The organism is Sporosarcina sp. YIM B06819 (assembly GCF_033485175.1).
Taxonomy (GTDB): domain Bacteria; phylum Bacillota; class Bacilli; order Bacillales_A; family Planococcaceae; genus Sporosarcina.
The window spans coordinates 1-57671 of the sequence record NZ_JAWLIQ010000020.1; the positions used below are offsets into that span (position 1 = coordinate 1).

The following is a 57671-nucleotide window of genomic DNA, read 5'->3' on the forward strand; positions in this document are numbered from 1 at the left end:
AAAAAGATGACCCCGGAACAATACCGAAGTCACCTCTTGGGTGCATAGAATAAAACGTCGTTTTTTTTAACTGTCCATTAAATGGGGCTCAGTTCATTTAAGTGTAGTAAGGTTCTTTTTTTTTGACGATATGTATGCCTTTCACTGACTTTTTGGGCAGCCTAAGCTTTATATATTACTACCATATCGCAACTAGCCCCATTAGAAACTTATCGATCAATTGACAGAGGTTATCGATCATTTCGATGTCGTTATCGATCAATTGCCAAAGGTTATCGATCAACTTCGCAAAGTTATCGATCAATTGAGCAGAGTTATCGTCATTTCGGGACCTTCGCCTTATCAGATAGCGAACAATTAATTGCCAATACATAGCTCATCCCTCCATAAAATTGGATGGGTAAATAACCAGTCAATTGGACCTTTTTCTTTAGTAAAAACAGAGGTACGATAGAGAGGAAAGGAGTTGCCAGCATGGCACCAATTTTTCACGGCATCATTTTAGCATTTGGATTGATTTTACCTTTAGGTGTCCAAAATGTTTTTGTGTTTACCCAAGGTGTGACGCAACCACATCTGTTAAGAGCGCTTCCGGCGGCGATAACCGCTGCCATTTGTGACACGCTGTTAATTATTTTGGCGATCTTAGGTCTATCGGTCATCGTTTTACAATTTGAATGGCTTAGATTTGGATTGTTAGTGGTAGGCATCCTATTTCTCATCTATATGGGGAAAGTGATCTGGTCTTCTGGCGCAGCGAACGTAGAGGGAAAAGAAGCATTACCGGTAAAAAAACAGATCCTTTTTGCGCTATCCGTATCGTTATTGAATCCACATGCGCTGCTGGATATCATAGGCGTGATTGGGACGAGTGCCGTTAAGTATAGTGGGCAGGAACAACTTGCCTTTGCCGCTACTTGTATTTTTGTCTCGTGGCTCTGGTTTTTCGGCTTAACGCTTGCTGGCGCAACATTGAAGAAAATAAAGATAGCTAGTAAAGTCTTCATTTTATTTAATAAATGTTCAGCGGTGTTTATATGGGGAACGGCTTTGTATTTATTGGTGGGTTTATTTGCAAGCTGATGGACGGGCCATTTCAAATGGGAGAAAGCATTTATTGTCAGGAAGGGGACATCTAACAATGACAACATCAAAAGGAAGTCTAAGGACATGTAGTAACGGGCACGAATACTACAAGGGCAGTGATTGTCCGGTTTGTCCGACATGCGAGCAAGAACGCAAGCCAGCCGATGGATTTCTTGCAAAGCTTTCTGCACCTGCTAGAAGGGCGTTAGAGCATCATGGCATTACAACATTGCAACAATTAGCAACATATAGTGAAAAAGAGATTTTACAATTTCACGGTTTAGGCCAAGCTTCTCTACCTGTACTCAGAGCTTCTTTAGAGGAAAGTGGACTGTCGTTTAAAAATAGTAAGAAGCCATTTTGATCAAACAATATCAAAATGGCTTCTTTTTTCTTCGGAATGCAAGTTAAAACAGTGCAATAATTCGGTCAAGAATTCCCGTAATATCAAGGAAGACAATGATAATGACTAAAGGAATCACATATTTCATGATGAAAAACCAGGTATTAAATGCTATTGACCCTAGACGAGAATGCCGAAGGATTTCCTCGCGCAAAGCACTTTTCTTAATCTTAAGCGGAACAAAAATAGAAATTAGCAGAACACCAAGTGGCATTAAAATATTGCTCACTAAGTAATCGGCTGAATCAAATAGACTTTTTGAGAAGATGAGTAAATCTGCAAAAACACTATACGATAACGCAGAAGGAATACCGACCGCAAAAATGAACGCACCAACAATAAATGCGTATTTTGTTCGCTTCGCCTCGTTGCCTTTCACGATAGACGCCACAATGATTTCTAACATGGAAAAGGCTGAAGTTAATGTAGCGAATAAAAATAAAGCTAAAAACCCTAATAAGAACGCTTCTCCAAAAATAATTTGGTCGAATACTGCGGGTAATACCACAAATAACAAACCAGGCCCTTCAGCTGGCTCTAAACCAAGTGAAAAGACAGCTGGGAAGATGGCTAATCCTGCGAGTAAAGCAATCAATAGATTCATTGACACAATTGAAATCGCCGGCTGAATCAAGCTTTCTTTTTTTGATAAATATGAACTATATGTCACCATGACCGATACCCCAACGCTTAAGGAGAAGAAGGCTTGCCCCATGGCGAATAAAATACTTTGAGATGTAATATTCGAGAAGTCAGGTGCTAAAAAGAATTTTACACCTTCCATCGCATTTTCGAGTGTCAACGAACGTACAATTAGTACAATGAATAACGCGAATAGCGCAGGCATTAATATTTTACTAGCTTTTTCAATGCCATTTTGAATCCCTCTCGCCACAACTACGACAGTAAGGACCAAAAATCCTAATTGGGCAGCAATGACTAAGAGTGGATTGCTAATAGTTGTGTTAAAGACGGCTACATAATCAGCACCCTCATGAATGATGCCACCAAACAGCCCTTTTGCAAAATAGATGACAATCCAACCACCAATGACACTGTAAAAAGATAACAGTAGGAAACAAGTAAATACGCCTAACTTTCCGATCCAATGCCAATTTGTATTAGGTGCTAAAGTACGGTAAGCACTAATGGCTTCTTTTTGTGTGCTACGGCCAATGACAAACTCGGCGAGTAGCAAGGGGAAACCAATTATTAAAGAAAATAAAATAAACAGTAGAAAGAATGCACCGCCACCGCTTATTCCTGTTACATAAGGAAGTTTCCAAATGGCTCCTACTCCTATGGCGGATCCTGCTGCGGCTAAAATAAATCCAATCTTCGATGACCATTGCTCTGATGTTTGCATGTTATTCCATCCAATCTATTGTTAGTGTGTTCTTTATCAAAAAGTAAAGAACAAAAAAACCACATCTCTATCATTAACGATAGGGACGTGGCTTTTCACGCGGTACCACCCTAATTGGAAACAGCATCTGTTTCCCACTTGTTAAAATAACGGTTTTATCCGTTTTATACTACATTGTCTATCCGGCAGTATAAAAAAGCTCCAAGAATGAAATTCACCTAGTCTTTGTATCAGTTTGCACCAACCACTGATTCTCTAGTAACAGGGAGACCGGCTTAATAGGGTTCTTTTCAACGCTCATGTTATCTATTTATGTATAGACGGAACTATATCATGAAGCTATTTGAAGGTCAAGCCCTATACAATTAATTCATTCAATTAAAGTTCACAAATAATATTGCAAAGCCTCTATTTCATTGTGATTTATTGTTAAAATGAAGGAAGCAATTATTTTACTTGATCAAGGAGTGAATAACAGTGAAGGTATTCAGATGGGTATTCGTTGCGGTTGTCTTATTGCTCACGGCTTGTGCTGCTGAAACGATGGAAGGCTATGTAACGATTGGTCTTGATGAGGTACTTCAGCAACAAGATGGCGGGGCAATTGTTGTGGATGTTCGTGAAGTGGAAGAGTTTGCTGAAGGACATATTAGTGGAGCAATTAACGTCCCTTTATCCGAATTGAAAAAAGGCAATCGAGCCGATTTAGATAAGAAGGAAACGTATATTATTATTTGTCGTAGTGGCAATCGATCAAAAGAAGCGAGTGATATTCTATCCGAAGGGGGCTATGACGTGGTGAATGTCTCGGAAGGGATGTCGTCTTGGACGGGGGCAGTGAGGCAATTGTTTCATTGATATGATGTTGTAAAACTATGCTCCGGTGCTATCCTAGAGTGCCGGAGCATAGTGGATGGGTACATTTAACGAGTCATTAAAGATACCCATTAATGCGTGATTTATCTTCTTCAATAATTTCCTCTTTTAAATTTTTAATGCCTTCTTTCCGTCGAGAATTTTTTTCCTGGATGGCTGCCAGTTCTTTTCCTTCCGCGAACTCCATTGCTGCTTCTGCCGCTTCAAAATTACTAATTGTTTTCTTAAGCCTTTCTTCATTATCAGCTGAATCGTTTGGTTTGGGTGTGATTTTTGACATCATGCTTCCTCCTTTATTGTTAAAAAATCATTCAAGAGGTAGCATGCCCGAATGCCTAAGAACTATTCGATGGAGGAGTAACCTAGCGCTGTATTCATTTTAATTAGCCAAAGTACAATCTTTTAGTATTGTTATACATCTGCCGATAGACATCTCGACAATCCATTTTTTTCACAGAGGCAATCTTGGCAATCGAGTGGTGCATCATCGTCGGATGAGTCATCGCATGTTCAAAGGGTCCCGAGAACGGCCATGGCCCGTCTGTTTCGACGAGTAAGCGTTCGATAGGATATTGCTCAATAAGCCCAAGGATTTCTGGTTCGTAGACGCAATCGGGCGTCACTGATACATAGTAACCATTGCATATCAGTCTCTCAATAGTAGATGATGCACCCTTAAACCAATGGAAATGCGCTTGCGTCACAGAATACTTCTCCAATAGATCGCATACTGTTTCGGCATCTTCGTAAACAGCGTGAAGTACAATAGGTTTGTTCCATGTATTAGCTTGACGGATAAATGCATCAAGTGCTTCTTTATAAGGTTCTAGCTGCAGGTCAGGGTTCTTCTTTCTCAAATAATAGGGCAATCCAACTTCCCCAAGTGCAACCATCTTATCCTTATGTATGTGCATGAAAGTAAATAGTTCCTGCAGGACAATATCAGAAGGCGGCTCCTGCTCTGGATGATAGCCAAAGGCAGGGTAGATGCCCGAATAACTTTCTGCAAGTTTTAGATTGTGGATGCTGGAAGTAAGATCCATTGATACACTAATTAAGCCGCTTAGCGCAGAGGATGGACACTCCAAATCATTGATGATTGTACTCTGCCCCGCTGAGTCATATTGGTCAAGGTGGATATGCGCATCAATGATTGGTAGTCGATCATCTTCCCCGTAACTCATCATGAATCTCCCTCTTTAACTGCATAAATGGCTCGCTCAATAACATATCTTCCGTCCTTGGTCTTGGAAAAGGAACGCTAATTTCCTTACAGATGGACGCTGGTTTATCGGAAAGAATTAAAATTCGGTCGGATAAATATAAAGCTTCTTCAATATTATGTGTGATGAATACAATCGATTTTCGGTATTGTTCCCAAATGGCTAGCAACCACTCCTGCATTTCAAATCGCGTGAATTCATCGAGTGCAGAGAATGGTTCGTCCAAGCAAATGATGGACTGAGGACTGTTTAGGCTACGAATAAAGGCGACGCGCTGCTTCATGCCGCCGGATAATTGGTGTGGATAAGCTTGCTCATAGCCACCTAGTCCTGCCTTGTCAATTAGCTCCAATGCAATTGCGGTATCTTTTTGCCCAGCAATTTCCGAGCTCAATAATACATTTTGTAAAATCGTTCGCCACGGGAACAAAGAAGGATTTTGTGGCATATAACTAATGTGGCCACGCGAGTTGTTAAGCGTGTTGCCATCCAGTATAATCTCGCCATGATCTGGTGGATATAAGCCGCCAATGAGTTGAAATAATGTACTTTTTCCACTGCCAGACGGCCCAACAATGGTTACAAATTCGCCTTCATCGACATGAAAGGATACATCTTTCAGTACGTGATGATTACCGTGAGATTTTGAAATCTGCTGTAATTGTAATTTACCCATTCGATGAATTCCCTCCTTGTCGTTGCCAACGGAATAGCCATTTTTCAATCCATGCAATAACGGCGAAAAAAGTTAAACTTAAAATCATAATTAGTAAAATCGCGACAAACACGCGATCTGTTTTAAAAGAAGATGAGGCTAGTGTCATATAGACACCGATTCCTTTATTGGCACCGAGCCATTCTGAAATGACAGCGCCCATGACGCTATAGGTAGCTGCAATTTTTAAACCGGAAAAGAGAGAGGGAAGGGCATAGGGCCATTGCAACTTCCAAAAAATTTGCCGATTTGTTGCCCCTGTCATTTTCATATAATGCAATAAATCTCGGTCCGTTTGCCGCAAACCATCTAATGCGGCGATGGTAATTGGGAAAAAGCACACGAGTACAATAATAATCACTTTCGGCAACATACCGAATCCGAACCAGATGACGAGCAAAGGTGCCAACACGATAATCGGAATGTTTTGCGATAATATCAGTAACGGATAAAGGGCTTCCTGTAACACGGGTAGACGGAATAGCACTATGGCAACAGCTAGGCCTACGATGACGCCAATCGCATAACCAGTAAGTGTGAGACGGATAGTCGATAAGATATGACCAGAATAATGCGTCCAACCATGAATGACTTCTTGCCATACTTGTGTAGGGACGGGGAGTAACCATGCTGGAATATCAAATAGGTGACCGGCTATTTCCCATAGGATAAGTAAAAGGATGATGACCAATGTTGGTCGCCATCCTTTTTTTAATAAGTGTTTCAACGGTATTTCTCCGTCAATTTGTCCATGGAAGCACCATCTGGCTTATAAAATATTTTTACTTGTGAAATGATACTTAGTGAACCGATTGCAACCATGCGCTCATTCATTTTTTGTACAATAGCGAGTAACTCCGTCAAGTTACCTTCCATTGTCGTTTCTAGTGGTGATACTTGGTAAGGGACTCCAGACTCATCAATGACCGCAATAGCAGCGTCGACGTAAGGAATCACATCTTCTCCATTGGGTGTTTTCGGTATGATTTGAATACTCAACAGTGCGTTTGTCATAGTAACGCCTCCTTATTTGGGTAGAAATTCATTGGTAAAAGCATCTTCTGCGATAAATTCGCCGTCTAGTAAATCATTGTCATTCATCCACTCAGCGTAGTTTTGCCAAGTGCTCAGCTGTTGCTCACCCCAACGCGGTGCGTCGTCTTGGTATCGCGAAGAAATCCATTGCTGGCTTGCTTTGACGAGTTCTTCATCTAGATCAGGAACCGCTTTCGATAAAATCGATGCTGCTTCATCTGGATTGGCAATGGCGAATTCGTAGCCTTGCGTAACGGCCTTAACAAAAGAACGAACAGTGTCTGGGTTGTTGCTAATCATTTTTTCACTTGTCGTAATGACAGGCGTATAATAGTCAAGCTTGTCCGAGAAATCTTTTAAGTACTGCATATTTAGGTCAACTCCACGCAGTTCGGCTTCGATGCCTGTCCAGGCATAGTAAATCCATGCGAAGTCAATATCACGTTCGACTGCTGTGAAGAAGTCAGAATTCCCCATGTTGATAAATTCAACTTGCTCGACATCTGCCTGTTCTTTGTTCATTAATGAAGAAATGACCGCTTGTTCAACGGGAGCACCCCAGCCCCCATAGGTTTTTCCTTCATAATCCTTCGGGGATTCAATGCCGTCTTTCTTCAAAGAAGCAAACCCTGACGTATTATGCTGGAGAATGGCTGCGATGGACACGATAGGAATTTCTTGTGCACGTGCTTCTGTCAGCGATTCTTGTGCGCCAATGCCAAATTGTGCTTTATCTGCTGCTACAAGCTGGTCAGCACCTGCTTCACCAGGTAGCATTATTTCCACATCAAGTCCTTGTTGTTTAAAAAAGCCTTTTTCCTGTGCGACGTACAAGCCAGTATGGTTTGTATTTGGGGTCCAATCGAGTACAAATCGGATTTTTTCTAACTCGCCGTCTTTCTTTGATTCATTGCCAGTATCGGCACTACATGCTGTTAATAAGACACTTAGCATGACGAACAGCCAAACTTTTCTCAACTCTATTCCTCCTCTTAAATTCATAGCAATTACGCGTGAACGGTTGTCGCGGAAATCAATTACGCCATGACGTAAATCCGTACTGAGGTTTTATGTGTATTCTACTGAATAAACGCAAAAATGCGTTCTCCGGGCAACCGAAGAACGCATAAACAATAGACATAGCTAATGAGTATGTTCCCTCCGCTGGTGTCAACCAGATCAGGTTCTAAGGGTCTATACTTTCTGAGTAAATCTCAACCAGCTTGACTGGTCCCCCCACATAATTGGAATCATATGAATTTTTTTTAGTAATACATCTACTACTCTGCCACATTCATGCGAAGGAAGCAAGTACCAAATAAATAGAAGGGGATAAGGAGTAGAAATACTCTATGTAAATCGCGGCACTACTAGGCAAATCCCTAGTCGGATGGGCGTCGTATTATTTTCCACCTTCCGCCGAAAGTGCCCCTTACGCGGGACAGAGATGTGCCGCCCCTCTGTGAATAGTAGTATATCCATTTTTGCTAGATAATATTCCATGGAATAGAAAAAAGGACCAGGTATGTGATGACCCGATCCTTCCGCATTTCATTATTTACGAATCTTCTTAATCTCGTCAGCTACAAACTGTACACTCGTTCCGATGATAACTTGAATACTATGGGATCCGACAATGTTGATGCCAGGTACACCTGTGCTTTTGATCTTCTTTTGATCAACTTTATCCATATCTTTTACTTCGATACGTAAGCGTGTTATACAATTATCGACAGAAGTAACGTTAGCGTCTCCGCCTAGACCGTCATAAATTGTTGCAGCCATACCTGAGTATTTATTGCCCCCAGCTGAAGCAACTGGTCCGTCTTCTTGGATATCCTCATCATCTTCACGACCAGGCGTTTTCAGGTTGAATTTGACGATTAGGAAACGGAAAATCACGTAGTAAATAACTGCAAACACTAAACCTTGGACGATTAACATATAAGGCTGGTTAGCAAGTGGGTTTCTTGAACTTAAGAACATATCGACAAAACCAGCACTAAATCCAAACCCTGATGTCCAATGGAATGAAGCAGCGATAAATAAAGATAGACCTGTTAAAGCAGCATGAACAATATAAAGTGCTGGAGCTAAGAACATAAATGCAAATTCAATTGGTTCAGTAACACCTGTAAAGAATGCAGCAAATCCTGCTGCTATCATCAATGATGCTGTTTGTTTTTTACGTTTTGTTTTTGCAGTATGGTACATAGCAAGAGCAGCAGCTGGTAAACCAAACATCATAATTGGGAAGAAACCAGCTTGGTACATACCCGTAACACCTTTTGTTCCTGTACCTGCCAAGAAGTTAGGGATATCATTAATACCTGCAACGTCAAACCAGAAAACAGAGTTCAATGCATGGTGTAAACCAGTAGGAATTAATAGACGGTTAAAGAAACCGTATAGTCCGGCACCGACAGCGCCTAGTCCACTGATTGCTTCACCGAAACTAACTAATCCAGTATAAACAACCGGCCAGATAAAGAATAGTGCAGCTGAAGCAACGACCATAGAAGCAGCAGTCATAATTGGTACTAAACGTTTACCACTAAAGAATGCTAATGCGGTTGGTAATTGTACTTGACTAAAACGATTGTACATGGCAGCTGCAATAAGACCAGAAATAATACCGATAAATTGGTTAGCAATTTTACCGAAAGCAGCGTTTACTTCGCCTGGATCAATACCGAGTAGCATAGATACTGTACCCGTTGACAGTAATGTTGTGACAACTAGGAATCCGACTAAACCACTTAATGCGGCAGAGCCGTCCTTATCCTTTGACATTCCAAGTGCTACCCCAACTGCAAATAGGATAGACATGTTATCGATAATTGAACCACCTGCTTTAATAAAGAAAGCAGCAGCAGCGTTACCAGCACCCCAACCGTCAGAGTCAATCCAGTACCCAATACCCATTAAAATAGCAGCAGCAGGTAACACGGCTACCGGTAGCATTAATGAACTTCCAAGCCTTTGGAAATATTTCATCATGATAAATCCACCCCTATTCATATTTTTTTAATTAAGTAGTTTAATATAATAGTAATATGATGACGAGTCATGTTGTTTACGGCTTTCGTAGCCGTTCAATATGCAGTGCAATATAGCCTAACTCTTGTTCTGGTAGTTCAACTCCATAATGTGTGACTAATTCCTTGGCGACCTCGACGGCGCAATTGAAGGAAAGCGAAAACTTCTTTTTAATCATAATTAGCATTTCCTCATCCATTGTATGAAGTCCATAATTATTCATTCTTGCTAAGGTAAAGCGGAGATGCGTGATGAGGCGATGGTAGGAAATATCATCCTCTTCAATCGTAATCGTTAAGTGTTTCTTGATCGACTGAACCATGTCTCGAATAATCGTTGTTTGCCGAACTGTGTCGTGTAAATCGCCTCCTTGTGGTTTCATCGTATGGATGTGCAGCGCTATAAAGGCTGCTTCGTCTTCAGGCATTTCTACCTGGCATTTTTCTTTTATATGTTTGAGTGCCCAAAGACCAATTTCAAATTCTCTTCTATAGAAGATTTTGATTTCATGTAACAGCTTATTGTTTAAATGAATCCCATCTCTTACTCTTTCAATGGCAAATGATAGATGATCGGTTAAGACAATATGAATATGTTCGTTTAACTTGGTACCCATATGATTTTCTGCGTATGTAATGATTTCCTCTGAGATGGTAAAGTGCTCTTCAGGAATCCGACTGAGCAGCTGCTGTAATTTGTCGTTTTCTCTCATGACAAAAATCTTTTCGATTTTGTCGGCATTGACGATATCGTTGCGTTTCTTATTGAAAGCGATTCCTGCACCAATCGCAATTTTCTCTCGCTCGTCTTCTAGGACAACAACTGCATTATTATTAAGGATCTTCTTTATCTTCATTTGAAATCACCTCCTTCTATTAATAGATTTAACTTTAAACAGCAGTGAATTCTACAACTATAAAGTAACGAGAGCCTCCAAAGTAGGTACCCAATTCCGTAAATAGCTAAACCTCTGCTGATTAAAGCTAAACCCTCCAGCGGAAGTGTCTTATTTGTTAGAAACAGTCATTAACAACGTTTTCCCCATGATGCCGTCATTTGCATGGACACATTGTACGTTTTTATCACTGCTATTCGTAATAATAATTGGCGTGATAATACTCTTGGCATGTTCACCAATATACACCCAATCGACTTCAATTAATGACTGTCCGAGTGATACTTGATCACCAGTTTCAACCAAAACTTTAAAGCCTTTACCTTGTAAAGAAACTGTTTCCAAGCCGATGTGAATCAAAAGTTCTGTTCCATCAGTTGTACGTAGGGCAATTGCGTGCTTTGTATCTGAAATTAAAACAACAGTTCCGTCAACAGGGGCATGAATATGTCCATTGGTAGGCATGATAGCAACGCCTTCCCCCATCATTTTTTGACTAAAGACTGGATCTGGCACTTGATCGAGTGAAATAATTTCTCCGTTAACAGGTGCAAAAATTTCTAGGTTACGTTTTTTGAATAGTTTTGATAGCATAGCGATTAGCTCCTTCATAGTCATCGGTGTCAAGATTCAAAGGACCTTATTCATTCTATTATGAAATGAAAAGGCGCAGAACATAAAAAGGCATGGAGGTAAATGGGATGGTTAAAAAACTCCATCCGTTGTTTACCACCATGCCTGATCGTATCAGTAACATGTGATCCGCTATTGAAACTCTATTTTGATGATAGCACTAAAAATATAAAAAAGCAATAGGGACGTTAAAAATTTTTCAATATTTAGTTTTTTTGTTGGTAATTAGTTATTCATTGCCGCAAGAATCGTTTTAGACATGGCGTGTGTGGGCATGCTAATAGCGTGTTCAAACTTAAGGAGGTTACTGAATGTATGTCAATAAGTAAAGAACTTCAAAGTCTAAAGGAATTTCAGTGTGAGGATCGTTGTGTGTTGAGCGCCTATGTCAATACGAATCCAGCTGATCCAGATCAGTTAAAAGGTGCATGGAGAATTCATTTGAAAAGTGGTTTGAAACGATTAGAGGAATATATCGTTGCTTCTAAAGATGATGCTGAGCTGCAGGCATTTAAAGAGGTTAAAGAAAAAGTCGTGAAAGAAATTGAGGATCATCAGCATGAATTACACAAGGGTGTCGTTATTTTTGCTTCGGAAAACCCGAGTTTGTGGTCTGTCCATTATGTACAAGTACATGTGCGGACGAGTTTTCATTGGGAAGATCGTCCTATTGTTGAAGAGATGGAGTATATGTATAAAGCATATCCAGAAGCGGGCATTGTTTTGCCGAGCTTTGGGGAAGTGCGGATACTAGATACGGCGATGGGTTTTTTGAATGACGAAATGATTTACGATTTTGAACCAAATCTTCAGGGGTGGGGTGATCGTAAAAGAGTGACAGATGATGACCACCCGGCAATTGGCAGTAGTAAAGTAGATGTAATGGAGCCCCGATTGAAAGAAAACTTGGGACGTTTTTATAAAGGGATGGGTGAGATTGTAGATAAATTGAAGAAGGAACGTGGTTGGAAGGAGATTCACGTGGCAGGTGAAGCGGAACTCGCAAATGCTTTTGCTGCAACTTTACGGGAAAAGCCGGCAAGCTGCGTTCACAAAAATTTGAACAATAGTAAACCTTACGAAGTACTCCATCAAATTTTCGAAAAATAATCGTGTTTTCAAAGAACTAACTTTCTCATTTCATAAGAGAGGGTTAGTTTTTTGTGTACTAGGTTATACGAATTCATTCAACAAGGCAGAACACCCTTCCCACTAGACGAATAACATAGCTATGGGTAGTGAAATGGGCTACGGTTTTATCTATTTTTAAAGAAGGGATGTGTGAGTGATGCAACATTTTTATATAGTTCGCCAGGGTGATACAGTAAATCATATCGCCAAGCGTTGGGAGCTACCTATAAAATCACTAATTGCGGCGAATAATTTGACGCCCCCGTATACACTCTCTATCGGTCAACAATTGTCAATGCCGCCTGGGGTCAATTTGTATCGTGTCCAGTCGGGTGATTCCGTGTATCGGATTGCCCAATATTATGGCATGTCAGTTGCGTTAATTGCCGAAGCAAATAAGTTAATGCCGCCGTATATTCTCCATGTCGGTCAATTATTAAATATTCCGCCTGGAGCTCCATATTATGTAGTGCAATCGGGGGATACATTGAATGATATAGCACGCCGTTTTAATGTGCTAACAGCAGGGCAGAGCAATCCCGAGCTGATTCAGCAAGTGAATGAACTGCCATCGACAACGATTCAAGTGGGGATGAAATTAACGATTCCCTATACTTTTGCAGGTGACTATGGATTTATGGCCTATACATCTAATCGTGGCGGACAGTTTGATATTTGGTTAAAGAATTTACGAACCGGTGAGCAAAAGCAACTTACAAATGCTTTAGGTGATGCTTTGTCGCAGCCGATTTGGTCGCAGGATTGCACTAGGATCGCATTTGTAGGGAAAAATAGGGTGCTCTATGTCATTTACGTTACGACCGGACTAATTGCAGGGATCGATCAGTTGGATGAAGGCGGAGATCATAGTATCGATTGGTCGCCGGATAGTTCAAGTGTGGCCTATACAGCCCGTGGCAACATTATGCTGTATAACGCTACGTTACATGCGGCAGAAACAATTTCGCAGCCTAACGCTTCTGACGTTGGTTGGTTTCCAAGTGGTACTGAATTGTTATTTCAAGCACCTGATGATTCAGGCACAAGCCAGCTATTCCGGATAACAACAAACGGTACGAATAAGCGACAAATCACTCGAAATACGGATGGTCCCCTCCACGATGTTCGTCTTTCACCCGATGGAACTTTTGCTCTTTATACAACGCCGGGTGCCAGTGTTTCAATCATTTACACAGTGGAGCTTGCAACGGAGCATGTATTTGCCATTAAGGGCGGCCCGCTGGCCAAAAACTATAACCCCACTTGGTCCCCTGATTCATTACGGATAGCTTATAGTGCAACAGCTTTTGAAGATAGAAGTTATTTTTCGCAATTGAGAACGGTTGAACGTCGAGGAGAAGATGATCGAATCTGGGCGATTTCAAATTGTTATTCGACACCTGTGACCTGGTCACCGGACGGCACAACGATAGCCTATCTATCTGGTTGCCAAGAACAACAAGCAGCCAATGAAATGTGGGTTGTCAATCTGGATCACCCTGTGCCCCTTCAACTTTTAAAGGGGGAGACGATACTTTCGTTACAATGGTCACCAAAATCCATAATGGATTTGGCTCAACAGGAGTTTACAAGCGAGGTTTTTGGTGTTAATTTTCAATATCCCGCGTCCTGGCATCGAGTAAATGTTGTGCGATATGAGGGGGATGACGGTTTCTTTCAAATTTCAGCACTTTTCGGATCGAACAACATTGACGAAGTGTGTCATGCGGAAGCTTTTCAACAATTGAAGCCCTATGGTTCGGCACCTCACATGATACCATCACAAAATCCTTATGTACGAACATGTATGATTTTGCCGTCTGCCGATCAACCAGCCGATATGAAGGGGCAGGCTGCTTATATTGCAGCTTATCCAAATCCAATAACGATTGGCGGGCTGGCTTATAATTATTTTATCCTTTGGGCAGATAAGGAGCATATTCAGGATATCGCTGCAACAGTGCAATTTTTACCATAAGAAAAAAGCGTGGTCCTTTATGAAGGACCACGCTTTTTTCGTTCCCCACTAAAGGGATGCACTCGGAAAATTTGATTGTTTCTTCCATTATACAAACTGTTTTTCGACGATCTTGTTGTACTCGTCAGTGCAGTTTGATAGAGCTGATCTGCGTAAGCCTTGTTGGCTGGAACGTTACAAATCGTTGCTCGTAATCGTCTCCTGATGCAGTCAGTGTTCAAGTTGCACTTTCACAAAAAACTTACCTTTTTCTGCTCGGTGTAACACTTGCTGACCAACCAAATTATTCAGTGTACTACTTGAAACTTGGTGAAAGGAATCCATAATGATACGTTTCCTGACGAGTGTACCTTTGCTAGCAAAACAAATTTTCCGCTAAGGCTGTGCAGTTCATCCGAAAAATTGGTTTGCAGGTAGCTCGTCTGCAAGTTTGATTTTTCGGTTGTTTCACCTTGTAATCTTTGTATACCCAGATAAGAAAAAGGTAAACCACTAATTAAAATCGAATCTTTTAATTTGCATAAAAAAATGATACTCGACCATTCTATTAATGAAAATAAATTTAGGAGGTCATCTTTTGAAAAAGTTCTCAATCATTACCGCATCTTTATTCCTAATCCTGTCGTTGATGGGCTGTGGTATGAATAAAACGAAAGAAGAAATAGACAAAGTGGAAGACAAGGTGACGGGGCAAACAGGTTCGGATGTGAAGACGAATGACGATGTCGTCAATAAAGAGGAAAAACGATTGGAAGTGGCGGATGAAGCAGCGGATCGTATTGTGAAAATGGAGGAAGTGGAAAGTGCGAACGTCATTGTCACAAATCATAACGCTTATGTCGCAGTCGTTTTGCATGAAGGAGTAGAAGGAACTAAACAAATCGAAGACAAAATTGCGGAGGAAGCTAGGGCAGCAAACAAGGATTTTAACAATGTCTATGTATCTATGAATCCAGATTTTGTTAAACAAACAACCGACTATGGTAATAAAATAAGAGCAGGTGAACCGGTAGAAGGATTTTTCGAAGAATTCTCTGATACAGTAAAGAGAGTTTTCCCAGACGCTCATTAAAAATATGTAACCTAAACATTGGAAAAGGAAGGAATTATTTATTAATTGTCAAGGGTTACCACTATTTATTCCTGAATAAATAACCTAATTACGACAAATTTGTGACAAATCATATTCCTTCCATTAATCGACAACTTTTTCATTTCGATTGTTGTACGATAAGCAAGTTGCTTCATAACAGACAAGGGTCTCACAACTAGATTGAAGTTGAAAAAAACTATATGGAGGAAGAGTTGTGAAAATCGATTTGAAGAAAAAAGTATTGTCAATGCGAATACATCACAAGAGAAAAATGATGTATGTGATGGCCAAACAATTTGGCTTTACTCATCCTGAAGTTGTTGCACACAGCCAAGACTTAGATGTTTTACTAAATAGATATCAAAAAATAGTCTCGTAAATGGAAAGTTTATTGACCAAGACGATTAGCCTCTATATTAAGGGAGCTAATCGTCTTTTTATTGTCAGCGTAGTATTGTTTGTATGCATGTATCTTTATGAAGGTGGATTGTATAGATGTTTTGAAAAACAGAGTATGTAAGCGCTTTAATTTTCTAAACATTTTAAATAGTAGTTGACTAGTATATTTGAACAGTGTACTATTACGGATAATTATTGCTGCGAAATAACGAGAGCTAAAGCGAGCAATAAAGAAAAAAGGGGGAAAATGACATGAAAAGCAGTTGGTTAAAAAATGCAGTGGCATTGTTGAGTGTTGTATTCATCCTTGCTGCATGCGGCGGTGGCGGAACGGATAAGGCAGCCGACACACCGAACAATGATAAAGAAACAGCGCCAACGACAGAAAAATATAAAGTGGGCATGACACAAATTGTCGAACACCCATCATTAAACGCTGCGGCAGAGGGTTTTAAAGCGGCGTTAGCAGATGCGGGTCTTGACATAGAGTATGTTGAGAAAAATGCGCAGAATGATAATAGTACAAATACAACAATTGCTAATGACTTAGTTAGTTCAGGTGTGGATTTAATATTTGCTAACTCAACACCGAGTGCACAAGCAGTAGCAGTTGCAACACAAGACATTCCGATTGTCTTTACATCGGTGACGGATGCCGTAAGCGCAGAGCTTGTTGAAACGATGGAAAGTCCGGGTGGTAACGTGACAGGGACAATTGATAATCACCCAGAGGCGATCCCAGCAACGATGAAATTCATGAAAGAACAATTAGGCGTGAAAAATGTTGGAATGGTCTTTAACGCAGGGGAGCAGAACTCACGCTCTCAAGTGGATGCAGTAAAAGAAATCTTAAAAGGTATGGATATGGAAGTAAAAGAAGCGCCTGTGGCAACATCTGCGGACGTTAAGCAAGCTACTGAGTCATTGATTGGTAAAGTGGATGCATTTTACATCATCACGGATAATACAGTTGTTTCGGCACTTGAATCAGTTATCGATGTTGCAAATACTAATAAAATTCCACTACTAGTCGGTGAGTTCGACTCTGTAAAACGTGGCGGTTTAGCTGCATACGGCTTTGAATTTTACGATATCGGTTACGAAGCAGGCCAAATGGCTGTTAAAATCCTAAAAGGTGAAAGCAAGCCGGCAGATTTGCCTGTTCAAGTTCCTCAAAATTTGAGATTTGTCATGAATAAAGCCACAGCTGAAATACTTGGCCTTGACATTAAAGATGAATGGAAAGCTGAATTTACTGAATAAATAGGAGATGATTGCATATGTTTTCAGCTGTATTTGGATCAGTTGAGCAAGGGATCATCTATGCAATTATGGCACTCGGAGTGTATCTAACATTCCGAGTGTTAGATTTTCCGGACTTAACGGTGGATGGAAGTTTTGTAACAGGGGCGGCAGTTGCAGCGACAATGATTTTCTTTGGCTATCATCCGTTACTCGCTACAGCCGTTTCCATTGTGATTGGTTTTATCGCGGGCTGTATAACGGGACTCTTACATACAAAAGGCAAGATCAATCCACTGTTGGCAGGAATTTTGATGATGATTGCCTTGTACTCAATCAATTTAAGAATTATGGGCTTAACGCTAGACAGCTCAGTTGGGCGTCCTAATATTCCGCTGTTAAATGCGGAAACATTGTTTAGTAAGTTTAACGTTTTTTGGAGTACACTCGGCATTGATGATGCGCTCAATCAGTTTTTCGGCTCGTTGGGTGTTCAACATTTGCCTAAGACCTGGGGAACGCTGTTTATAATGCTAGTTGTGACGTTAGTTATTAAATTTATTGTCGATTGGTTTTTGCAAACAGAAATTGGTCTTGCCATTCGAGCAACGGGGAATAATAAAAAAATGATTCGTAGTTTTTCTGCGAATACAGACACGCTAATCATACTTGGATTAGGTCTATCTAACGGACTTGTGGCATTTTCAGGTGCTCTAATCGCTCAGTATTCGAAGTTCTCCGATATTGGTATGGGGATTGGGATGATTATTATTGGGTTAGCTTCTGTTATTATTGGAGAAGCCATTTTTGGAACGAAAACCATTATGCGGACAACAATTGCCGTTGTTGTGGGTGCTATTATTTATAGAATTATCATTGGTTTGGCTCTGCGGGTTGAATTCCTTGATGCCGGAGATATGAAATTGATCACGGCGGTAATTGTTATCCTTGCCTTGATTTTACCGCAGTTTATTGAGAAAAAACGTGAGAAAAATAGAAAAGCAAAACGCCATGCCGAACGACTGGCTAGCTAATATCCTACGCTGAAGAAGGAGGGCGATTCCATTGTTGAAACTCCAACAGATTAATAAAGTATTCAATGAGGCAACGCCTGATGAAAAAATTGCCCTCGATCAAATCAACTTGCATTTAAAACCAGGGGATTTTGTGACTGTCATTGGCAGTAATGGTGCAGGAAAATCGACGATGATGAATATGATTTCAGGTGCGCTGACACCCGATTTTGGCACGATTGAAATCGACGGAGAAGAGGTTGTGAAGCTTCCTGAATATAAACGTTCCATCAAAATTGGACGAGTCTTCCAAGATCCTATGGCTGGAACTGCTCCGGCGATGACCATCGAAGAAAATCTGGCGATGGCCTATTCTCGCAATAAAAAGCGTGGACTGCGCATAGGTGTCGACAAAAAACGCCGAGAGTATTTCCGCGCGTCACTTGAAACATTGCACTTGAATTTGGAAAACCGGATGAATGCGAAAGTAGGTATGCTGTCGGGAGGAGAACGCCAAGCGCTTTCTTTGCTGATGGCAACGTTTACGCAACCGTCTATATTATTGCTTGATGAACATACAGCAGCGCTTGATCCATCAAGAGCCGAATTGATTACAAATTTAACGAAGCAACTCGTTGACAAGGATCAATTGACGACGCTAATGGTTACGCATAATATGCAGCAGGCTATGGATTTGGGCAACCGGCTAATTATGATGGATAAAGGTCAAATTATTTTAGAAGTCGAAGCTGAAGAAAAGAAGCAGCTAACGATTGAAAAACTAATGGCTGAATTCCAACGTATCCGTGGTGAAAAACTAAATAGTGACGCGGCGTTGTTATCTGTGTGAATTGAAAAGGCATGACCTGTTGTGTAGTTGGCAACGGGTTATGTCTTTTTTATTGGAGTGTAAAGTATTCGAACTAGGTTGCCTAGTATTACAAGAAAAACTGATATAATTAGAAAGACTTATGATAAAGAAAAGGTGTTTATGATGAAGAAATATATTATTATCGGTGCTGGAATTTTAGGTGCGTCGACGGCGTATCATTTGGCGAAAGCGGGTGCGGATGTTCTAGTGATTGACCGCAAGGATGCGGGACAGGCAACGGATGCCGCAGCTGGAATTATTTGTCCATGGTTGTCCCAGCGTAGAAGTAAAGCGTGGTATGCACTCGCGAAAGCAGGAGCGGCATATTATCAGCCACTCATCAGTCAGCTTGAAGAAGATGGAGAAACTGACACAGGTTATCGAGCAACCGGTGCCATAAGTCTACATACAGATGCTGGTAAACTTGACAAAATGGCAGAACGTGCAATGACAAGACGAGAGGATGCACCTGAAATAGGTGATATTCGTCAATTGAATGCAATGGACACCTCAGCTTTATTCCCACCTCTGTCGCCGGACTATGAATCTGTTCATATTAGTGGTGCAGCGCGTGTTAATGGACGTGCTTTACGAGAAGCACTTGTCAACGGTGCAACAAAGCATGGCGCAAAATTTATTCATGGTTCGGCCGCACTTATTTCGATAAACAACCAAGTGATTGGTGTTCAAGTAGAAGAGCAATCGTTTAGTGCGGATACTGTTTTAATAACGGCAGGTGCCTGGGCAGCTGAATTGCTAGCACCACTCAGTATTGATTTGCAAGTGAGTGCTCAAAAAGCACAAATTGTCCATCTGCATTTAGAACATTCACAAACCGATAACTGGCCTGTTGTTATGCCGCCGACAGATCAGTATATTTTGGCATTTGACGAGGGGAAAGTTGTGATTGGTGCGACACATGAAGATAATGGTTCATTTGACCAGCGAATCACGGCGGGTGGCTTGCATGAAGTGATGGATAAAGCATTGAAAGTAGCCCCTGGTTTAATAGATGCCACATTTACGGAAGCGCGCGTTGGCTATCGCCCATTTACCCCAGGATTTCTGCCCATTATTGGCGCAGTGCCAGGGGTGAATGGTTTGCTACTGGCGAATGGACTAGGAGCTTCAGGTTTAACGGTTGGACCATTTCTAGGACAACAGTTGGCGCAACTCGCTTTAGATGAACAGGTTGATATTGAGTTGGAATGGTACGACGTTGCGGGGGCTATTGCGACATGCTAATGTAGCGGGTAGCTCTTCTCGATGTAACTATTTTCATTTTGGGAGAAATTGAAAGAGAAAATATCCACGCAACCCGTCATGTGGTATGTGTGGGTATTTTTGTTTGGAAGTCTATGAATAGGGAATAAAATAAAGTGAAGGTCTATATCATGAAAATGATTTCATCATACGAATATGCAGATGCCGTTGGGTTGGTTTCGAATGTAGAGTTATTGTCAGGAAGCTAAAGGATAAAATTCGCGAAAAAGCTGGAACGAATGACAAACGGCATATAACTAAAGCTATCCAGACATACTAATCAAATGAAGTTTATCAGTTGAATTAAAATGGAGAACTATTTTCTTGCAATCAACCAAACAATTGTTTATAATATAAACAAGAGTTTGGAAAGGGGTGGTGGTATTGAACGATAAGGAAGCGGCAATTGTTATGCTTCTTCGAAAAAATCCGTTTTTGACCCAACAGGACATGGCTGATCAATTGAATATGTCACGGCCTGCACTTGCCAATCTGATATCGGGATTGACGAAGCGTGGCATTATCACGGGGCGTGCCTATGTTTTATCTGAAGATAATGAAGTGGTTTGTATCGGTGGAGCGAACGTCGATCGGAAGTTTCATCTAAAAGATGCTACACAGTTAGGTACGTCGAATCCTTCTACGATGTCTGTGGCAGTTGGAGGCGTTGCTCGCAATATCGCAGATAATCTTGGACGGTTAGATCATTCGGTCCGATTATTAACGGTTGCAGGTAATGATGCGGATTGGCAGTTAATTGAACAAGAGTCGTCAGATTATATGGATGTGAAGGCTGTTGGTTTATTGCCTGGGCAAACAACAGGATCTTATTCAGCGGTGCTTAGCCCAGATGGAGAATTAGTTGTTGCGATGGCTAATATGGATGTCTATGAGGCGTTGTCAGTTGATTATATCGAAAGCAATGATCGATTGATTGCTAATGCAGCATTAGCAGTGATGGATTTGAATTGCCCAAAAGAAACGGTTGAATTTGTGAAAAGTCGTGCAGTATTACATGGTACAGGCCTGGTAATCGTTCCTGTATCTTCGCCAAAAATGACGCGGATGCCGGATAATTTGGAAGGTGTTACTTGGTTTATCTGTAATCAGGATGAAGCTGAAACGTACACAGGGCATTCGATTCATAATGATGCAGATTGGGAAAGTGCTGTGCATAAATTGTTCGAAGCGGGTGCTGAGAACGTTGTCGTAACAGCTGGTTCGAAGGGTGTTATGGCAGGAAAACGTGGTGGGGAAGTCAAACGCTATACAGCGATGAATGATGTATCGGTGGAAGATGTTACTGGAGCAGGTGATGCATTTGTTTCTGGTGTCTTGCATGGCTATTTAGAAGGTATGGATACGGCAGAAGCAATTCGTTGCGGGCTTATCAATGCCGCCAAAACGCTTGAATCATCCTATACAGTACGACCAGAATTATCAAAAGAGCAGCTCACAATCGAATTGGAGGAATTTTAATGGAAAAGTATCTATCTTACTCAGCAGAAGTACAGGAAGCAATGGCACAAGGAAAGCCAGTTGTCGCACTCGAATCGACAATTATCTCACACGGTATGCCATACCCGCAAAACGTTAAAACAGCACGTGAAGTAGAACAAATTATTCGTGACAATGGTGCAGTACCTGCAACAATTGCGATTATCGACGGAATGATTAAAATCGGTCTTTCTGATGAAGAGCTTGAAATGTTCGGTAACAGCCAAGGTGTTGCAAAAGTTTCACGACGCGACATCGGTTATTTAATCGCAACGAAGCAATTGGGTGCGACAACAGTTGCTGCGACAATGATTTGTGCGGATCTTGCGGGCATTCGTATCTTCGTAACAGGCGGTATTGGTGGTGTTCACCGTGGTGCGGAAACGACAATGGATATTTCTGCTGACCTTGAAGAACTTGCTCAAACGGACGTTGCCGTTATTTGTGCAGGAGCAAAATCAATTCTTGATATTGGTTTGACACTTGAGTATTTAGAAACAAAAGGTGTGCCGGTTGTTGGTTATCAAACGGATGTATTACCTGCATTCTACACACGCACGAGTGAATTCCCACTTCAAATTTGTGCGGATAATGCTAAAACAGTTGCAGACATGCTGCATGCGAAATGGGATCTTGGTTTGAAGGGTGGCGCAGTTATTGCCAACCCAATTCCAGAAGCGGATGCAATGGAAGAAAGTTTCATCAATGGCATCATTAAAACGGCACTTGACGAGGCAAATGCAAACGGTATTGCAGGTAAAGATGTAACACCATTCATGCTTGGTAAAGTGAAGGAATTGACAGATGGTACGAGTTTGGATGCGAACATCGCGTTAGTGAAACATAACGCTGTGGTTGGCGCGCAAATCGCAGTAGCATTTAACGGGAAGTAAAATCAATCACGCCTCTGCGTGATTGCGTCCGGATTTTTTTTGAGCTTGGGGCCTACAGGAAGTAGGTCATGCAGTCGTTGCGACAGGACGTCGCGTACTTAGACTGCCTTCTTAAGCTCCCCTAAAAATCCGTGACATCCGCTGGAGGCTTTATCTGAATTCAGATAAAAAAGGAATCGTCGCTCTTCTTTAGAAGAACGGCGATTCCTTTTTTTTTTTTTTTAATCCAAAATACATTGATAAAGTTGAAAAGTTATGATAAATTAATATAGAAACTCTATTAATTGTAATTAGTATATAAATAACCTAATTATATTATACATCATGAAATCCTTTTAGTCAACACCTATTTTGATTTTAATAAAGGAGTGTTTTGTATGAATATGGAAATCAGGGAAGAACAACAACGAGTGGACAATGTAATGGAGATAATCACAGAGCAAATCGGTAAGCTGGAAGACGAAACGGGTCGACGTCGTAAAGAAGTGGTTGATTTCCGCAAACACTTTTGGGATGACGTCAAGGTTAACACAGATACTTTCGATGATTATCTTGAGACAATAATTGGTTTGAGACAACAGAGCCAAACGCTAGCCGTAAATGAAAGTAGCCATCGGCAAGCTTCCAAGCGCTTGTCGGAGCTACGCCGTATGCAGAAGGTACCTTATTTTGGTCGGATTGATGTACTTGAAGAAGGTACTTCCATCGTGGAACGTATTTACATCGGTGTCTCTACGCTCATGGATGAAAGTGGAGAGGACTTCCTAATCTACGACTGGCGTGCGCCAATCTCAAGCGTCTACTACGATTACGGGCCAGGTCCGATTGAATACGCGACACCCGGTGGGGTGATCCACGGGATGTTGGAGAAGAAGTGGCAATATATTATTAGTGGTAGCATGATTGAATCTATGTTCGATACGAGTCTCACCATCGGAGATGAGATTTTACAACAAGTACTGGGCAAGGGTACAGATAAACATTTGAATAGCATAGTAGCTACCATTCAACAGGAACAAAATCGAATTATCCGGCACGATCACGGGCGCCTGTTAATCGTTCAAGGTGTAGCCGGCAGTGGAAAGACATCAGCTGCCCTGCAACGGATTGCTTACTTGCTGTACAAATACCGAGATAGACTGAAAGCTGATCAAATCATACTATTTTCGCCTAATGCAATGTTTAACAGCTACGTATCAACGGTGTTGCCAGAGCTCGGGGAAGAGAATATGCAACAGGTGACATTCCAGGAGTACTTGAACCATAGGCTGAGTGATACATTTCAAGTCGAGAACGCTTACGAGCAATTGGAATTTGTGTTGACTGCCTCAAAAGACCCTTCCTATGAAGCAAGAGCTGCGAGCATCCAGTTCAAGACATCACCTCGTTTTTTCGAGGCAATTCAATCATACAGGCAGTCGCTGGAATTATCCGGCATGATCTTTAAAGGAATTAAATTTAGAGGTGAACCAATTGTCACCGCCGAACAAATGTCGGAAATGTTTTATAGCAAAGACATCTCGATTCGCTTCCATAATAGGATTGAAAGGTTGACGGAATGGCTAAATGATCAAATTGATGAAGTAGAGAAACTTGAACTGACTAAGCAGTGGGTGCAGGAAGAAATTGAACTTCTTAGTGACGAGGATTATCGGAAGGTTCACAGCCGTTTGCAGAAAAAACGTAACTTTAGGGAAGGTGAATTTGACAATTATGAGGATGAGATTGAAGTGCTTAGCCAATTAATTGTTCGCAAGAAGTTGAGACCACTGCGCAAACGGATTCAGGCGCTTCGTTTTATCGACATGAAGGGGATATACAAGCAACTTTTCACCGATTCAACGCAGATTAACGCATGGATGAAGGGGAATACACCAGAGAAGTGGGAGGAAATTTGCCTATCGTCGGTAAAAATGCTTGATGAAGGCAAGCTTTTTTATGAAGATGCTACTCCTTTTTTACTGTTGAAAGAGCTGATTCAAGGCTTTCAGATGAATAGTTCTATCAAACACATACTGGTAGATGAAGCACAGGATTATTCTACATTTCAATTCGAGTTTTTGAAGCGTTTATTTCCTGCGGCAAAGATGACTGTGCTAGGCGACTTTAATCAGGCGATATTCGCACATGCCAGCGAGACGGTCGATTTCCATACGCTTACCGGCTTATATGGGTCAGACAAAACGGAGGTAATCATCTTGACGCGCAGTTACAGATCCACAAAACCGATTGTCGAATTTACACGAGGGCTCGTGCTGAACGGTGAACAAATTACCGCTTTTGAACGCGACGGTGAGAAGCCTGTTCTGACGCAAGTGTCCAATCGTGTTGAATTGCATCGCTGTATTGCGTCCAAGATTTCAGACTTACGGAAGCAGTGCTATAATACGATTGCAATCATATGCAAATCGGCGGCCGAAAGTGCCACAGCATACGATGCCCTAAGTGACCTGGAAGAAATTAAGCTTGTAAAAAGTGGCTCCATTGAGTACGAGCAAGGTGTTGTTGTCATACCGGCGTATTTAGCGAAAGGAATCGAATTCGATGCTGTCATCATTTATGACGCTTCATCGCAGGTATACGGCGATGAAAGCTTGCGCAGACTGTTCTATACTGCCTGTACCCGAGCTATGCACCACTTGCAGCTTTACAGTGTAGGCGAACCAAGCCCCTTTTTGCTACCTATTGCACGAGGGAGTTTAGCCGCAACACTGATGAAAGAAGAGTGAAATACAACCTAGTTCTTATAGTTAAAACACCGGTAAGCCATTACGCTTATCGGTGTTTTAATGCGTTCAAATTACATAATGATGCCTATAATTGTACCTGAAATGACGGAAGCGAGCGTCGCGCCTAATAGCAGTTTTAAAGCGAATTTTGAAACATAATTACCTTGTTTTTCACTGATTGATTTGATGGAGCCTGACACAATACCCACAGTCCCGAAGTTTGCGAAACTCACTAAATAAACGGAAACAATTGCAATTGTTTTGTCAGAAAGGCCACTTGAAATTTTGCCAAAGTTCAACATAGCTACAAATTCATTCGTAATCAGTTTTGTAGCCATAATTCCACCTGCTTGTACAGCCTCTGCCCATGGAACACCCATTAAGAAGGCGACTGGTGCAAAGATATGGCCAATAACTGTTTGGAAGGAAATGTGAAATACGCTTTGGAAAATTACATTAATCAATTCCATCAGTGCAATAAATCCTAATAGCATGGCTGCGACGACAATCACAATTTTAAATCCATCCATTATACTTTCTCCAATCATTTGGAAGAAAGGAACGCGTTCATTTTCTTCAATATGCACTAAATCCTCTTTTTCGTCTAAATCATAAGGATTAATAATATTAGCAACGATAAGTGCACTAAATATATTTAGTACAACAGCCGTTACAACAAATTTCGGCTCAATCATTGTCATATATGCGCCCACCATCGCCATACTAATTGCACTCATTGCTGAAGTACAAATGGTATATAGTCTTTGTTGGGAGAGAAATGGAATTTGCTTTGCAATTGTTAAGAACACTTCTGGTTGTCCGAGCACGGATGTTGACACTGCAAAATAGCTTTCCAGTTTTCCCATGCCCGTTACTTTACTCAACAATAAACCTAAATACTTTATGATGATTGGCAGTACTTTTATGTAGTTCAGTATGCCGATTAACACAGCCATGAAAACAAGAGGTAATAGCGCGACAAAGAAAAACGTAAAAGCACCATCATTTACCATGCCACCAAATACAAATTGAATTCCTGTATCGGCAATCGCCAGTAATTTTTCAAAAAACACGCCGATTTTGGTAATTACAATAAGACCTATATTGGTATTCATCATGGTGTACACTAATACGATTTGAACTGCTAACATGATTAGAATACGTTTATATTTTATCTTTTTTCTATTATTGCTAAGCAAAAAGGCGATACCGAAAACAAACAAAACTCCTGTTAGTAAGAAAATAAAATTCATGTGAATCCCCCTCGTAAGCGTTTACATTAATTGTTGAAAAATTAGTTATACATGTTTGTGGTTTAAACATATGTTTAGTATACGCTTTCATGTTTGAATGTCAATATTTTTTTAGATGAATCCAACTGGGAATATAAACTAAATTCTGCCTCCCCCTTTTCTTATCCACACCTACGAATAATTTCAGGATCAAAAATTGAAAAATGATTTTATTCCGGAAACGACTTTTGATATAGCGATGGGGGGAACGTACTACTGGTAGTATTCAACCCGCAAGGTGATACTAAACAAAAAATGCCCATCCGCTTTATTTTCTCGGATGAGGCATTTTCTAACGCTATTTTGATTAATGCTATGCAGTTTTCTTTTTGGATAACAATCCATTCCGATTTAGCAGTATCGGTAAGCTCATGCCGAGAATAATGATTACAATTCCTACAATTTGTAGTGTAGAAACAGTTTCACTTAACAAGATGACTGATACCATTACTGCAATTGGCAATTCAATGGAGCTCAGTATGGAAGACATGCCCAATCCGACTTTAGGTACTGCAATCGTGAATAAAAAAACGGGAATAATCATCCCGAATAACCCTAATAACAAACCATAAACCCAAAGTCCTTCGTTAAACAAGGTTCCATTCCAAATCACTTCCGGTGACTGAAAAACAACTGACATCATAAAAGCGAAGAATGAAACAAAGACTAAGCGATTCGTGGTAGTCATATTTGTAGCTGCTCTAGCGTTAGCAAATAAAAATAGGGAATAACACAAAGCGGCTGCCAGCCCCCAAAACCATCCTTGTAAAGGGATTTGGGATATATCAACGTCTATTAGACCGGCAGCGGGTATGGTTCCGACAATTAATATGAGTAAAGAGATGGATTCAATTCGACTTGGAAATTTGCGTTTGGATATACAAGAAATCACCACGCCTATCCAAGTAAATTGGAACAGTAGTACAACAGCCAAAGAAGCAGGTAAATAGTTCAAAGAATGGCCGTAGACAATATTCGTCAAGCCTGTAAGAACACCTGCAAAGAGAAGCGGTTTAATGCCTTTAAAACTTAACTTAGTTCTGTTTGTAAAAATGAAAAGACAGACCGCGATACAAAAACCGAAAAAGAATTGACTGGTAACGGCTTCAGCAGCAGTAAAACCACTACCCATAGCTAATTTTATGATGGTTGAAACGACACCATAACTACTAGCAGCTATAATTACCAACAAGGGATATAGATACGTTTTCATCATTCTACTCCTCTTCTATTTTTTATGGTGCATTAAATTTAGGCTACGATTTTTGAATGTACTTAAAAAAATCATAAGCTCCAATATAAATCACAGATAGACCTTTTTACAATCTATTTTTTTATTATGTAGCAATAGGGTGGTTTAAATTGGAGTAATTAACACGCTTATAGTAAATAAAAAAGGCATCTCATTTACGGAGAAGTCTGTGCATGAGAAAGCTCTTTGTTGTCTGATAATTAATTATTTGTTAGTCTGTAGGGAGTAGATAGAGAAGGAGTCAAACTAAATTGAAATTAATATCATGGAATGTCAATGGCTTACGGGCATGCGTACGGAAGGGATTTTTGGACTATTTTAATAAAGAAAACGCAGATATTTTTTGTGTTCAGGAGACAAAGTTGCAGGAAGGGCAAATCGATTTGCAGTTGGATGGCTATCATCAGTATTGGAATTATGCTGTAAAAAAAGGCTATTCTGGGACGGCTGTGTTTACAAAAGAGCAACCGTTATCTGTGAAATATGGAGTGGGCGATGCTGACGCAGAAGCGGAAGGGCGGATTCTGACATTGGAGTTCGAAGAATTTTACTTAGTGAATGTCTACGTACCAAATGCTCAGCGTGACTTGGCACGATTACCTTTTCGCTTAGAATGGGAAGATAACATGCGGGAATACTTGAAGAAGCTTGATCAGCTCAAGCCGGTCATTTATTGTGGCGATTTGAATGTGGCGCATGAAGAGATTGATATTCGTAATGTTAAATCAAATATCGGTAATTCAGGCTTTACTGACGAAGAACGTAGCAAGATGACGGCATTGTTAGCGGAAGGTTTTATCGATACGTTCAGGCATTTTCATCCTACTCAAGGAGATGCCTATACCTGGTGGTCGTATATGAATAAAGTACGAGAGCGTAATATTGGCTGGAGAATTGACTATTTTATCGCATCTAATCGGTTGGAACCTTTACTAAAAAATGCAACTATTCATCCGCATATTATGGGGAGTGATCATTGCCCAATTGTTTTGGAAGTTCAACTATAAGGAGGTTTAACATGATTGCTACTATTCAACAACTTGAGCAAGGGTATGTAGCTTGCAATAAGCGTCAAATCAAGCATTCCGTGCAAGATGTTTGGGCAATGCTGACGGATAATACAAAATTAGAAAAGTGGTTTCAAGAGCTGCGTGTCGGAGAACTTCGTGAAGGCGGATTTATGCAGTTTGATATGTCAAACGGAAAGTTTGAGCAACTTGAAATATTGGCGTACGCTGTGCATTCAGTTTTAGAATTTGATTGGTTTGGCGATATTGTTCGTTTTGAGCTTCAGTCAGAGCAAGAAGGTTGTTTGTTGATTTTTGTAGAAAATTTTAGCGTAATTACTGATCAAACAATCAAAGATTTAGCAGGGTGGCATGTATGTTTGAATGTTATTGAGTCATTGCTCGATGATAAGCCCATCGATTCCAGAAAAGAAGAGTGGAAAAAGTGGCATGAGAAATATGAACAAGCCATGCAACCATTGAAAGTCGCTGATTGAGCATGACAAAGAGCTTCCGGAAATCCTATCCGGAAGCTCTTTGTCATGTGATTCTCAATAATTCTATGTGCTTTCCTCGGACAGTACAAACTCATTTTTCCCAGCCTTCATCCCGGTGAATAAGATAACGACAGATGCTACGATGAGAATAAACATAGGGACTGTCCAACTAGCTGTAAAGTCATGCAACAAGCCAAACAATACAGGTCCGATAGCAGCGAGTGCGTAGCCGAAAGACTGTGCCATGCCAGACAAATTAGCCGCTTCTTGTGGTGTCCGTGTGCGTAATGTGAAGAACATCATGGCTAGACCAAATGCCGCACCGCCCGCCAAGCCAATCATAATCATCCATAGTGCGGTGAGGGAAGTGATGCCTAATAGAACACCGCCATACCCGATAATATATAGGGTGGTAACACCGACAACAATCATGCGTTGGTCTTTCACTTTCCCAGCAATGATAGGAATAATGAACGTAATCGGAAGTTGAGAAAATTGCAAAAGAGAGACTAGCCAACCCGCATTATCTGCGCTTATGCCTTGTGCTTTTAATACTTCAGGTAGCCAGGCCGAAGTCGAATAAAAGAGCAGAGATTGGAAACCCATGAACAAAGTGATACTCCAGGCAAGAGGTGAGCGCCATAAAGGAAGTTTTTCCTTTGTTACTTCAGGTACTGCCGCCAAGCGATTATTTTTTAATTGCGGTAGCCAAACCAACAAAGCAACGAACGCTAATATCGACCACATGCCTAATGCGCCTTGCCAACCAACTGCTGTTTGAGCTAGTGGCACACTGACTCCAACGGCAATCGAAGCCGATAGATTCATGGAAACCGAATAAATACCCGTCATAAGTCCGATTTGTAACGGGAAACTCAGTTTTATCAAACTTGGCAATAGCACATTACCGAAGGCGATGGCTAGTCCAAGTAGAAACGTTCCGATGAGTAAAGTGGGTGTCGTGCCAAGCGAGCGAATAATAATCCCTGCTGTCAATAACATAAGCGAACCGAATAGGGTGAGTTCCATTCCAAAGCGCCGTGCTATCTTCGGTGCAAATGGTGAAATAATGGCAAATGCCAGCAAGGGAATCGTTGTTAAGAATCCTGCCAAGACATTCGAAACTCCTAAGTTATCTCGTATTGAAGAAGTAAGGGGGCCGACAGTTGTTAAAGGCGAGCGTAGCGTCAGTGCTATGAATACAATCCCTACTAGTAGAAGCCAAGTATTGCGTGTGAATGCTAATTTTCTAGTAGTATGTTGATTGGTCAAAATAAAACCTCCAAAATATAGTCAGTTTCTTAATCATAACACACTCATTCCGACAAACTTATTCTTCGAATTAAATGAATCATTTTTTAACTTTTGAAACTGGCGAAACATGCTATACTAACAGCATTCTAATAATATTCACTCATATAATCGCGGGGATATGGCCTGCAAGTTTCTACCGATTTGCCGTAAACAAATCGACTATGGGCAGCAACGGATTGAAGGGGAGATATCTCCTTTTCTTTTCCATTCGGCGAATAAGCTCGAATGACATTGCTCCACTCGTAGTATGAATGGATGCACGGTCATTCGAGCTTATTTTGCATTAAATCAGCAGAAGTTCCAGTTGATTTAATGCAGGCAGATACTATTTGCCCTAATGATCGTGAAACAACAGGGAGGAAGTAGAACATGAAGTTGCTTCAAGATAAAATTGTGCAGGATGGTAAAGTATTATCGGATCAAGTATTAAAAGTGGATACGTTTTTGAATCATCAAATTGACCCACAGCTTATGCAAGCCATTGGTGAGGAGTTTGCAACGCGATTTAAAGATGCAGGCATCACAAAAATTTTAACAATCGAATCGTCTGGTATTGCTCCATCAATGATGGCAGGTTTAATCTTAGGTGTTCCTGTCGTTTTTGCGCGTAAAAGGAAGTCACTTACATTAATTGATCATTTATATACGGCAAGCGTTCATTCTTTCACTAAGAAGGAAACGAATGATATCTCTGTTTCGAAGGATTTCATTACAAACGAGGATACAGTATTGCTTATTGACGATTTCCTTGCGAATGGACAAGCAGCACTGGGTTTACTCGATATCGTTGAGCAGTCGGGTTCAAAGTTGGCGGGTGTCGGCATTGTGATTGAAAAAGGATTCCAGCCGGGCGGAGATCTACTGCGCGAACGCGGTATCCGTGTGGAATCATTGGCAATTATTGCTTCTCTCGAAAACGGCGAAGTGACGTTTGCTGAGGAGGATAAAATTCAGTGAATGGTCCTATTAAAGCCACGGCATTAGGTTTCCAGCATGTGTTAGCGATGTATGCAGGGGCAGTGCTTGTGCCATTAATTGTAGGTGACGCACTTGGCCTCACTTCTACTCAATTGACGTATCTCGTTTCCATTGATATTTTAATGTGTGGGATTGCCACGATTTTACAAATTATGAATAACCGTTTCTTTGGTATCGGATTACCGGTTGTTTTAGGTTGTACGTTTACCGCAGTTGGACCGATGATTGCCATTGGTGGTGAATTCGGAATTCCTGCTATTTATGGCGCCATTATCGTATCGGGACTGTTCGTTATTGTCATTAGTCGATTTTTCGGTAAGCTTGTACGCTTTTTCCCACCTGTTGTCACGGGTTCAGTTGTTACCATCATTGGGATTACATTGATTCCTGTAGCTATTAACAATATGGGCGGTGGGCAAGGAGCGAGTGATTTTGGCTCGATAGCCAACGTGGCATTATCTTTTGGTACATTGCTATTTATCATTTTGTTCTATAAATTTTCGACAGGCTTTATACGCGCGATTTCTATCCTGCTTGGTTTAATTGTTGGGACGGTTGCCGCGACGTTTATGGGGATGGTGGATTTCTCGGCTGTTCGGGAAGCATCTTATTTTCATATGGTAGAGCCATTTTACTTCGGTTTACCGACGTTCGAATGGTCGGCTATTTTGACGATGATTTTAGTGGCAATGGTTTCATTGGTCGAGTCAACAGGCGTGTACTTTGCGCTAGGGGATATTTGTGAACGAGATATTAAGAAGGAAGATCTTGAAAAAGGGTATCGCGCAGAAGGAATTGCCGTTTTGCTCGGTGGAATTTTCAATGCTTTCCCTTATACAACGTTCTCGCAAAATGTTGGCTTGCTGCAAATGTCGGGTGTCAGGTCACGAAAAATCATTTTAATTACGGGAATTATGCTTATTACATTAGGGTTTGTTCCGAAGATTGCTGCGGTGACAACCATTATTCCAGTGGCTGTTCTAGGTGGAGCGATGCTTGCTATGTTTGGAATGGTTGTGTCACAGGGGATTAAGATGTTAAGTAAAGTAATTGGCGATTCTCAGGATAATTCTATGATTATTGCTTGTTCCATTGGACTTGGACTTGGTGTAACAGTTGCACCTGAACTGTTTGCACAATTCCCTTCAGGTCTCAAAATATTAACGAGTAACGGTATCGTCGCAGGTAGTGTAACGGCGATTGCGTTGAATATTTTATTTAATATGATTCCTTCACGGAAGAAAAATGTGGTGTAAATAAATAATCCTCCAGTCTGAAAAATAGATTGGAGGATTTTTTTTGATCAAAGCCATTCGAAAGTTAGTATAATAAACATCTTCACTAGACAGTACATGCGCAACATGCGACGATTACTAGATACTATGAAAGTAAAGGGGATATGATTTTATGTATAAATTAATAGCAATTGATCTGGATGGCACATTACTTACAGATGAACTGACGATTACACCTAGAACCATTCAGGCGATTCAAAAAGCGGTAGAATTGGGAACGGTTGTCACGATTGCGACGGGCCGTATGTATCCATCAGCAAAACAATTTGCGCAGCAACTTGGCATACAAGTACCAGTTATTACTTATCAGGGAGCTATTATTAAAAATATAGCGGATGATGAAGTGCTGTATGAGCGTCTTATTCCCGCGGATATTGCACAACAATTAGTAAATATCGCTAAAGAGAGGAATCTTCACTTGCAAGTATATCAGGATGATATTCTCTATGGTGCGGTAGAAAATGACAAGCTAATTGCTTATGCTGAAAAATCGAAGGTACCGTATCAAATCGAACCGGATTTCAGCAAGTTAACTAATCAAGGATTTACGAAAGTGATCTTTATTGAAGAACCAGAGATCCTTGATACTTTACAAGATGAAATATGCACCTTATTCGGAGAAAGGGCTCATGTCGCTAAATCCTTTGTCAATTATCTTGAGGTGACGCACCCGGAAGCGAACAAGGGGAGTGCTTTGCTGCATTTAGCAAGCAAGCTCGGCATCGATCGTACAGAAACGATAGGCATAGGAGATAACCACAATGATGTTGAACTAATTGAAGCGGCAGGTCTAGGTATCGCAATGGGCAATGGTGTCCAGGCATTGAAGGAAATTGCTGATTATACCTCACTGAGCAATAACGAAGATGGCGTTGGTCATGCGATTGAAAAGTTTGTTTTAGAGCCAGTTGGCGCTATGATTGAATGAATAATGAACTCCCCCAGTCCTGAAATGGATTGGGGGAGTTATTTTGGTATATACCTTATAGACTTGCCGGAATTCGTATTGTGACTGTCGTACCTTCGCCTAGCGCACTTGCTATCTCTAAGCCATACTGATCGCCAAAATAGTATCGAATTTGATCATGTACGTTTTTGAGACAGATATGTTCTTCAAGCAATGAAATGGAAGGCTCGACAAGTCGATTTCGCAAGTGTTGAAGCTGCTCCTCATCAACTCCAACCCCAACCCCAACCCCAACCCCAAGCCCACTATCTCGCACCCTAATCAACAAATCCTCTCCTGATAAAATAGATGAAACTTCAAGTACCACAGCATCAGATTTACGCTCTAACCGTTCGAAAAAATGTATACATAAGTAGACATTCACGCAAGGGCAAGAACGGAACCCCCCTTACGATTCGCATTGAAAGACTTTCACTTTCACACCAAAGGAATATAGCTACATCACACAGCAGTCGATAGACGAATCTATTGACTTCTGAGGACCAGAATGTCTGCCTTGATGGGTGATCCAACACCAGCTAATTGAAAATTGGATTACCGACAACTGCGATTTCATGGGCACACTTTCTTCCTTACAGGTTCAGTATGGCATTGCCACCGCACGGCTTTTAATAGTTTAATACATGTTATATAAAAGATGAATTTTCTGATTAAAGGAATACGATTTCCACTGTTTGTGGAGTTCTTTCCATTGCTCAAGTCGTTTTTCCAGTCTAATTCGTTCTTGATTTCCTTGAATCAACTGATTGATTGGGACTTTTTCCATCCTTTTTAAACCCAAGCCCCTTCTTGCAATGACCATCGCTGCACTTTCATGCGAACTCAATCCATACTTTTTCATGAATTTATGATGACCAATTTGACTCGTATATGCTGGATCAACAGTCACAAATTCTACGCCACCTTTTTGGCATTTACTGATTAACATGGATTGATAGGTCGAATAGGCAAAGCCACTTAGTAGTTTCGCTTGCTTATTCGATAGCTGTTTCAATTGTTGTTTTTTCTTTTTAAAATCTAATTTTTCATACGTAATCGGCTTTTGTTTCGCCGCCGCATAGTCAACAACGATTTTTAATGCCTCACTTAAACTCTGTTTTGCTTGTTCGCTCGACACATGATAGGCCTGAAAAGGCACTTGAAACGTATGCATCTGATTGCCAAAACGATCCACTTCCGAGACCGCTAAAAAGTTGGTATTAAAATCAATACCAATTTGCCCATGTTGTTGTATCGTTTTGATAGCGGGCATATCCACGTTCACGGACATATTGAGATACCAGCCGTTGTTTTTATATAGGAATTTACACGTCAACGCCCGATAATACATCATTTTGTTACCTTTACCTTTTGTATAGCCAACAGTTGGAACTTTTGCCGCGTCAATTAGTTCTTGCCCATACGGGAAATTTATGTTGGAAAGAACGATGTATTTGCCAAATTTATCTTCGTCTTTTCGATTAACCCGGATACGCAAGCGATTGTCCATATCATACGTACAACTTTGATTGCCATACGTTTCATCTTTTGAACCGATAAACGTAAATTGGGAAGCGCGTGCCTCTTGCCAGTTCATTTTCCATTGATTGAATGACAAATCATTTTCTTCAAGATGAAATTGCTTCTGAAATAATGCTTTTGAGCCAAAACATAAACGGATGATTCCGCACTTTTCATCTGCTTCTAGTCGTTCCAATTTTAATTGTAAACGATACAATTTTCTCTTTTGTTGATGAATGGCTGCCTTTACCTTTCGATAATTCCTTACTTTTTTCATAAAAAGAGGATCATCATTCTTCATTGCATGTAAAGAGAGTTGAGCTTTTTCTTTTTGCGCTACCTTTTTCATTAATACATGATTAATACGCTTAATTTTTTCTTTGGTTTCCACAATATAAAGTTTGGTAAGTTCCTTTTTCGACGAAACTCGACCATCCAACTGGTTTTTAATGCTGTTATATTGCCTAGCAGTAAGTTGATGGTTTGCGCAGTATTCTCTTTTCAACTGATTTGACGGCCTTTTGCGAGCATATAAATCGACAAATAATTTTCGTTCAATATGACCAAATTCTTTCGCATACTGCTGGAAAAAGTCATACACCTTCATTTCACTTCGACCCTGAAGAACAATCATCTCGTTCTTCAACTTTGTTTGATAGGTTCGGAACATCAATCATTGCCTCCCTATTAGTTGAAATTTTCTACTACCAAATAAATGAATTGTAAAAGGGGAACTAGCAATCTGTTTTTAAATACCCGTAATGGCAATGTGATAAACAATTTTCACAGCAGATGGTCATATTCTGTATTCATTTCCCGATTGTCCACTTATGTATACCTAAATCGTTTGCTACTCTAACCCATGAACAATACCGTTTTTGACAAGGGGCTGAAGGGAGAAATGCAACATTTGCATGGGTTCGCTAGTAGGCGCTAAGTTTCCGCTGTACTGAATTTGAAAAAGTTTATTATTTCTCACAATAACAGACAGATTGGTGATAAAGTAACTGTGGGGAAAGAAATTTCTACAACTTTATTATTTCTTTCTCCACTATTTTTTATTTTTCCGTTTTATTGGATTATTACGGGAGTGTAAGACTAATTATGGGGTTCTGATGGAGGGTGTTGCACTAGCTTCAATTCTTATGTTTGTTATTTTCGAAATGTTTCAAAGGTTGTTTATGCAAGGGATTACGATGGGTTCTGTTAAATTAAAATTGCGATGAGGAGAGAATTAGACATGTTACTAGATAAATATAAAGGAATTATTCCTGCATTTTATGCTTGCTACGATGAATTGGGGGATATATCGCGTGAGAGAATTCATCTGTTGGCGAATTATCTGTATGAAAAAGGAGTGAAAGGCCTTTACGTTGGGGGAAGTTCAGGGGAGTGTATTTATCACAGCCTTAAGGAAAGAAAGCAAACGTTAAAGTATGTTGCAGAGGTTCTACAAGGGAAATTGACGCTTATTGCTCATGTCGGAGCACCATCGACAAAGGAAAGCGTGGAATTGGCGAAGTATGCGGAAGAACTAGGATATGATGCGTTGTCTGCTATTCCACCGATTTATTTTAGACTTCCTGAAAGTGCTATTGAAAAGTATTGGACGGAGATTATGGATTCAACGGAGTTGCCATTTATTATTTACAATATCCCACAAACGACGGGCTATGATCTTTCTATTCGCTTATTGACGAAATTATTAGCGAACGACAAGCTCATTGGAGTGAAAAATTCGTCCATGCCGGTGATGGATATCGAACGATTTAAAGCGGCGGCGCACGAAGACTTTATCGTTTTTAATGGCCCTGATGAGCAATATGTCTCGGGTAGATTAATAGGTGCAGATAGCGGAATTGGCGGAACATACGGTGTTATGCCAGAGCTATTCTTACAAGCGGAGGTGTTTGTAGCATCTGGGAAATTTGCAGAGGCAAGAGAAATTCAGCGTGACATCAATGATATCATTATTGCACTATGCTCTTTGAATGGCTCGATGTATTCAGTCATTAAAGAAATTTACAAATTACGGGGCGTCAATATCGGTAGTGTGAGGGGACCATTGGAACCAGTACATGGGGCAGATTTAGAGAAAATTGAAGGCATAAAAAATAATATTGATAATGCGATACTGAAATACACAATTTTAACGAAGTAATTGGGGGAGTACAAATGAAACCAATCGTATTGAATGCAGAGACAGTGTTAGGTGCAATATCACTTGAAGAAAGTAATGGATATATTGTACCTTGGCGAATTTTTTATGATGAAAAAGATTTTTATATGCCAAATCAGCTGAATGGTATGGCGGAAATCCCTGCAGGCGTTCGCATCACATTCAAAACAAATTCATCAAAACTTCATGTGGAATTTGCGGCATCTGAAGCTGAATTAGAATTCGATCTTGTGGTGGATGGGGAATTAGTGAATACAATCATTGCTAGTCCTGGGGATATATCTTTTATGGTCGATGGTCTATCGACAAATACCAAACTTGTTGAAATTTATTTATCCCAACAGCAAAAAGTTGCCATAAAAAGCGTTAACATTGCGCAAGAAGCAGATTGGAATAGTGACACACCTTTACGTAAGAAGTTGCTTACTTACGGGAGTTCTATTACTCAATGTCATGCAGCGGAAAGCCCTTCAAAAACATGGCCTGCGATTACGGCGAGTGAGTTAGGGATGGATTTAACTTGTCTTGGATTTAGTGGGCAATGCCAATATGAACCAATAGTAGCTCGCACAATTCGGGATACGCCTGTTGACTTCATATCCCTTTGTGCCGGAATTAATATTTATGGAGCAAACTGCTACAATGAACGAACATTTCAAGCAATTATCATTGGATTTATAAAGATTATTCGTGAAAAACAACGCACTGTTCCAATCGTTGTAAGTTCTCCGATTTACGGAGAATTTAGAGAGGAAACTCCCAATATAGCCGGATTTACGCTTGTTGAAATGAGACAACAAGTACAAGAAATCGTAGAGATATTTAGAAGAAACGGTGATGAGCATATTTATTATGTAAACGGATTGGATATCCTGGATAAGACCTATGCAGACTTACTGCCAGATAATCTTCATCCAAATGCAGAAGGTTATAAGCTGATGGGGTATAATTATGCCAATGAATTCAAGAATTTTATATAGACAGAAGTAATGCCGATGGAGGTGTATTCAACTGAAAACACAAACGGAGATCTTGGCTTCTATCAAACATGAGCTTATCGTTTCATGTCAGGCCCTTCCTGAAGAACCGTTACATAGCTCGTTTATTATGGGAAGAATGGCGTATGCTGCAATGCAGGGTGGTGCGAAAGGGATTCGGGCGAATAGTGTGGAAGATATTCGAGAGATTAAGAAAACAGTAGATTTACCGATTATCGGGATTATTAAAAATGTTTACGCGGGATCCGATGTATTTATCACGCCGACTGTCAAAGAAATTGATGCACTTTATCAAGAAGGTGTTGATATCATTGCGTTGGATGCAACGGGTAGGGTTAGACCTGATGGCAAAACGATTAGTGAGGTTTTTCCGCTGATTCGAGCGAGTTATCCCGATCAATTATTTATGGCAGATTGTTCAACGTATGAGGAAGCGAAAGAAGCGTATGCATTAGGATTTGATTGCTTGGGCACGACATTGAGCGGTTATACCGATTACACGCAAGGGACGAGCCTGCCGGATGTGGTATTGATTGACAGGTTAGTGAAGGATTTTCCTATTCCCATTATTGCAGAAGGTGGGATTTGGACGCCAGAACAACTCAAGCAAGTTTTTAAGGTAGGCGCTTATTCGGCAGTTGTCGGCACAGCGATTACAAGGCCAATGGATATTACGAAAACATTTATGGATGCTATTAAATAGTGCATTACACTTAAACGATTACAAAGAGACGATGACCGAGTAGGGTGAATCGTCTCTTTTTTTGTGCAAATAAATGATGTTAAGCTTTAATATTTCGGTGAAAATATTGCCGATTCACATGAAATTGGAGTGGGAAAACAGATATGTGGAATTCTAATAATCGATTCGTCACATGAAAAAAAAGAAAATCTATTGTCAAACATTATTCATTTACTTATCCTATTTCATTTGATAGACTCATCTAGTTGTCTGACGTCAGACTAGTGAAAACGAGTCATACATAGTGCGAATTGACATAGTAGTAGCAAAAATATAAATGGGAATCTTCCATTAAAGAGGTGTTTTGGATGAATGTAGTGTGGGGGATTTTTGGGATGATTGTTGTGCTAGGGATTGCATTTCTTTTTTCGGCTGGAAAAAAGTCAATCAACTATCGCACGGTTATTGCTGGGTTAGCTATCCAAGTAACGTTTGCCGTTATCGTTTTGAAATGGGAAGCGGGAAAAGCTGGATTAGTATGGTTTTCTGATAAAGTGCAAAATGTCATTAATTATGCAAACGAAGGAATTGGATTTCTTTTCGGTCCAGCGGCGGATGTAGAAGGTTTTGGTTTTGTTTTTGCATTTCAAGTGCTGACAATTATCATTTTCTTTTCGGCTTTGATTTCTGTGTTGTATTATCTTGGCATAATGCAATTGGTCATTAAATTACTTGGAGGCGGTCTATCTAAGTTGCTTGGGACGAGTAAGGCGGAATCGGTTTCTGCTGCGGCGAATATTTTTGTCGGACAGACGGAAGCGCCACTGGTCATCCGACCCTTTTTGCCAACTATGACGAAGTCAGAGCTGTTTGCTGTTATGACAGGTGGACTTGCATCTGTTGCAGGTTCTGTACTCGCGGGTTACGCATTGTTAGGTGTGCCACTAGAGTATTTGATTGCGGCGAGTTTTATGGCTGCACCTGCAGGGCTAGTGATGGCGAAAATATTTATACCGGAAACGGAAGAATCAGCTTTTACGGAATTTAAGATGGAAAAGGACAAAGAGTCAGTGAACGTCATAGACGCGGCGGCGCGGGGTGCAGGGGATGGATTGAAACTTGCCCTCAATATCGGTGCGATGTTACTGGCGTTCATTGCGTTGATTGCGCTGCTTAACGGGATGTTAGGTGGAATTGGTTCATGGTTCGGTTTTAAATCATTGACGCTTGAGGCGATTTTAGGTGTTCTGTTTGCACCACTTGCATGGGCTATTGGTGTTCCGTGGTCAGAGGCACTTACAGCGGGAAGTTTCATCGGCCAAAAGATTGTGTTGAATGAATTTGTGGCATACAATTCATTTGTTCAAGAAATGATGTTACTTAGTCCTAAAACGGTCATCATCGTCAGCTTTGCGCTGTGCGGTTTTGCAAACTTAAGTTCATTGGCGATTTTAATTGGCGGGCTGGGCGCAATTGCTCCAAGTCGTCGCTCTGACATTGCAAGACTCGGCATGCGTGCAGTCGCTGCGGGTGTATTAGCATCGTTACTGAGCGCTGCTATTGCGGGGATGTTTATCTAATTAGTAAAACGTAAAAAGCACATCCATATGGGTGTGCTTTTTGCGTTTTATAAGGCCTGAAATATAGACATGACTTTTGTCATCTCATGATCATGACAAAATCTACTGAAATGAATTTTCTTAACAACATACAATGAAATGACTAAGCGGAGGTGGTTTCATGGATTATGCAGTGGAAATCAAACAGTTAACAAAGATTTTTAAAGACAACAAGGCAGTACATGAGATATCTTTTTCCATTAAACGTGGCGAGATTGTCGCTATTCTTGGACCAAATGGGGCTGGAAAAAGCACAACGATATTAATGATGCTTGGGCTCCTACATCCTACAACAGGTGAATCCAGGCTTTTTAACGCGGATGCGAAAGAGAAGAAAGTTCGTGAAAGAATCGGAGTTATGTTACAGGAAGTGAGTTTAATGGATGGTTTGAAGGTCAAGGAGATACTCCATTTGTTTAGAAGTTATTATCCGAAGCCACTGCCAATGGAACAACTGATTAGCTTCACTGGTCTCAGTAATGAGGATTTAAACAAGCGAACTGACAAACTGTCTGGGGGGCAAAAGCGCAGGGTAGGATTTGCCTTGGCATTGGCCGGAAATCCAGATTTATTATTTTTTGATGAACCGACAGTTGGAATGGATATAGCAGCACGTAAAGTGTTTTGGGATACGGTGAAAGAACTTGCTGAACAAGGGAAAACGATTATTTTTTCTACCCATTATTTGCAGGAAGCAGATGATGTGGCAGAGCGCATTATTTTATTCAACAAAGGGAAAGTTGTCGCTGATGGAACGCCGGAAGCTATTAAAGGGAATTTATTGAAACAGTCGGTGTCATTCGATGCTGAAAAGACATTTCCGAAAGAGAAATTTTTGCAGTTGCCGCAAGTATCTGATGTATATGTCCAGGGTGGTAGAACGTTCATTATTACCAACGATATAGATATGATTCTCGCTAAAGTTTTTTCTGAACAATTAGTTGTACATGATATAGCGATTGAAAAAGGTCGGCTTGAAGAAGCATTCGAACAGCTAACGGTCGGACAGAAGGAGGTGATGTAAATGACGATTTTTCTGAATCAATGTAAAGCGGAGATGTTGCGTATGTTCCGTAATCCGTACTTCATATTTTGGTCCTTGTTTATGCCGATTGTTTTTTATTATATTTTTACCAAGGTTGTCAACACAGATATTGCTGATAAAGAACTTTGGGGTGCTCATTATTTGATGTCAATGACTAGCTTTAGTGTCATGGGAAGTGCAATCATGACGTTAGGGATCCGATTGGTGCAAGAGCGCTCACAAGGTTGGACGGCATTCATGAAAGTAACTCCGCTTTCTAGTTTACAGTATTCGCTTGCGAAAATGATTGGTCAGTCGATCGTCCACGGATTTTCCATTGTAGTTATTTTTATAGCGGGTGTGGTGTTGAATGGAGTTTCACTATCAGCTTATCAATGGATCATGAGCGGCTGTTGGATTTTGCTTGGCTCGCTGCCATTCCTCGGAATTGGCGTATTAATAGGAGCTATGAAGCGAGTGGATACGGCTAGCGGGGTTAGTAATCTCCTTTATATGCTGCTGGCGATAACAGGTGGCATGTGGATGCCGATGGAGGTCCTACCTAAAACGATTCAGGCAATCGGTGCTTGGCTCCCGGCGTATAATTATGGTAATGGTGCATGGGAAATTATAAGAGGCGGTGTGCCAGAACAGAAAAATATCGCAATCTTGGCAGGTTATCTCATTTTATTCATGGTATTATCAACGTATATACGAAGGAAACAGGAAGCGGTGTAAGTATGAAAAAGTTTCAATTTTTTCCGGAAAAGTACGGAGTATTACCCTACATCTATTTAGCTTATTTAGTTATTCCTCTTTATTATGTGATAAATGAAACAGGATTAAAAGCAGTAATCGGCTATGTGTTCTTACTGCTTTTTCTTATGTCATACAGGCAGCTTTACAGTGTGATTTCTTGGAGAATATTTTCGTATTGGTTGATTTTACAAATAGGGATTGTCATGGTATTTAGTGTTGCGTATAATCCCTATAACCTATTTATGGGCTTTTTTTCTGCCAATTTTATTGGTTGGTATGGCAATAAAAAACATTTTAATCGTGCATTACTTTTCTTTGCGTCTGCTATTATTTTAACAATTATTGTGTTGGCCTTGCAGGATACTCTGTATAATCTTTTTTATTTTCTGCCATTTGCTATCGTGATGATAGGGGCCCCATTTGGTATACGTTCAATGAATGAAAGAATGGCACTAGAGCAGCGGTTAGATCAGGCAAATGAGCAAATTAAGGACCTCATCAAGCGGGAAGAAAGAGTTCGAATCGCCCGAGATTTGCATGATACGTTGGGGCACACGCTGTCACTGATTACATTGCAAAGTCAGCTTGTTCAACGAATTGCAGAAAAGCATCCTGACCGTGTGAAAACGGAAGCGAAAGAAATCGAAAGGACAGCACGGGCTGCGCTTCAGCAAGTAAGGGAGCTAGTTTCTGATATGAGAGCTATCACAATTGCTGAGGAATTAGCGGATATGGAGCAGATTTTAAAGGCGGCAGGCATTCAATTTCATATGGAAGATCAAACTGAATTACCAGAGCTACCACTTTTACAACAAAATATTGTAGGGATGTGTCTTCGCGAAGCCGCGACGAATATTGTCAAACATAGCGGGGCACAAAATTGTGTTGTCACCTTTGAGGATGCAAGAGGGAATTTCACCATCACTGTAAAGGATGATGGGGTAGGCATTTCTGAAAGGAATGAAGAAGGTAATGGATTATCGGGAATGCGAGAGCGTTTGGCACTCATCGATGGGAGATTGGCCCTTGAATCAGGAGGAGGTACGACGGTTGAGTTGGCAGTTCCGGTTATTGTGAAAGAGGAGGCTGTTGCCTTATGATACGCATTGTCATTGCGGAAGATCAGCGGATTTTGCGGGGGGCTCTTGGGGCATTACTTGATTTCGAAGAGGATATGGAAGTTATTGGGCAGGCAGAGAATGGAGAAGAGGCACTGAAGCTCATCAACCAATTGCAACCTGATATTTGTTTAATGGATATTGAAATGCCTTTGAAAAGTGGTTTGGAAGTAGCTGCTGCATTAAAACAGAGTGGTTCTTCCTGCAAGGTCATTATGCTAACCACATTTGCGCGTCCCGGTTATTTCGAACGGGCGGTGAAGGCGGGCGTCCATGGTTATTTGTTAAAGGATGGCTCCATCGATGATCTTGCAGAATCTATTCGGAGAGTGATGAAAGGGAAGCATGAATTTGCTCCTGAATTGATCATTAATACATACCATCAAGATAACCCGCTCTCTGCACGCGAACAGGATATTTTGAAGCTAGCGGCAGAAGGAAAAACGTCGAAAGAGATTTCAGCACAATTGTTTTTATCGGCTGGAACAGTTCGAAATTATATGTCTGAAATTCTTCAAAAATTGGAAGCGAAAAATAAAATTGAAGCTATAACGACAGCGGAGGGCAAGGGATGGATTTAATTGCACGATGTGTTTGTGCAAGTCAGTCAGCTTCATCGAAGTAATGAAGTTCAGAATTAGTTTGAGGATAACTTTAGATATGAAAAAAACGCTCAGATTGTAATGTTAACGGGTTCGGTTGATGTGGAAAAAAGTGCAATTAATAAAGTAAATAACAGGTTAATTAGCATATATTTCAACAGTGAAATAGCTATATAAAAACAAGTAAAAACGCTCAGAAATGAGCGTTTTTTCGGCAAAATATTTTACTATTCTTATTGAACTAAAGCACCACGTTAGTTTAAGTATTATTTTCCTTAGTCTTCTTATATTCACGATTTTTCTTATCGTTGTATTGTAAAAATACTGCCGTCGATAAACCCCATAGTATATATTTGACTACTCCATCGAAATAGTAATCAATTATTGCATAAGCAAGAATATTACCCATCACACTTAAAAGAACCCTTAATAGAATTTTCATTTAGAACCTCCATAAAAACACAATAAATCTTATTCATATAATCATATAAAATATATTTTGTTCAACTAACCTGCCCCTTTAGTTGAAGAAGAAAAGGGTGCTTAACCCCTAATTGAAGTAAAGCACCTGTTAGTTTAATCATTAAGAACCAAAATTCTTTCCGAATGAACTTGTAAATCTTCGCCATTTAATTTGGTGATTTTAATTTTATAAGTACCTGGACTAATTGAACCATGTAGATTACCATCAGATTTACTTTTACCCTTTGAACCTCGCAAAACATTATAAATTCCTGTATCTATAAACGAACCATTGCTATCCAATTTTAAAAGACGATATTCAACTATTGCTTTTGTCTTTGATTCTGAAGTTGTGCCTTGTTTAATATTATCCAATTTCAACTCATCAACATATTTGGTTATTACAAATTCCTCTGTACTTGCAGTAGTTGCAATATTATTTAATTGCCAGGTTATATTATTATCTTGGGGTTCATTCTTGGCAGCTATTGTATTTGATAGTCCGATACATAGTAAAAAAAGAATAAGTATTGACGAGTAAATAATTATCCCAATATATTTTTTCATATTCCAAACCCCTTTCAAAAGTTTTTAATATAATTACTATTTCTATATAAACCTAAAAACTCCTTTTTATTCAACTTTCCTTCCCCGTTAGCCATCCATGAAGCGCAAAAATCAGCACTTCACCACAGAAAATGAAAGGTAATTACGTTCTTTCATGGGGGTTGAAGAAAATATTTCACAATCTTTAATTTATTATAGGATGGATTTCTCATCTCCCTAAAAATACTTTTCTTTCCAATATCAAATTAGCAAGTGTTTTAACAATGGAATTAATAAAGGCACATAAATTTATACGATGCTGCTAATTCCTGTGTCAATTGTGGTACCAGTTCGTCTCTATAAAACATCTAAATGTTGATGCAACAACAAAAACAGGGAAACCAATTCATATGCGAATTGTGTCCCTGAACACTGTGTTTTTTATTGTTTTCTCCCCATCAACCGAACCCGTTAATTGTAATGTCTGTGCGTTTTTGAATGCTCAATACAGGCGATGCTCTTTGTATGTGTGCAACTGTACAATACTCCTCAACCTAGAAATTTCCTCATCGGTCACCAATTTGTCATAAGCCATCACAGAATCAAGCAATTGCTCAGTCGTACGCGCACCAACGAGAGCCGACGCCACGGTTTGATCATGTAAGGCGTAAGCAATCGCCGCCGCATGTAGATCTTCCGATTGTTCACTAAGTTCTTGGACTGTGCGTGTCAGTTCGGCAGCATTATAGTCAACGAAGCGGTTTGCTTGCGCCGCTCTTGCCAAGCCTTCTGCTGTCAAAAAGCCTTTGGCGATTGTTCCTCTTGTGACAACAGATGCACCAGCTTCTTGAATCATGGAAAACCATTCTTCGGGTCTGCGATCGAGTAAACTATATTGCATCATGACGGAAACGGCAGAACTGTTATCGAGAAATCGTTTAATAACGGTTGGGCGGATGGATGAAATACCGTATTGGCGAATGAGGCCATCTTTTTTCAAGCTGTCAAATGCATCGATTGTCTCTTCAACATTGTCTTCCATCACCCCACCGTGTAGCTGATACAAATCGATATAATCTGTTTCAAGACGTAGTAAGCTTTGTTTAACAGCTTCTATTATATGTGCTTTGGAAGCATCCCATGTCCAACTCTTGCCGTCTGGGTTCATTTTATTGCCAACTTTTGTGGCTAAAATAACGTTAGCACGTCTTCCTTTTAGGGCGTAGCCAACAAGTTCTTCATTGCGGCCGCCATCGTACAAATCGGCTGTATCGAAATAATTAATGTCGGCGTGAATTGCAGCGTCGATGATGTTTTTGGCTTCACCTAAATCATTCGGTAGTGACATGCAACCGAGCCCGATTTCAGACACGTACAGACCACTGTTTCCTAACTCTCTTTTCTTCATAATCAAGCACCCCCTGTTTTGTTCATGTTACAATGACCGCATTAGAAATTCTAGGAGAAGGGATTGAATGTGATGAATAAATACGAAGAAAAAACGATTTCAGGTGAAACACTGTTCGAAGGAAAGGTGATTACACTACGCGTCGAAGAGGTAGAACTGCCAGATGGCAATCGGGCAAAACGTGAATTAATCAAACATCCGGGGGCAGTTGCGGTGATTCCGATTACGGCGGAAGGGAAATTAGTACTCGTTGAGCAATATCGCAAAGCGTTGGAACGCTCATTGATTGAAATACCGGCGGGGAAAATCGATCTGGGAGAGGAGCCGGAAATAACGGCAGTTCGTGAACTTGAAGAGGAGACGGGGTATGGCGCAAGGGAATTCAGCTATATTCAATCGTTTGCGACGTCGCCAGGGTTTGCGGATGAGATTATTCATCTTTATTTAGCGCGCGATCTTTATAAAATTGATAATCCAGCTGCAGGCGATGAAGATGAGTTCATCGAATTGTTGGAAGTGACGATTGAGCAAGCGGAGGATATGGTTGCGACGGGAAAAATATTTGACGCCAAAACAGCCTTTGCTGTGCTTTATGCAAAAAATCTTCTAGCAAAGTGAACTAAATATCAATTACGACTTGGCGTAATTGTGTCCAGATTTTTTTCGAGTCAGCTCGAAAAGCTCCCTTGAAAATCTGTGACATCCGCCGGAGGCTTCAACTTAATTCAGCTGGGGATTGAACCTTTACTGACAGAAAAAAGTTCATGTTTATCCTACTATTTATAGAATTGGAAGACTTCTGCTGAATTAAGTTGAACGGACAAGCATATGTTGAACCAATCGGGCTTTTAGGGGCAGTTGAACCTTATTAAGATAGGGGCTGTCCGTGAAAGCGGGACAAACTATGCGGAGGTGCAGCCTATGGTCCGTTCCTTATCGTTCATCCACTTATTCATCATTCTTGCGGTCGGTTATATCGGAGGGGCATTGTTATTCCGTGAGATGCCTGCAACTGGGATAGAGCGTTTGATTACGTTCTACGATACCCGGGTTGTCAAAGGGCATGAAGCAGGCTATATTCGGCCTGTTGCTACGGCAGCTTTGTTTTTCCTCGTTGCGTTTGCGCTAGCATCGTTCAACAAAACAAGGTTCCTAGTATTATTTTTTGGTGCAGTGAAATGTGTTTTTTTTGGTTTGTCTTCTTCATACCTGCTTAGTACGGGCGCGAAAATGATGGCGTATTCAATTTGGTGGTTTCCATTTCAGTTCATCAGTTGTTTTCTATTTCTTATGTACTGTGCCGTTCTTAGCCCCCCTTACTTTATGAATACGACACTAGGAAAAAGACGAAATACGCGCGCATTGCCGACGATCATTGGCTTGTCGGTGGCAGTACTTGCCATCGAAATTGTCGTCTTTCGATTCATTCTCCAGTAGTAAATAATCGGCCTTCATGTCTTGTCTGTTTTCTTTCTGTTGTCATTCGGAAACCCCATTTGGTATAATAGAGGCAGTTTGAGGGGGGCGTCGTATGGAAAGCCGAATCGATCGGATAAAGAAACAATTGCATGGGGCCAGTTATAAGTTAACACCCCAGCGTGAAGCGACGGTTTTGGTCCTCCTTGAGCATGAGGAAGACCATCTAAGTGCGGAAGATGTATTTTTGCTAGTTAAAGAGAAAGCGCCTGAAATTGGCCTAGCAACCGTCTATCGTACGCTTGAGTTGCTAACAGACCTTAAAGTTGTCGATAAAATCAATTTTGGTGATGGGGTATCGAGGTATGACTTGCGGCAGGAAGGCGCTGCCCATTTCCATCATCACCTTATTTGTATCGAATGTGGAACAGTGGATGAAATTCAGGAGGATCTTCTCGGCGATGTCGAAAAGATTGTTGAAAGCCGTTTTAAATTCGCTATTAAAGATCATTGGTTGACGTTTCATGGTGTGTGCAAAAGATGTACATCCGACAAGGATGATAGTGGAGCTTAATCAACAAGGAAGGATGCAGTTCAATCCTTCCTCCCTGTTGGCGCAAAGCCTCCGATGTACAGGATGTACTAATGCCGACAATGCCACAGAACGTGGCATTGTCGGCCGGCGGATGTCACAGATTTATTGAGCAAGCTCAATTCAAAATCTGGACGTAAACACGCTGAGGCGTGTTTGAAAAAAAGGGATGGCGTGCTGCTATCCCTTTTGTCGTTGGATAGGAAGGGGGAAAGGGTTTGGTTAAACAAATGATAAATAGAGATTGTTATGTCATTTCCCGCTACTCATGAAAGATAGCCGTTTTGCCCTTGAAGATTATATGCATTTTTTAAAAGTAGAACGTCAATTAGCTAGCAATACGATTATATCTTACAAGCGTGATCTTGTTGAATATATGGATGCTATGGAACGGGCAGGGTATCAAACGATAGATCATGTCGACAGACAGGTTATTCTGGAGTATTTGCATCGACTAAAAGAAGGCGGAAAGTCGTCACGAACTATATCAAGGCATATCTCATCAATCCGTTCATTCCACCAGTTTCTCTTACGGGAAAAAGTAACGACGCAAGATCCGACTGTTCATTTGGAATTGCCGAAATTAGAGCAGAAATTGCCACGTGTGTTGTCGGTGGCTGAAGTGGATAGGCTCATAGCTAGTCCGGATCGTGCAAAGCCACAAGGTGTAAGGGATCATGCTTTATTGGAGATATTGTACGGGACGGGGATGCGGGTGAGCGAACTAATTGGGCTGGATATGGATGATATCCATCTGTCCATGGGGTTTGTGCGCATTTTCGGAAAAGGCGGCAAGGAACGGATTGTTCCCCTAGGTGGCAAAGCGATTGAAGCTTGCCGAAGATATATCGATGAGGCACGTCCAGGTTTTATTGCCAAGCAGAGGCATGCGGAGGCGTTATTTGTTAATATGCGCGGGGCAAGGTTGACGAGGCAAGGTTGTTGGAAGCTGTTGAAGGGACATTCGCTAAAGGCGGGTATACAAAAAGAATTGACGCCACATATTTTGCGTCATTCATTCGCCACGCATCTGATTGAAAATGGAGCAGATCTTCGTGCTGTACAGGAAATGCTTGGTCATGCGGATATTTCTACGACGCAAATTTATACGCATGTCAGCCGTTCTAGGTTAAAGGAAGTGTATGTGAAGTTTCATCCGAGAGCTTAAAAGTAATTGGAAATATGGAGGGGACATCTATGAAAAAACAACAATTTAAACGTATTCACGTCATCGTGCTCGATTCGGTCGGAATCGGCGAGGCACCAGATGCTCATCTATTCGGAGATGTGGGTGCCAATACACTTGGATCTATCGGAGAAGCGATGGAAGGGTTACAACTGCCGAATATGGGCAAAATGGGCCTTGCAAATATCGGTGAAGTGAAAGGGGTTACAAAAGCGGATGAGCCCCACGCATTTTACTGTAAAATGGAAGAAGCATCTGTCGGTAAGGATACCATGACAGGGCATTGGGAAATCATGGGGTTGAATGTGGATAAACCATTTAAAGTTTATCCAAATGGCTTTCCACAAGAGTTAGTAGATGAATTGGAGCAGCGAACAGGCCGTAAAGTCATTTGTAATCAACCTGCGAGTGGCACGGCGGTTCTCGAAGAATATGGTGCAGAACATATGGCAACAGGTGCGTTAATTGTCTATACATCGGCAGATCCTGTTTTGCAAATTGCTGCACATGAAGGCATTATTCCGATTGAGGAACAATATCGGATTTGTGAAATTGCGCGCGAATTAACATTGGATCCAAAATATTTAGTAGGCCGTGTCATTGCACGTCCGTTTATTGGCGAGCCAGGTCATTTCACGCGTACGACGAATCGCCATGACTATGCATTGAAGCCATTTGGTCGCACTGTAATGAATGAGCTGTTAGATGCAGCGTATGAGGTCATTGCAGTAGGGAAGATTGCGGATATATTTAATGGAGAAGGTATCTCGGAGTCGGTCCGTACAGTGAGTAATATGGATGGAGTCGACAAATTATTAGACGTCATGAAGAAAGATTTCAAGGGACTTAGCTTTACGAATCTTGTCGATTTTGATGCGTTATTCGGCCATCGTAGAGATCCGATTGGTTATGGCAATGCGTTGCAGGAATTCGATGCAAGGTTACCTGAAATTATGACGGCTTTGCATGAAGATGATTTACTAATCATTACAGCGGATCACGGTAATGACCCAACATATCCAGGGACAGATCATACACGTGAATATGTGCCGCTACTTGTTTATTCGCCTGCCTTCAAGCGCGGTGGGGCCTTGCCGCAAAGAGAGACGTTTGCGGATATTGGGGCAACGATTGCGGATAACTTTAAAGTGAAGCTACCGGAATTTGGTATAAGTTTCTTGAGTTTATTAACTAGAGAGGCGTGATGATGATGTTTAGAATGGTTGATGTAATTGAGAAGAAACGCAATGGTGAAGTGCTTTCAAAGGAAGAAATCACCTTTTTCGTCAATGGTTATACGGATGGGTCAATACCGGATTATCAGGCCAGCGCTTTTCTAATGGCGATTTACTTTAAAGGGATGACTGCGGAGGAACAAGGCTATTTGACGCTGGCGATGGTAGAGTCGGGCGATCAGATTGATTTATCGGCCATTGAGGGGACTAAAGTCGATAAGCATTCGACTGGAGGAGTGGGCGATACGACGACACTTATCCTAGTACCGCTTGTCGCTGCGTGTGGCGTTCCTGTTGCGAAGATGAGTGGGCGTGGACTTGGACATACAGGTGGAACGCTCGACAAACTAGAGGCTATCGAGGGCTTCCACATCGAGTTAACAGAAGAGCAGTTCGTCAAACAAGTGAATGACTTGAAATTGGCGGTTATTGGGCAAAGTGGGAATTTGACTCCTGCAGATAAAAAATTATATGCTTTGCGCGATGTGACGGCAACAGTTGACAGCATTCCGCTCATTGCCAGCTCAATTATGAGTAAGAAAATTGCGGCCGGGGCAGATGCGATTGTTCTAGATGTTAAAACGGGTGACGGTGCATTTATGAAAACAGAAGCGGATGCCAAATTACTTGCTGAATCGATGGTAGCGATTGGCAAACAAGTCGGTAGACAGACAATGGCTGTCATTTCAGATATGAGTCAGCCACTCGGTTTTGCGATTGGTAATGCACTTGAAGTGATGGAAGCCATCAACACACTTAAGGGACAAGGGCCCGACGATTTGACGGAATTGTGTTTAGTGCTTGGTAGTAAAATGATTGTAGTAGGCGGCAAAGCTGAGTCCATTGATGAAGCACGTACGATGCTAAAATCAGTTATCGCTGATGGCTCGGCGCTTGAATTGTTTGGTAAGCTGATTGAAGCACAGGGGGGCAATGCAGCGATTATTCATGATCCGTCGTTATTGCCAACTGCAAAATACCAGATTGAAGTGCCGGCACTGACATCGGGCTATATTACGAAGATGGAAGCGGATGATCTTGGAGTGGCTGCAATGTTACTTGGTGCGGGCAGGGCGACGAAGGAAGATGAAATCGATTTGGCCGTCGGTATCGTGTTGCGCAAGAAAATTGGTGATGCAGTGCAACAAGGTGAAACTCTTGCCGTCATTCATACGAATACGGAGGACGTGGAACGCTCAATTGCGTTGATTCAACAACATATTGTCATCGGCGAACAAGTAGTGGAGAGCCCGCGCCTTATCGGAGAAGTAATAACGGGTTAAATAGAATAGTTGGCAAGGTTATTCCATTGACTGGATTTGTAGTCGATGGGGTAACCTTTTTTTATTTCAACATATGTCATATCCATGTGTAAATCACATCTAACTTGTACATACTTTTCGTAGTTAGGGGCATTGTCGAAAAGCAGGAACCTTTCGCTATCTATGACTAGTTTTGTCATCTAAGAGGTTTTGCCCTCTCCGATGTGGAATAATCCGCAGTAAGGAGGGGATTTAGCATGGCTGACATTGAAATATTAGACAATGGCATCTTAATTGTGTCACTACGTGGGGAATTGGATAATCATAAGGCCAATCAAATTCGGACACATATTTCTACATCTATTTTTACGGGACAAGTCCGGGCGATTATTTGGAATTTAGAAAGGCTTGGGTTTATGGATAGTGCTGGAATTGGACTCATTCTTGGGCGGATGCGTGATTTGGTCCCTTCAAATGGCGAGACACTTATCTTGAATCCTACGCCAACAATGGAGAAAATTTTTAAATTTTCAGGTCTTGGATCGAACATAAGACATTGTACGATCGATAGTGCGATCGGGGAAATCGGAGGGGTTTTACATGAACAATGAAATGACGTTATCATTCGTCGCAATTGAAGAGAATGAAGCACTGGCAAGGATGGCGATGACTTGTTTCATCACACCCCTTGACCCAACAATTGAGGAAATCTCCGAATTTAAGACAATCGTTTCAGAAGCGGTAACCAATGCCATCATTCATGGCTATGAACAAGATGGTAAAAGCCTTGTTACACTTCACGCCATCATTCAAGACAACAAAATTACGATGACTGTGCGTGATGAAGGTATGGGGATTTTTGATGTAGAGCAGGCTATGGAGCCGATGTTTACCACACGACCATTCATGGAACGTTCTGGGATGGGATTCACAATTATGGAGAGCTTTGCTGACAGCTTATCTGTTGAGTCTGTCATTGGAAGTGGAACAGTCGTCAAGTTCGAAAAAACGTTTTCTCCGGTCACGGAAGTAAGCAGAATGAGGTGACCTATGGACGCATCCGTTGAAGTACAACCCGCTTTGTTGACCCAGGAAAAGATGAGGGAACTCATTAAAGTTTCACAGGAAGGCGATAAGGAAGCGAGAAGGATGATGGTTGAGGGCAATACAAGACTCGTTTGGTCCATTGTTCAACGGTTTGCCTCGCGCGGCGCTGACCCGGAAGATTTGTTCCAAATCGGTTGCATTGGTTTGATGAAATCTATCGATAAATTTGACCTTTCTTACGAAGTGAAATTTTCGACCTATGCTGTGCCGATGATTGTTGGTGAAATCCAACGCTTCCTAAGAGATGACGGTATGGTGAAAGTGAGTCGTTCCATTCGTGAGTTAAGCTTCAAAATTCGCCATGCTACGGACGATTATATTAAAAAACATGGTAAATCACCATCGATTTCAGAAGTAGCAGCAGCCTTAGAAGTGTCAGTTGACGATATTATTCTGGCATCGGATGCTTTGCGTGATCCCGCATCCCTTCATGAGCAATTGTATGAAAGTGAAGGAGATAGTTTGACACTGATGGATCAACTACGGGATGACCGATCTGAAAGGGTGTTTGATCATATTCCCCTTCGTGATGTTATTTCGAAATTAAATAAGCGAGATCAGACCATCATTTACATGCGTTATTATTTGGATTGTACACAAAGTGATATTGCGGAACGTATCGGGATATCACAAGTGCAAGTGTCACGGCTCGAAAAGAAAATTTTAGCCCAACTAAAATCTTGGATGGGTGTGAATGCAGAGGACAGTATAGTAAAGTGAGGACGGATTAAACCTATGAAGAAGTTATTCCGGTCAATGAATGAAGGGGAAGAGTGGTTCTATGCCCATTTCGGAAAAGACGAGACGTTTGATGCGACGGCTAGATCTTTGCATCTTTGGGATACGCCTGCAATGTTGCTGTATATTAATGGCCTTGTAGATGGCAACACGATTACAAAATTATTGACGGAAATGCAAGGCAATACAGCGAGCCAGGAACTGGAGGAGGACGGGGCAGAACGCTTTCTGTCCTTTTTCCCATATCATGCTGTATCCGATGTCAAAGACAAAGATGAATTGCTGACATCAATCCTTAGCGGTCAAGCAGCTTTCGTCACAAATGAAGGCTATGCCTTTACCATTGATATTAGATCATATCCCGGTAGGCAACCGCAAGAACCGGACAATGAAAAAGTTGTCAGGGGCTCGAGGGATGGATTTACGGAAAACCTCATTCAAAATACAGCGCTTATCCGGAGACGTCTACGCACTGAGGAATTACGCTTCGAAATGCATAAGGTAACGGTCAATGGCAAAACAGATATCGCTATCACCTATATGAAAGGGGCGGCAAGTGAAGAGCATCTTAGCTACATACGCGAGAGACTTGATGAAATTAAACATGATGGACTAACAATGACTGATAAATCGCTGGAAGAATTTCTTTTCAAACAAGGTTTTCACCCAATGCCGTTCGTTCGCTTTACGGAGCGGCCGGATATCTGTTCAGCACATTTGTTGGAAGGTCATATCGCCATTATTGTTGATACATCACCTTCTGTCATTCTTGTGCCAACGACATTGTTTCATCATCTCCAGCATGCTGAAGAATATCGTCAGGCACCTCTGTTGGGAACTGCGGTTCGACTTGTTCGTTTTTTTGGAGCCGCAATGAGTTTAATCCTGTTACCATTTTGGTATTTAGTTGCCACGAAACAACAGTATTTACCGGATTTTCTTAGTTATATCGGCCCGAAGGATATAGGAGAAATCCCCTTACTACTTCAGTTACTAATTGCGGATGGCGGTATTGAGGTACTCCGAATGGCGGCTATTCATACACCAACCCCGATGTCGACGGCTATGGGACTTGTAGCGGCCATTGTCATTGGACAAGTGGCGATTGACGTGGGTCTATTCACACCTGAAGTCGTGTTATATGTGGCGGTCAGCGCTATATTCACCTTCGCTATCCCATCTTATGAATTAAGCATTACGACAAAGGTTTTTAGAATTTGTATCCTGTTAGCCACAGGCTTGCTTGGAGCACCTGGCTTCTTCTTATCAATCACTGTTCTTTTCTACTATTTATGTTCGTTAAAACCGATGGGCGTTCCCTATTTATGGCCTGCTGTTCCATTTTTTCCACGTGCAATGCTCCGCGTTCTTATCAGATTTCCGATGACTGAGGATGCACCTCGGCCATTTATCGCCGATTCGCCGGACAGGGATCGTATCTGATAGATGATTGCCACTTCCCACTCTGTTATGATAAAGTTTTAGTTATATGATTTGGGAGGGGAAGGCAACATGCATTTTTACGGAACACAATCAGTTAATCAGCAAGGACATTTAACAATCGGTGACGTCGATGCAATTGATCTTGCACATACTTATGGAACACCACTTGTCGTTTATGATATCGCTCTGTTCCGTGAACGGGCACGGGCTTTTAAAGAAACATTTAAAAATGTCGGTATACGCGCACAAGTTGCATATGCGAGTAAAGCGTTTTCGTCAATTGCTATATACGAAGTAGCTAAACAAGAAGGACTTTCTCTTGATGTCGTTTCTGGGGGAGAACTATTTACGGCGATTGCTGCTGATTTTCCGAGGGAACGCATTCATTTCCACGGCAATAATAAAAGCTATACTGAATTGCAATATGCTTTCGATGAAAAGATAGGCTGCATCGTCATTGATAATTTTTCTGAAATCGCGCTCGTGAAGGAAATTGCAGAATCTAGGAAAGAAAGCATGAATGTACTAATCCGTGTAACACCGGGTGTAGAAGCGCATACGCATGATTATATTACGACAGGCCAGGAAGATTCGAAGTTTGGTTTTGACTTGAAGAATGGTCAAGCAGATGAGGCATTCATGCAATTACATGACCATGCTTATATCAATTTACTCGGTATGCATTGTCATATTGGCTCCCAAATATTTGAGACGGATGCTTTCCGTTTTGCGGCGGAAGTATTAATGGACAAGATGATTTCGTGGCGTGACAATCACGACTTCATTTGTACGGTGCTCAATTTAGGAGGAGGTTTTGGTATCCGGTATACAGAAGAAGACTCACCTCTCGTACCTTCTGCTTATATCGAAGAGATGGCGACCGTCGTACTTTCGATGACCCGTAGTCACAATTATCCGGTACCAGAAATTTGGATTGAGCCTGGTAGATCATTGGTTGGGGATGCGGGTACGTCGCTATATACGACTGGTAGTACGAAAGAAGTACCAGGTATTCGAACGTACATAGCGGTTGATGGTGGCATGTCAGATAATATCCGACCAGCTTTGTACGGAGCGAAGTATACAGCTGTTTCTGCTAACCGCATGAATGAGCCCCACGACAAAAAAGTAACAATTGCTGGGAAATGCTGCGAATCAGGTGATAAACTGATTGAGGAAGCCTATCTTGCAGATTTATCCGAAGGGGATGTCATCGCCGTTTTTTGTACAGGGGCGTATGGCTACTCGATGGCGAGCAATTACAACAGACTGCCGAAACCTGCCATTGTCTTCTGTGAAAACGGAGAACATCAATTGGTCGTTCGTAGAGAGACTTATGAAGATGTTGTCAGATTGGACATCCCACTTCAAACCGTAAGTCGGGAGGAAAAGATTTGAGGAAACGTAATATCCTCCTCTTCTTATTTATTGTAGTTGCGGCTATTGTATGGGGAGCGGTATACTGGTACTTTGTTATGCCGATTATCGACCCGCGTTAACGAACATTGTGAGACGACGGACAAAGGATTTTCAGAAAAGAAGGGATTCAATTGATGCTTTTACGTTATAAGAAAACGTATGAAAAGATTGCAATGGGGCTACTATCCTATATGCCTGGCGATAAAAATGCGAAGAAGTTACAGGAAACGATTCACCGATACGAAACGGACGATAGCTGGCAACTCTACTTATTAAAAAAAGAGGATGACTTTATCGGTTTGATTGGTGTGGAATTAGGTGACGAAGATTACACGTTATTCCATATTTCAGTTAATCCATCCTTTCGTGGAGAAGGGGTCGGCAAGGAAATGGT

The 57671-nt window shown here is 41.1% G+C and carries 58 protein-coding genes, 2 riboswitches and 1 other annotated feature (1 of these 61 running past the window's edge); of the genes, 39 read left to right on the forward strand and 19 right to left on the reverse strand.

From position 1 onward, the window contains the following. Window positions 1–178: 178 nt before the first annotated feature. Window positions 179–373: a hypothetical protein gene (locus tag R2B72_RS13625; protein WP_318617172.1), complete on the reverse strand. Its 195-nt coding sequence runs from the start codon at window positions 371–373 to the stop codon at window positions 179–181. A gap of 101 nt (window positions 374–474) precedes the next feature. On the opposite strand from R2B72_RS13625, the gene R2B72_RS13630 reads away from it, so the two are divergent. Together R2B72_RS13630 and R2B72_RS13635 are read left to right on the forward strand one after the other, a co-directional pair. Next, window positions 475–1083 (forward strand): LysE/ArgO family amino acid transporter, encoded by a 609-nt coding sequence (locus tag R2B72_RS13630; RefSeq protein WP_318617173.1) that lies wholly within the window; start codon window positions 475–477, stop codon window positions 1081–1083. A 58-nt stretch (window positions 1084–1141) separates the two neighbouring features. Further along, a complete protein-coding gene (locus tag R2B72_RS13635) occupies window positions 1142–1450 on the forward strand; it encodes an RNA polymerase alpha subunit C-terminal domain-containing protein (protein WP_318617174.1) in 309 nt (102 codons plus the stop codon). Between the two features lie 43 nt (window positions 1451–1493). On the opposite strand, the gene R2B72_RS13640 is transcribed toward R2B72_RS13635, so the two are convergent. Next, entirely contained in the window at window positions 1494–2855 is a 1362-nt protein-coding gene (locus R2B72_RS13640) for a sodium-dependent transporter (protein WP_318617175.1), read from the reverse strand. A 78-nt stretch (window positions 2856–2933) separates the two neighbouring features. Then, window positions 2934–3158: a binding site (T-box leader), on the reverse strand. A 174-nt stretch (window positions 3159–3332) separates the two neighbouring features. Between R2B72_RS13640 and R2B72_RS13645 the strand changes: the two genes are divergently transcribed. Beyond that, window positions 3333–3713, forward strand: coding sequence for a rhodanese-like domain-containing protein (locus tag R2B72_RS13645; RefSeq protein ID WP_318617176.1), 381 nt, complete (start codon window positions 3333–3335; stop codon window positions 3711–3713). Between the two features lie 76 nt (window positions 3714–3789). Here R2B72_RS13645 and R2B72_RS13650 read toward each other — a convergent pair whose 3' ends face one another. From R2B72_RS13650 to R2B72_RS13690, 9 genes are all read right to left on the reverse strand, one after another. Beyond that, a complete protein-coding gene (locus R2B72_RS13650; protein ID WP_318617177.1) occupies window positions 3790–4011 on the reverse strand; it encodes a small, acid-soluble spore protein tlp in 222 nt (73 codons plus the stop codon). A 103-nt stretch (window positions 4012–4114) separates the two neighbouring features. Beyond that, a complete protein-coding gene (locus R2B72_RS13655) occupies window positions 4115–4918 on the reverse strand; it encodes a TatD family hydrolase (RefSeq protein ID WP_318617178.1) in 804 nt (267 codons plus the stop codon). Continuing rightward, entirely contained in the window at window positions 4896–5630 is a 735-nt protein-coding gene (locus R2B72_RS13660) for an ABC transporter ATP-binding protein (protein WP_318617180.1), read from the reverse strand. Before R2B72_RS13660 ends, R2B72_RS13655 begins: the two co-directional genes overlap by 23 nt. Beyond that, the gene (locus R2B72_RS13665; RefSeq protein ID WP_318617181.1) at window positions 5623–6396 is read right to left on the reverse strand and encodes an ABC transporter permease; all 774 of its coding nucleotides are present in this window, start codon (window positions 6394–6396) and stop codon (window positions 5623–5625) included. The genes R2B72_RS13660 and R2B72_RS13665 overlap by 8 nt, the downstream gene beginning before the upstream one ends. Further along, window positions 6393–6683 (reverse strand): MTH1187 family thiamine-binding protein, encoded by a 291-nt coding sequence (locus tag R2B72_RS13670; protein ID WP_318617183.1) that lies wholly within the window; start codon window positions 6681–6683, stop codon window positions 6393–6395. Before R2B72_RS13670 ends, R2B72_RS13665 begins: the two co-directional genes overlap by 4 nt. Before the next feature lie 12 nt (window positions 6684–6695). After that, on the reverse strand, window positions 6696–7706 hold the full coding sequence (locus R2B72_RS13675) for an ABC transporter substrate-binding protein (RefSeq protein WP_412177857.1): 1011 nt from the start codon (window positions 7704–7706) through the stop codon (window positions 6696–6698). 137 nt (window positions 7707–7843) lie between these two features. Beyond that, window positions 7844–7952, reverse strand: a riboswitch (TPP riboswitch). A gap of 306 nt (window positions 7953–8258) precedes the next feature. Continuing rightward, window positions 8259–9704, reverse strand: a complete 1446-nt coding sequence (nagE, locus tag R2B72_RS13680) for an N-acetylglucosamine-specific PTS transporter subunit IIBC (RefSeq protein ID WP_318617185.1) — start codon at window positions 9702–9704, stop codon at window positions 8259–8261. Between the two features lie 76 nt (window positions 9705–9780). After that, entirely contained in the window at window positions 9781–10599 is an 819-nt protein-coding gene (locus tag R2B72_RS13685; RefSeq protein ID WP_318617186.1) for a PRD domain-containing protein, read from the reverse strand. A gap of 150 nt (window positions 10600–10749) precedes the next feature. Then, on the reverse strand, window positions 10750–11232 hold the full coding sequence (locus tag R2B72_RS13690) for a PTS glucose transporter subunit IIA (protein ID WP_318617187.1): 483 nt from the start codon (window positions 11230–11232) through the stop codon (window positions 10750–10752). Window positions 11233–11586: 354 nt separating this feature from the next. On the opposite strand from R2B72_RS13690, the gene R2B72_RS13695 reads away from it, so the two are divergent. The 11 genes from R2B72_RS13695 (at window position 11587) to helD (ending at window position 25380) form a co-directional block, all read left to right on the forward strand. Beyond that, a complete protein-coding gene (locus tag R2B72_RS13695; RefSeq protein ID WP_318617188.1) occupies window positions 11587–12381 on the forward strand; it encodes a VLRF1 family aeRF1-type release factor in 795 nt (264 codons plus the stop codon). 178 nt (window positions 12382–12559) lie between these two features. Then, complete coding sequence (locus R2B72_RS13700; RefSeq protein ID WP_318617189.1) at window positions 12560–14380, forward strand: LysM peptidoglycan-binding domain-containing protein; 1821 nt, start codon at window positions 12560–12562, stop codon at window positions 14378–14380. Window positions 14381–14957: 577 nt separating this feature from the next. Beyond that, window positions 14958–15452: a YhcN/YlaJ family sporulation lipoprotein gene (locus R2B72_RS13705; protein ID WP_318617190.1), complete on the forward strand. Its 495-nt coding sequence runs from the start codon at window positions 14958–14960 to the stop codon at window positions 15450–15452. Between the two features lie 235 nt (window positions 15453–15687). Further along, on the forward strand, window positions 15688–15852 hold the full coding sequence (locus R2B72_RS13710) for an aspartyl-phosphate phosphatase Spo0E family protein (RefSeq protein WP_412177858.1): 165 nt from the start codon (window positions 15688–15690) through the stop codon (window positions 15850–15852). Between the two features lie 272 nt (window positions 15853–16124). Beyond that, a complete protein-coding gene (locus R2B72_RS13715; RefSeq protein ID WP_318617191.1) occupies window positions 16125–17135 on the forward strand; it encodes an ABC transporter substrate-binding protein in 1011 nt (336 codons plus the stop codon). A 17-nt stretch (window positions 17136–17152) separates the two neighbouring features. Beyond that, complete coding sequence (locus R2B72_RS13720; RefSeq protein WP_318617192.1) at window positions 17153–18148, forward strand: ABC transporter permease subunit; 996 nt, start codon at window positions 17153–17155, stop codon at window positions 18146–18148. Between the two features lie 31 nt (window positions 18149–18179). After that, a complete protein-coding gene (locus R2B72_RS13725; protein ID WP_318617193.1) occupies window positions 18180–18977 on the forward strand; it encodes an ABC transporter ATP-binding protein in 798 nt (265 codons plus the stop codon). 144 nt (window positions 18978–19121) lie between these two features. After that, the gene (locus tag R2B72_RS13730; RefSeq protein WP_318617194.1) at window positions 19122–20243 is read left to right on the forward strand and encodes an FAD-binding oxidoreductase; all 1122 of its coding nucleotides are present in this window, start codon (window positions 19122–19124) and stop codon (window positions 20241–20243) included. Window positions 20244–20639: 396 nt separating this feature from the next. Then, a complete protein-coding gene (locus R2B72_RS13735; protein WP_318617242.1) occupies window positions 20640–21740 on the forward strand; it encodes a PfkB family carbohydrate kinase in 1101 nt (366 codons plus the stop codon). Continuing rightward, window positions 21740–22651: a pseudouridine-5'-phosphate glycosidase gene (locus tag R2B72_RS13740; RefSeq protein WP_318617195.1), complete on the forward strand. Its 912-nt coding sequence runs from the start codon at window positions 21740–21742 to the stop codon at window positions 22649–22651. Before R2B72_RS13735 ends, R2B72_RS13740 begins: the two co-directional genes overlap by 1 nt. 377 nt (window positions 22652–23028) lie before the next feature. After that, window positions 23029–25380, forward strand: a complete 2352-nt coding sequence (gene helD / locus R2B72_RS13745) for an RNA polymerase recycling motor HelD (protein WP_318617196.1) — start codon at window positions 23029–23031, stop codon at window positions 25378–25380. 71 nt (window positions 25381–25451) lie between these two features. Here helD and R2B72_RS13750 read toward each other — a convergent pair whose 3' ends face one another. Continuing rightward, window positions 25452–26633, reverse strand: a complete 1182-nt coding sequence (locus R2B72_RS13750; protein ID WP_318617197.1) for a NupC/NupG family nucleoside CNT transporter — start codon at window positions 26631–26633, stop codon at window positions 25452–25454. Between the two features lie 352 nt (window positions 26634–26985). Beyond that, a complete protein-coding gene (locus R2B72_RS13755; protein ID WP_318617198.1) occupies window positions 26986–27888 on the reverse strand; it encodes a DMT family transporter in 903 nt (300 codons plus the stop codon). A 287-nt stretch (window positions 27889–28175) separates the two neighbouring features. Between R2B72_RS13755 and R2B72_RS13760 the strand changes: the two genes are divergently transcribed. After that, window positions 28176–28931 (forward strand): exodeoxyribonuclease III, encoded by a 756-nt coding sequence (locus R2B72_RS13760; protein WP_318617199.1) that lies wholly within the window; start codon window positions 28176–28178, stop codon window positions 28929–28931. Window positions 28932–28942: 11 nt separating this feature from the next. After that, window positions 28943–29428: an SRPBCC family protein gene (locus tag R2B72_RS13765; protein WP_318617200.1), complete on the forward strand. Its 486-nt coding sequence runs from the start codon at window positions 28943–28945 to the stop codon at window positions 29426–29428. 63 nt (window positions 29429–29491) lie between these two features. Here the strand turns inward: R2B72_RS13765 and R2B72_RS13770 are convergent, their stop codons facing one another. After that, entirely contained in the window at window positions 29492–30703 is a 1212-nt protein-coding gene (locus tag R2B72_RS13770) for an MFS transporter (RefSeq protein WP_318617243.1), read from the reverse strand. 119 nt (window positions 30704–30822) lie between these two features. Continuing rightward, a riboswitch (purine riboswitch) is annotated at window positions 30823–30924 on the forward strand. Window positions 30925–31111: 187 nt separating this feature from the next. On the opposite strand from R2B72_RS13770, the gene R2B72_RS13775 reads away from it, so the two are divergent. The 3 genes from R2B72_RS13775 (at window position 31112) to R2B72_RS13785 (ending at window position 33943) form a co-directional block, all read left to right on the forward strand. Beyond that, complete coding sequence (locus R2B72_RS13775; protein WP_318617201.1) at window positions 31112–31699, forward strand: xanthine phosphoribosyltransferase; 588 nt, start codon at window positions 31112–31114, stop codon at window positions 31697–31699. A gap of 8 nt (window positions 31700–31707) precedes the next feature. Further along, window positions 31708–32976: a nucleobase:cation symporter-2 family protein gene (locus R2B72_RS13780; RefSeq protein ID WP_318617244.1), complete on the forward strand. Its 1269-nt coding sequence runs from the start codon at window positions 31708–31710 to the stop codon at window positions 32974–32976. Window positions 32977–33127: 151 nt separating this feature from the next. Next, a complete protein-coding gene (locus R2B72_RS13785) occupies window positions 33128–33943 on the forward strand; it encodes a Cof-type HAD-IIB family hydrolase (RefSeq protein WP_318617202.1) in 816 nt (271 codons plus the stop codon). 55 nt (window positions 33944–33998) lie between these two features. Here the strand turns inward: R2B72_RS13785 and R2B72_RS13790 are convergent, their stop codons facing one another. Both R2B72_RS13790 and R2B72_RS13795 read right to left on the reverse strand, forming a co-directional pair. After that, complete coding sequence (locus R2B72_RS13790; protein WP_318617204.1) at window positions 33999–34247, reverse strand: hypothetical protein; 249 nt, start codon at window positions 34245–34247, stop codon at window positions 33999–34001. Between the two features lie 351 nt (window positions 34248–34598). Continuing rightward, entirely contained in the window at window positions 34599–36152 is a 1554-nt protein-coding gene (locus tag R2B72_RS13795; RefSeq protein WP_318617205.1) for an IS200/IS605 family accessory protein TnpB-related protein, read from the reverse strand. 570 nt (window positions 36153–36722) lie between these two features. Here R2B72_RS13795 and R2B72_RS13800 point away from each other — a divergent pair. From R2B72_RS13800 to R2B72_RS13835, 8 genes are all read left to right on the forward strand, one after another. Next, window positions 36723–37643, forward strand: a complete 921-nt coding sequence (locus R2B72_RS13800; protein WP_318617206.1) for a dihydrodipicolinate synthase family protein — start codon at window positions 36723–36725, stop codon at window positions 37641–37643. Window positions 37644–37657: 14 nt separating this feature from the next. Continuing rightward, the gene (locus R2B72_RS13805) at window positions 37658–38641 is read left to right on the forward strand and encodes an SGNH/GDSL hydrolase family protein (protein ID WP_318617207.1); all 984 of its coding nucleotides are present in this window, start codon (window positions 37658–37660) and stop codon (window positions 38639–38641) included. A gap of 31 nt (window positions 38642–38672) precedes the next feature. Beyond that, a complete protein-coding gene (locus R2B72_RS13810) occupies window positions 38673–39362 on the forward strand; it encodes an N-acetylmannosamine-6-phosphate 2-epimerase (protein WP_318617246.1) in 690 nt (229 codons plus the stop codon). Between the two features lie 347 nt (window positions 39363–39709). Continuing rightward, window positions 39710–40921, forward strand: coding sequence for a NupC/NupG family nucleoside CNT transporter (locus tag R2B72_RS13815; RefSeq protein ID WP_318617208.1), 1212 nt, complete (start codon window positions 39710–39712; stop codon window positions 40919–40921). A 160-nt stretch (window positions 40922–41081) separates the two neighbouring features. Continuing rightward, on the forward strand, window positions 41082–41984 hold the full coding sequence (locus R2B72_RS13820) for an ABC transporter ATP-binding protein (protein WP_318617209.1): 903 nt from the start codon (window positions 41082–41084) through the stop codon (window positions 41982–41984). Next, window positions 41985–42722, forward strand: coding sequence for an ABC transporter permease (locus R2B72_RS13825; RefSeq protein ID WP_318617210.1), 738 nt, complete (start codon window positions 41985–41987; stop codon window positions 42720–42722). A 2-nt stretch (window positions 42723–42724) separates the two neighbouring features. Beyond that, on the forward strand, window positions 42725–43843 hold the full coding sequence (locus R2B72_RS13830) for a sensor histidine kinase (RefSeq protein ID WP_318617211.1): 1119 nt from the start codon (window positions 42725–42727) through the stop codon (window positions 43841–43843). Then, window positions 43840–44442, forward strand: coding sequence for a response regulator transcription factor (locus R2B72_RS13835; protein WP_318617212.1), 603 nt, complete (start codon window positions 43840–43842; stop codon window positions 44440–44442). The genes R2B72_RS13830 and R2B72_RS13835 overlap by 4 nt, the downstream gene beginning before the upstream one ends. Window positions 44443–44722: 280 nt before the next feature. On the opposite strand, the gene R2B72_RS13840 is transcribed toward R2B72_RS13835, so the two are convergent. The 3 genes from R2B72_RS13840 to R2B72_RS13850 form a co-directional block, all read right to left on the reverse strand. Continuing rightward, window positions 44723–44905 (reverse strand): hypothetical protein, encoded by a 183-nt coding sequence (locus R2B72_RS13840; RefSeq protein ID WP_318617213.1) that lies wholly within the window; start codon window positions 44903–44905, stop codon window positions 44723–44725. Window positions 44906–45039: 134 nt separating this feature from the next. Next, a complete protein-coding gene (locus R2B72_RS13845; protein WP_318617214.1) occupies window positions 45040–45492 on the reverse strand; it encodes a hypothetical protein in 453 nt (150 codons plus the stop codon). Between the two features lie 481 nt (window positions 45493–45973). After that, entirely contained in the window at window positions 45974–46879 is a 906-nt protein-coding gene (locus R2B72_RS13850) for an aldo/keto reductase (RefSeq protein WP_318617215.1), read from the reverse strand. Between the two features lie 72 nt (window positions 46880–46951). On the opposite strand from R2B72_RS13850, the gene R2B72_RS13855 reads away from it, so the two are divergent. From R2B72_RS13855 to R2B72_RS13910, 12 genes are all read left to right on the forward strand, one after another. Then, window positions 46952–47497 carry an NUDIX hydrolase gene (locus R2B72_RS13855; protein ID WP_318617247.1) on the forward strand — a complete coding sequence of 182 codons (546 nt, stop codon included), beginning with the start codon at window positions 46952–46954 and terminating at the stop codon, window positions 47495–47497. A 303-nt stretch (window positions 47498–47800) separates the two neighbouring features. After that, window positions 47801–48316 (forward strand): hypothetical protein, encoded by a 516-nt coding sequence (locus tag R2B72_RS13860; RefSeq protein WP_318617216.1) that lies wholly within the window; start codon window positions 47801–47803, stop codon window positions 48314–48316. Window positions 48317–48410: 94 nt separating this feature from the next. Beyond that, window positions 48411–48869, forward strand: a complete 459-nt coding sequence (locus tag R2B72_RS13865; RefSeq protein ID WP_318617217.1) for a Fur family transcriptional regulator — start codon at window positions 48411–48413, stop codon at window positions 48867–48869. Window positions 48870–49155: 286 nt separating this feature from the next. Continuing rightward, window positions 49156–50055, forward strand: a complete 900-nt coding sequence (gene xerD / locus R2B72_RS13870; RefSeq protein ID WP_318617248.1) for a site-specific tyrosine recombinase XerD — start codon at window positions 49156–49158, stop codon at window positions 50053–50055. A 29-nt stretch (window positions 50056–50084) separates the two neighbouring features. Then, the gene (gene deoB / locus R2B72_RS13875; RefSeq protein WP_318617218.1) at window positions 50085–51278 is read left to right on the forward strand and encodes a phosphopentomutase; all 1194 of its coding nucleotides are present in this window, start codon (window positions 50085–50087) and stop codon (window positions 51276–51278) included. 5 nt (window positions 51279–51283) lie between these two features. After that, the gene (locus R2B72_RS13880) at window positions 51284–52591 is read left to right on the forward strand and encodes a pyrimidine-nucleoside phosphorylase (protein ID WP_318617250.1); all 1308 of its coding nucleotides are present in this window, start codon (window positions 51284–51286) and stop codon (window positions 52589–52591) included. 236 nt (window positions 52592–52827) lie between these two features. Further along, window positions 52828–53181, forward strand: coding sequence for an anti-sigma factor antagonist (locus R2B72_RS13885; RefSeq protein ID WP_318617219.1), 354 nt, complete (start codon window positions 52828–52830; stop codon window positions 53179–53181). Then, entirely contained in the window at window positions 53171–53617 is a 447-nt protein-coding gene (spoIIAB, locus tag R2B72_RS13890) for an anti-sigma F factor (RefSeq protein WP_318617220.1), read from the forward strand. The genes R2B72_RS13885 and spoIIAB overlap by 11 nt, the downstream gene beginning before the upstream one ends. A gap of 3 nt (window positions 53618–53620) precedes the next feature. After that, the gene (locus R2B72_RS13895) at window positions 53621–54397 is read left to right on the forward strand and encodes a SigF/SigG family RNA polymerase sporulation sigma factor (RefSeq protein ID WP_318617221.1); all 777 of its coding nucleotides are present in this window, start codon (window positions 53621–53623) and stop codon (window positions 54395–54397) included. Window positions 54398–54412: 15 nt separating this feature from the next. Next, the gene (locus R2B72_RS13900; RefSeq protein WP_318617222.1) at window positions 54413–55858 is read left to right on the forward strand and encodes a spore germination protein; all 1446 of its coding nucleotides are present in this window, start codon (window positions 54413–54415) and stop codon (window positions 55856–55858) included. A gap of 69 nt (window positions 55859–55927) precedes the next feature. Then, the gene (gene lysA, locus R2B72_RS13905) at window positions 55928–57256 is read left to right on the forward strand and encodes a diaminopimelate decarboxylase (RefSeq protein WP_318617223.1); all 1329 of its coding nucleotides are present in this window, start codon (window positions 55928–55930) and stop codon (window positions 57254–57256) included. 155 nt (window positions 57257–57411) lie between these two features. Then, window positions 57412–57671, forward strand: partial view of a GNAT family N-acetyltransferase gene (locus R2B72_RS13910; RefSeq protein WP_318617251.1) — the 5' portion only. It continues 103 nt past the right edge of the window; only the first 260 of its 363 coding nucleotides appear in the window; its start codon is at window positions 57412–57414; its stop codon lies beyond the right edge, outside the window.

Bases quoted from the DNA above. Each gene is read 5' to 3' on its own strand.
- R2B72_RS13625 (WP_318617172.1), bottom strand. From the start codon at position 373: ATGTATTGGCAATTAATTGTTCGCTATCTGATAAGGCGAAGGTCCCGA.
- R2B72_RS13630 (WP_318617173.1), top strand. From the start codon at position 475: ATGGCACCAATTTTTCACGGCATCATTTTAGCATTTGGATTGATTTTA.
- R2B72_RS13635 (WP_318617174.1), top strand. From the start codon at position 1,142: ATGACAACATCAAAAGGAAGTCTAAGGACATGTAGTAACGGGCACGAA.
- R2B72_RS13640 (WP_318617175.1), bottom strand. From the start codon at position 2,855: ATGCAAACATCAGAGCAATGGTCATCGAAGATTGGATTTATTTTAGCC.
- R2B72_RS13650 (WP_318617177.1), bottom strand. From the start codon at position 4,011: ATGTCAAAAATCACACCCAAACCAAACGATTCAGCTGATAATGAAGAA.
- R2B72_RS13655 (WP_318617178.1), bottom strand. From the start codon at position 4,918: ATGATGAGTTACGGGGAAGATGATCGACTACCAATCATTGATGCGCAT.
- R2B72_RS13660 (WP_318617180.1), bottom strand. From the start codon at position 5,630: ATGGGTAAATTACAATTACAGCAGATTTCAAAATCTCACGGTAATCAT.
- R2B72_RS13670 (WP_318617183.1), bottom strand. From the start codon at position 6,683: ATGACAAACGCACTGTTGAGTATTCAAATCATACCGAAAACACCCAAT.
- R2B72_RS13675 (WP_412177857.1), bottom strand. From the start codon at position 7,706: ATGAATTTAAGAGGAGGAATAGAGTTGAGAAAAGTTTGGCTGTTCGTC.
- nagE (WP_318617185.1), bottom strand. From the start codon at position 9,704: ATGATGAAATATTTCCAAAGGCTTGGAAGTTCATTAATGCTACCGGTA.
- R2B72_RS13685 (WP_318617186.1), bottom strand. From the start codon at position 10,599: ATGAAGATAAAGAAGATCCTTAATAATAATGCAGTTGTTGTCCTAGAA.
- R2B72_RS13690 (WP_318617187.1), bottom strand. From the start codon at position 11,232: ATGCTATCAAAACTATTCAAAAAACGTAACCTAGAAATTTTTGCACCT.
- R2B72_RS13695 (WP_318617188.1), top strand. From the start codon at position 11,587: ATGTCAATAAGTAAAGAACTTCAAAGTCTAAAGGAATTTCAGTGTGAG.
- R2B72_RS13700 (WP_318617189.1), top strand. From the start codon at position 12,560: ATGCAACATTTTTATATAGTTCGCCAGGGTGATACAGTAAATCATATC.
- R2B72_RS13715 (WP_318617191.1), top strand. From the start codon at position 16,125: ATGAAAAGCAGTTGGTTAAAAAATGCAGTGGCATTGTTGAGTGTTGTA.
- R2B72_RS13720 (WP_318617192.1), top strand. From the start codon at position 17,153: ATGTTTTCAGCTGTATTTGGATCAGTTGAGCAAGGGATCATCTATGCA.
- R2B72_RS13730 (WP_318617194.1), top strand. From the start codon at position 19,122: ATGAAGAAATATATTATTATCGGTGCTGGAATTTTAGGTGCGTCGACG.
- R2B72_RS13740 (WP_318617195.1), top strand. From the start codon at position 21,740: ATGGAAAAGTATCTATCTTACTCAGCAGAAGTACAGGAAGCAATGGCA.
- helD (WP_318617196.1), top strand. From the start codon at position 23,029: ATGAATATGGAAATCAGGGAAGAACAACAACGAGTGGACAATGTAATG.
- R2B72_RS13750 (WP_318617197.1), bottom strand. From the start codon at position 26,633: ATGAATTTTATTTTCTTACTAACAGGAGTTTTGTTTGTTTTCGGTATC.
- R2B72_RS13755 (WP_318617198.1), bottom strand. From the start codon at position 27,888: ATGATGAAAACGTATCTATATCCCTTGTTGGTAATTATAGCTGCTAGT.
- R2B72_RS13765 (WP_318617200.1), top strand. From the start codon at position 28,943: ATGATTGCTACTATTCAACAACTTGAGCAAGGGTATGTAGCTTGCAAT.
- R2B72_RS13775 (WP_318617201.1), top strand. From the start codon at position 31,112: ATGAAGTTGCTTCAAGATAAAATTGTGCAGGATGGTAAAGTATTATCG.
- R2B72_RS13785 (WP_318617202.1), top strand. From the start codon at position 33,128: ATGTATAAATTAATAGCAATTGATCTGGATGGCACATTACTTACAGAT.
- R2B72_RS13795 (WP_318617205.1), bottom strand. From the start codon at position 36,152: ATGTTCCGAACCTATCAAACAAAGTTGAAGAACGAGATGATTGTTCTT.
- R2B72_RS13800 (WP_318617206.1), top strand. From the start codon at position 36,723: ATGTTACTAGATAAATATAAAGGAATTATTCCTGCATTTTATGCTTGC.
- R2B72_RS13805 (WP_318617207.1), top strand. From the start codon at position 37,658: ATGAAACCAATCGTATTGAATGCAGAGACAGTGTTAGGTGCAATATCA.
- R2B72_RS13815 (WP_318617208.1), top strand. From the start codon at position 39,710: ATGAATGTAGTGTGGGGGATTTTTGGGATGATTGTTGTGCTAGGGATT.
- R2B72_RS13820 (WP_318617209.1), top strand. From the start codon at position 41,082: ATGGATTATGCAGTGGAAATCAAACAGTTAACAAAGATTTTTAAAGAC.
- R2B72_RS13825 (WP_318617210.1), top strand. From the start codon at position 41,985: ATGACGATTTTTCTGAATCAATGTAAAGCGGAGATGTTGCGTATGTTC.
- R2B72_RS13830 (WP_318617211.1), top strand. From the start codon at position 42,725: ATGAAAAAGTTTCAATTTTTTCCGGAAAAGTACGGAGTATTACCCTAC.
- R2B72_RS13835 (WP_318617212.1), top strand. From the start codon at position 43,840: ATGATACGCATTGTCATTGCGGAAGATCAGCGGATTTTGCGGGGGGCT.
- R2B72_RS13840 (WP_318617213.1), bottom strand. From the start codon at position 44,905: ATGAAAATTCTATTAAGGGTTCTTTTAAGTGTGATGGGTAATATTCTT.
- R2B72_RS13845 (WP_318617214.1), bottom strand. From the start codon at position 45,492: ATGAAAAAATATATTGGGATAATTATTTACTCGTCAATACTTATTCTT.
- R2B72_RS13850 (WP_318617215.1), bottom strand. From the start codon at position 46,879: ATGAAGAAAAGAGAGTTAGGAAACAGTGGTCTGTACGTGTCTGAAATC.
- R2B72_RS13855 (WP_318617247.1), top strand. From the start codon at position 46,952: ATGAATAAATACGAAGAAAAAACGATTTCAGGTGAAACACTGTTCGAA.
- R2B72_RS13860 (WP_318617216.1), top strand. From the start codon at position 47,801: ATGGTCCGTTCCTTATCGTTCATCCACTTATTCATCATTCTTGCGGTC.
- R2B72_RS13865 (WP_318617217.1), top strand. From the start codon at position 48,411: ATGGAAAGCCGAATCGATCGGATAAAGAAACAATTGCATGGGGCCAGT.
- xerD (WP_318617248.1), top strand. From the start codon at position 49,156: ATGAAAGATAGCCGTTTTGCCCTTGAAGATTATATGCATTTTTTAAAA.
- deoB (WP_318617218.1), top strand. From the start codon at position 50,085: ATGAAAAAACAACAATTTAAACGTATTCACGTCATCGTGCTCGATTCG.
- R2B72_RS13880 (WP_318617250.1), top strand. From the start codon at position 51,284: ATGTTTAGAATGGTTGATGTAATTGAGAAGAAACGCAATGGTGAAGTG.
- R2B72_RS13885 (WP_318617219.1), top strand. From the start codon at position 52,828: ATGGCTGACATTGAAATATTAGACAATGGCATCTTAATTGTGTCACTA.
- spoIIAB (WP_318617220.1), top strand. From the start codon at position 53,171: ATGAACAATGAAATGACGTTATCATTCGTCGCAATTGAAGAGAATGAA.
- R2B72_RS13895 (WP_318617221.1), top strand. From the start codon at position 53,621: ATGGACGCATCCGTTGAAGTACAACCCGCTTTGTTGACCCAGGAAAAG.
- R2B72_RS13900 (WP_318617222.1), top strand. From the start codon at position 54,413: ATGAAGAAGTTATTCCGGTCAATGAATGAAGGGGAAGAGTGGTTCTAT.
- lysA (WP_318617223.1), top strand. From the start codon at position 55,928: ATGCATTTTTACGGAACACAATCAGTTAATCAGCAAGGACATTTAACA.